49 protein-coding genes are annotated in these 52,418 nt (G+C 46.6%); 20 read left to right on the top strand and 29 right to left on the bottom strand.

The genetic code is table 11. The annotated features are described in order from the left end of the window. Window positions 1-67: 67 nt before the first annotated feature. The 3 genes from ACHAL6_RS11565 to ACHAL6_RS11555 all read left to right on the top strand — a co-directional run bounded on the left by ACHAL6_RS11565 (window position 68) and on the right by ACHAL6_RS11555 (window position 2,994). A complete protein-coding gene (locus tag ACHAL6_RS11565) occupies window positions 68-796 on the top strand; it encodes a phosphatase PAP2 family protein (protein ID WP_395270828.1) in 729 nt (242 codons plus the stop codon). A gap of 99 nt (window positions 797-895) precedes the next feature. Further along, window positions 896-2,377 carry a nicotinate phosphoribosyltransferase gene (locus ACHAL6_RS11560; protein WP_395270827.1) on the top strand — a complete coding sequence of 494 codons (1,482 nt, stop codon included), beginning with the start codon at window positions 896-898 and terminating at the stop codon, window positions 2,375-2,377. 128 nt (window positions 2,378-2,505) lie between these two features. Beyond that, window positions 2,506-2,994 carry a QueT transporter family protein gene (locus ACHAL6_RS11555; protein WP_395270826.1) on the top strand — a complete coding sequence of 163 codons (489 nt, stop codon included), beginning with the start codon at window positions 2,506-2,508 and terminating at the stop codon, window positions 2,992-2,994. Between the two features lie 100 nt (window positions 2,995-3,094). Here the strand turns inward: ACHAL6_RS11555 and ACHAL6_RS11550 are convergent, their stop codons facing one another. The 5 genes from ACHAL6_RS11550 to ACHAL6_RS11530 are packed head-to-tail and all read right to left on the bottom strand — an operon-like array spanning window position 3,095 to window position 6,862. Next, complete coding sequence (locus ACHAL6_RS11550; protein ID WP_395270825.1) at window positions 3,095-3,301, bottom strand: hypothetical protein; 207 nt, start codon at window positions 3,299-3,301, stop codon at window positions 3,095-3,097. Between the two features lie 28 nt (window positions 3,302-3,329). Then, complete coding sequence (locus ACHAL6_RS11545) at window positions 3,330-4,331, bottom strand: ABC transporter permease (protein ID WP_395270824.1); 1,002 nt, start codon at window positions 4,329-4,331, stop codon at window positions 3,330-3,332. 13 nt (window positions 4,332-4,344) lie between these two features. After that, a complete protein-coding gene (locus tag ACHAL6_RS11540; RefSeq protein ID WP_395270823.1) occupies window positions 4,345-5,379 on the bottom strand; it encodes an ABC transporter permease in 1,035 nt (344 codons plus the stop codon). Next, window positions 5,380-6,234 (bottom strand): ABC transporter ATP-binding protein, encoded by an 855-nt coding sequence (locus ACHAL6_RS11535; RefSeq protein ID WP_395270822.1) that lies wholly within the window; start codon window positions 6,232-6,234, stop codon window positions 5,380-5,382. Window positions 6,235-6,247: 13 nt separating this feature from the next. After that, window positions 6,248-6,862, bottom strand: a complete 615-nt coding sequence (locus tag ACHAL6_RS11530; protein WP_395270821.1) for a TetR/AcrR family transcriptional regulator — start codon at window positions 6,860-6,862, stop codon at window positions 6,248-6,250. A gap of 222 nt (window positions 6,863-7,084) precedes the next feature. Between ACHAL6_RS11530 and ACHAL6_RS11525 the strand changes: the two genes are divergently transcribed. Together ACHAL6_RS11525 and ACHAL6_RS11520 are read left to right on the top strand one after the other, a co-directional pair. After that, window positions 7,085-8,332, top strand: a complete 1,248-nt coding sequence (locus tag ACHAL6_RS11525) for an MFS transporter (protein WP_395270820.1) — start codon at window positions 7,085-7,087, stop codon at window positions 8,330-8,332. A 75-nt stretch (window positions 8,333-8,407) separates the two neighbouring features. Continuing rightward, the gene (locus ACHAL6_RS11520) at window positions 8,408-8,827 is read left to right on the top strand and encodes a Fur family transcriptional regulator (protein ID WP_395270819.1); all 420 of its coding nucleotides are present in this window, start codon (window positions 8,408-8,410) and stop codon (window positions 8,825-8,827) included. Between the two features lie 209 nt (window positions 8,828-9,036). On the opposite strand, the gene yihA is transcribed toward ACHAL6_RS11520, so the two are convergent. From yihA to ACHAL6_RS11465, 11 genes are all read right to left on the bottom strand, one after another. Further along, on the bottom strand, window positions 9,037-9,633 hold the full coding sequence (yihA, locus tag ACHAL6_RS11515) for a ribosome biogenesis GTP-binding protein YihA/YsxC (protein WP_395270829.1): 597 nt from the start codon (window positions 9,631-9,633) through the stop codon (window positions 9,037-9,039). A gap of 6 nt (window positions 9,634-9,639) precedes the next feature. Continuing rightward, window positions 9,640-11,961 carry an endopeptidase La gene (gene lon, locus ACHAL6_RS11510; RefSeq protein ID WP_395270818.1) on the bottom strand — a complete coding sequence of 774 codons (2,322 nt, stop codon included), beginning with the start codon at window positions 11,959-11,961 and terminating at the stop codon, window positions 9,640-9,642. A 51-nt stretch (window positions 11,962-12,012) separates the two neighbouring features. Continuing rightward, complete coding sequence (gene clpX / locus ACHAL6_RS11505) at window positions 12,013-13,260, bottom strand: ATP-dependent Clp protease ATP-binding subunit ClpX (protein ID WP_395270817.1); 1,248 nt, start codon at window positions 13,258-13,260, stop codon at window positions 12,013-12,015. Between the two features lie 162 nt (window positions 13,261-13,422). Continuing rightward, a complete protein-coding gene (gene clpP / locus ACHAL6_RS11500) occupies window positions 13,423-14,019 on the bottom strand; it encodes an ATP-dependent Clp endopeptidase proteolytic subunit ClpP (RefSeq protein ID WP_207598744.1) in 597 nt (198 codons plus the stop codon). Window positions 14,020-14,312: 293 nt separating this feature from the next. Then, window positions 14,313-15,689 (bottom strand): trigger factor, encoded by a 1,377-nt coding sequence (gene tig / locus ACHAL6_RS11495; RefSeq protein ID WP_395270816.1) that lies wholly within the window; start codon window positions 15,687-15,689, stop codon window positions 14,313-14,315. Between the two features lie 80 nt (window positions 15,690-15,769). After that, window positions 15,770-16,555: a sugar phosphate isomerase/epimerase family protein gene (locus tag ACHAL6_RS11490; RefSeq protein ID WP_395270815.1), complete on the bottom strand. Its 786-nt coding sequence runs from the start codon at window positions 16,553-16,555 to the stop codon at window positions 15,770-15,772. 53 nt (window positions 16,556-16,608) lie between these two features. Next, window positions 16,609-17,397 carry a hypothetical protein gene (locus ACHAL6_RS11485; RefSeq protein WP_395270814.1) on the bottom strand — a complete coding sequence of 263 codons (789 nt, stop codon included), beginning with the start codon at window positions 17,395-17,397 and terminating at the stop codon, window positions 16,609-16,611. A gap of 9 nt (window positions 17,398-17,406) precedes the next feature. Then, on the bottom strand, window positions 17,407-17,559 hold the full coding sequence (locus ACHAL6_RS11480) for a hypothetical protein (protein ID WP_395270813.1): 153 nt from the start codon (window positions 17,557-17,559) through the stop codon (window positions 17,407-17,409). Beyond that, entirely contained in the window at window positions 17,556-18,701 is a 1,146-nt protein-coding gene (gene thiI, locus ACHAL6_RS11475; protein ID WP_395270812.1) for a tRNA uracil 4-sulfurtransferase ThiI, read from the bottom strand. Before thiI ends, ACHAL6_RS11480 begins: the two co-directional genes overlap by 4 nt. A 1-nt stretch (window position 18,702) precedes the next feature. Next, complete coding sequence (locus ACHAL6_RS11470) at window positions 18,703-19,833, bottom strand: cysteine desulfurase family protein (protein ID WP_395270811.1); 1,131 nt, start codon at window positions 19,831-19,833, stop codon at window positions 18,703-18,705. Between the two features lie 48 nt (window positions 19,834-19,881). Then, entirely contained in the window at window positions 19,882-21,036 is a 1,155-nt protein-coding gene (locus ACHAL6_RS11465; RefSeq protein ID WP_395270810.1) for an alanyl-tRNA editing protein, read from the bottom strand. Between the two features lie 256 nt (window positions 21,037-21,292). On the opposite strand from ACHAL6_RS11465, the gene ACHAL6_RS11460 reads away from it, so the two are divergent. From ACHAL6_RS11460 to ACHAL6_RS11450, 3 genes are all read left to right on the top strand, one after another. Continuing rightward, the gene (locus tag ACHAL6_RS11460) at window positions 21,293-21,667 is read left to right on the top strand and encodes a PspC domain-containing protein (protein ID WP_395270809.1); all 375 of its coding nucleotides are present in this window, start codon (window positions 21,293-21,295) and stop codon (window positions 21,665-21,667) included. Between the two features lie 181 nt (window positions 21,668-21,848). Beyond that, complete coding sequence (locus tag ACHAL6_RS11455) at window positions 21,849-22,154, top strand: phasin family protein (RefSeq protein ID WP_395270808.1); 306 nt, start codon at window positions 21,849-21,851, stop codon at window positions 22,152-22,154. 33 nt (window positions 22,155-22,187) lie between these two features. Further along, entirely contained in the window at window positions 22,188-23,807 is a 1,620-nt protein-coding gene (locus ACHAL6_RS11450; protein WP_395270807.1) for an ABC1 kinase family protein, read from the top strand. A 106-nt stretch (window positions 23,808-23,913) separates the two neighbouring features. Here the strand turns inward: ACHAL6_RS11450 and ACHAL6_RS11445 are convergent, their stop codons facing one another. The 7 genes from ACHAL6_RS11445 to ACHAL6_RS11415 form a co-directional block, all read right to left on the bottom strand. Beyond that, window positions 23,914-25,167 (bottom strand): hypothetical protein, encoded by a 1,254-nt coding sequence (locus tag ACHAL6_RS11445; RefSeq protein ID WP_395270806.1) that lies wholly within the window; start codon window positions 25,165-25,167, stop codon window positions 23,914-23,916. Then, window positions 25,167-26,462 (bottom strand): helix-turn-helix domain-containing protein, encoded by a 1,296-nt coding sequence (locus tag ACHAL6_RS11440; RefSeq protein ID WP_395270805.1) that lies wholly within the window; start codon window positions 26,460-26,462, stop codon window positions 25,167-25,169. The genes ACHAL6_RS11445 and ACHAL6_RS11440 overlap by 1 nt, the downstream gene beginning before the upstream one ends. 301 nt (window positions 26,463-26,763) lie before the next feature. Further along, on the bottom strand, window positions 26,764-27,420 hold the full coding sequence (locus ACHAL6_RS11435) for a viroplasmin family protein (protein ID WP_395270804.1): 657 nt from the start codon (window positions 27,418-27,420) through the stop codon (window positions 26,764-26,766). 116 nt (window positions 27,421-27,536) lie between these two features. Further along, a complete protein-coding gene (locus ACHAL6_RS11430) occupies window positions 27,537-28,631 on the bottom strand; it encodes a YkvA family protein (protein ID WP_395270803.1) in 1,095 nt (364 codons plus the stop codon). A 133-nt stretch (window positions 28,632-28,764) separates the two neighbouring features. Next, the gene (locus ACHAL6_RS11425) at window positions 28,765-29,727 is read right to left on the bottom strand and encodes a rhomboid family intramembrane serine protease (protein ID WP_395270802.1); all 963 of its coding nucleotides are present in this window, start codon (window positions 29,725-29,727) and stop codon (window positions 28,765-28,767) included. 87 nt (window positions 29,728-29,814) lie between these two features. Next, window positions 29,815-31,614: an oligoendopeptidase F gene (gene pepF / locus ACHAL6_RS11420; RefSeq protein WP_395270801.1), complete on the bottom strand. Its 1,800-nt coding sequence runs from the start codon at window positions 31,612-31,614 to the stop codon at window positions 29,815-29,817. A 165-nt stretch (window positions 31,615-31,779) separates the two neighbouring features. Continuing rightward, on the bottom strand, window positions 31,780-32,769 hold the full coding sequence (locus ACHAL6_RS11415; RefSeq protein WP_395270800.1) for a metal ABC transporter substrate-binding protein: 990 nt from the start codon (window positions 32,767-32,769) through the stop codon (window positions 31,780-31,782). 124 nt (window positions 32,770-32,893) lie between these two features. On the opposite strand from ACHAL6_RS11415, the gene ACHAL6_RS11410 reads away from it, so the two are divergent. Next, window positions 32,894-33,583, top strand: a complete 690-nt coding sequence (locus ACHAL6_RS11410) for a metal ABC transporter ATP-binding protein (protein WP_395270799.1) — start codon at window positions 32,894-32,896, stop codon at window positions 33,581-33,583. Continuing rightward, window positions 33,583-34,374: a metal ABC transporter permease gene (locus ACHAL6_RS11405; RefSeq protein ID WP_395270798.1), complete on the top strand. Its 792-nt coding sequence runs from the start codon at window positions 33,583-33,585 to the stop codon at window positions 34,372-34,374. Before ACHAL6_RS11410 ends, ACHAL6_RS11405 begins: the two co-directional genes overlap by 1 nt. Window positions 34,375-34,465: 91 nt before the next feature. Here the strand turns inward: ACHAL6_RS11405 and ACHAL6_RS11400 are convergent, their stop codons facing one another. Further along, the gene (locus ACHAL6_RS11400) at window positions 34,466-35,668 is read right to left on the bottom strand and encodes a 6-phosphofructokinase (protein ID WP_395270797.1); all 1,203 of its coding nucleotides are present in this window, start codon (window positions 35,666-35,668) and stop codon (window positions 34,466-34,468) included. A gap of 186 nt (window positions 35,669-35,854) precedes the next feature. Between ACHAL6_RS11400 and ACHAL6_RS11395 the strand changes: the two genes are divergently transcribed. From ACHAL6_RS11395 to ACHAL6_RS11380, 4 genes are all read left to right on the top strand, one after another. Further along, window positions 35,855-36,280, top strand: a complete 426-nt coding sequence (locus tag ACHAL6_RS11395) for a Fur family transcriptional regulator (protein ID WP_395270796.1) — start codon at window positions 35,855-35,857, stop codon at window positions 36,278-36,280. Between the two features lie 222 nt (window positions 36,281-36,502). Further along, the gene (locus ACHAL6_RS11390; protein ID WP_395270795.1) at window positions 36,503-36,940 is read left to right on the top strand and encodes an Lrp/AsnC family transcriptional regulator; all 438 of its coding nucleotides are present in this window, start codon (window positions 36,503-36,505) and stop codon (window positions 36,938-36,940) included. 169 nt (window positions 36,941-37,109) lie between these two features. Then, entirely contained in the window at window positions 37,110-37,553 is a 444-nt protein-coding gene (locus ACHAL6_RS11385) for a DUF305 domain-containing protein (RefSeq protein WP_395270794.1), read from the top strand. Between the two features lie 488 nt (window positions 37,554-38,041). After that, window positions 38,042-39,157, top strand: coding sequence for an SH3 domain-containing protein (locus tag ACHAL6_RS11380; protein ID WP_395270793.1), 1,116 nt, complete (start codon window positions 38,042-38,044; stop codon window positions 39,155-39,157). A 305-nt stretch (window positions 39,158-39,462) separates the two neighbouring features. Here ACHAL6_RS11380 and ACHAL6_RS11375 read toward each other — a convergent pair whose 3' ends face one another. From ACHAL6_RS11375 to ACHAL6_RS11365, 3 genes are all read right to left on the bottom strand, one after another. Then, window positions 39,463-40,575 carry a DUF3810 domain-containing protein gene (locus ACHAL6_RS11375; RefSeq protein ID WP_395270792.1) on the bottom strand — a complete coding sequence of 371 codons (1,113 nt, stop codon included), beginning with the start codon at window positions 40,573-40,575 and terminating at the stop codon, window positions 39,463-39,465. A 232-nt stretch (window positions 40,576-40,807) separates the two neighbouring features. Next, the gene (locus ACHAL6_RS11370; RefSeq protein WP_395270791.1) at window positions 40,808-41,905 is read right to left on the bottom strand and encodes an ArsR/SmtB family transcription factor; all 1,098 of its coding nucleotides are present in this window, start codon (window positions 41,903-41,905) and stop codon (window positions 40,808-40,810) included. 17 nt (window positions 41,906-41,922) lie between these two features. Further along, a complete protein-coding gene (locus ACHAL6_RS11365; protein ID WP_395270790.1) occupies window positions 41,923-43,191 on the bottom strand; it encodes an MFS transporter in 1,269 nt (422 codons plus the stop codon). Window positions 43,192-43,443: 252 nt separating this feature from the next. Here ACHAL6_RS11365 and ACHAL6_RS11360 point away from each other — a divergent pair, with 252 nt between their 5' ends. From ACHAL6_RS11360 to ACHAL6_RS11345, 4 genes are all read left to right on the top strand, one after another. Beyond that, window positions 43,444-45,375 carry an ABC-F family ATP-binding cassette domain-containing protein gene (locus tag ACHAL6_RS11360; protein WP_395270789.1) on the top strand — a complete coding sequence of 644 codons (1,932 nt, stop codon included), beginning with the start codon at window positions 43,444-43,446 and terminating at the stop codon, window positions 45,373-45,375. A gap of 190 nt (window positions 45,376-45,565) precedes the next feature. Further along, window positions 45,566-45,937 carry a GntR family transcriptional regulator gene (locus ACHAL6_RS11355; RefSeq protein WP_395270788.1) on the top strand — a complete coding sequence of 124 codons (372 nt, stop codon included), beginning with the start codon at window positions 45,566-45,568 and terminating at the stop codon, window positions 45,935-45,937. Then, window positions 45,934-46,635, top strand: a complete 702-nt coding sequence (locus ACHAL6_RS11350) for an ABC transporter ATP-binding protein (RefSeq protein WP_395270787.1) — start codon at window positions 45,934-45,936, stop codon at window positions 46,633-46,635. The genes ACHAL6_RS11355 and ACHAL6_RS11350 overlap by 4 nt, the downstream gene beginning before the upstream one ends. Next, window positions 46,629-47,426, top strand: a complete 798-nt coding sequence (locus tag ACHAL6_RS11345) for a hypothetical protein (protein WP_395270786.1) — start codon at window positions 46,629-46,631, stop codon at window positions 47,424-47,426. The genes ACHAL6_RS11350 and ACHAL6_RS11345 overlap by 7 nt, the downstream gene beginning before the upstream one ends. Window positions 47,427-47,538: 112 nt before the next feature. Here ACHAL6_RS11345 and ACHAL6_RS11340 read toward each other — a convergent pair whose 3' ends face one another. Continuing rightward, window positions 47,539-48,000 carry a hypothetical protein gene (locus ACHAL6_RS11340; protein WP_395270785.1) on the bottom strand — a complete coding sequence of 154 codons (462 nt, stop codon included), beginning with the start codon at window positions 47,998-48,000 and terminating at the stop codon, window positions 47,539-47,541. Window positions 48,001-48,213: 213 nt separating this feature from the next. Between ACHAL6_RS11340 and ACHAL6_RS11335 the strand changes: the two genes are divergently transcribed. Both ACHAL6_RS11335 and ric read left to right on the top strand, forming a co-directional pair. Beyond that, the gene (locus tag ACHAL6_RS11335) at window positions 48,214-49,437 is read left to right on the top strand and encodes an FprA family A-type flavoprotein (RefSeq protein WP_395270784.1); all 1,224 of its coding nucleotides are present in this window, start codon (window positions 48,214-48,216) and stop codon (window positions 49,435-49,437) included. An 11-nt stretch (window positions 49,438-49,448) separates the two neighbouring features. Beyond that, window positions 49,449-50,117: an iron-sulfur cluster repair di-iron protein gene (ric, locus tag ACHAL6_RS11330; RefSeq protein WP_395270783.1), complete on the top strand. Its 669-nt coding sequence runs from the start codon at window positions 49,449-49,451 to the stop codon at window positions 50,115-50,117. Window positions 50,118-50,429: 312 nt separating this feature from the next. On the opposite strand, the gene ACHAL6_RS11325 is transcribed toward ric, so the two are convergent. Further along, on the bottom strand, window positions 50,430-52,253 hold the full coding sequence (locus tag ACHAL6_RS11325) for an IS1634 family transposase (RefSeq protein ID WP_395270782.1): 1,824 nt from the start codon (window positions 52,251-52,253) through the stop codon (window positions 50,430-50,432). Between the last annotated feature and the right edge of the window lie 165 nt (window positions 52,254-52,418).

Raw genomic sequence — 52,418 nt, 5'->3', positions numbered from 1 at the left:
AAAGGAAAGAAAGCTCCACCAGATGCAGACAGTCTGATTGCAGCAGATGAAAGGAAGTGACTCCGATATGAACAAAGACAGGGTGAGAAAAGTCGCCATCACCTTTTTTCTTCTTTTCCTGGGTTTCGGGATCATTTACGCATCCCTTGCACTTTTTTCGGAAATCTCGGAAAGCGTCGTCAATGAGAATATCCGGGTCATAGATGATGCCATCGTGCATTTTCTCATGTATTTTTCTTCTCCATTCCTTCAGGATGCCCTGACCCTCATCACGGAAATGGGTTCTGTATGGTTCACAGCCATCGTAAGCTTCCTGATCATGCTTTATCTCTGGTTCAGGGGAAGAGACCGATGGGGGATTCTTTTCTACCTCATTGCCATGGGCGGAGGCGGACTGCTCATATTGCTTCTGAAGGAATTTTTCAGAATCGAACGACCTTCCATCAATGAAGCCATCGATGCGGTGGGATACAGCTTTCCCAGCGGGCATGCCATGGGTTCGATGATTCTTTACGGGTTCATCACTTATCTTGTGGTGAGAAGCGCTCTGAAAAAGAAAGCCAAGCTCCTTCTTTCCGTGGCACTGATGTTTCTTGCCTCACTGGTTGCAGTTTCCAGAGTCTATCTCAGCGCCCATTATCCCAGCGATGTGGTGGCTGGACAGGCAGGAGGCCTTGCATGGCTTATGATCTGCATCATCCTTCTGGAAGGAATGCAGTGGAAGTCCCGCAGCGGCTTCATGCCCGCGAAAGGATTCAGAAAACTTCTTGATGGTGTCTCTGGACTCTTCAGCTAGTCTCTTCGACGTGAAAACTGAAGTTCTATAGCAATACTCTTGTAATTTGGTATAATAGTACAAAGCAGACAACCAAATAATTTTAGGAACGGTGATAATATGGAACGCGTGATAGACGTAAGGAACGGTAGAAATCTCACAATGCTGTCTGATTTCTATGAACTTACCATGGGCAACGGCTATTTTGAAAATGGTGTGGATGACACCATTGCCTACTTTGATATGTACTTCAGAAAAATACCGGATGAAGGCGGTTTTGCAGTGATGGCTGGTGTGGACCAGCTCATCGAGTATCTGGAAAATCTCACCTTCACCAAAGATGATATTGATTTTCTGAGAAGCAAGAACACTTTCAGTGAACGCTTTCTCAGTTACCTTGAAAATTTCAGGTTCGAATGTGATGTCTGGGCAGTGCCTGAAGGCACCCCGGTCTTTCCCAACGAGCCGCTGGTCACAGTGAGAGGACCCATCATACAGGCGCAGTTTGTGGAGACCATGGTCCTTCTGACGGTGAACCATCAGACCCTGATTGCCACCAAGGCCAACAGAATCGTAAGAGCCGCCGCAGGACGAGACGTTCTGGAATTCGGTTCCAGAAGAGCTCAGGGGTATGACGGTGCCATTTACGGTACCAGAGCTGCCATTGTCGGTGGAGCAACTTCCTCCTCCAACACCCTGGCGGAAATCATGTTCAATGTGCCTGCCGTGGGCACCATGGCACACAGCTGGGTTCAGCTCTTCGATTCTGAGTTTGAAGCCTTCAGAAAATGGGCGAAAATCTATCCGGACAAATGCTCGCTTCTTGTGGATACCTATAACGTGCTGAAGTCCGGTATCCCCAATGCCATCAAAGTCTTCAACGAGTATGTGCTTCCAACCGGAAACAGACCCAAGTCCATCCGGATCGATTCCGGTGACATCACCTACCTCACCAAGCAGTCAAGAAAAATGCTGGACGAAGCAGGTTTTGAAGATGTGAAGATCATCGTTTCCAATTCCCTGGATGAATATATCATCCGGGATGTTCTGGCACAGGGCGCGCCCATCGACGTATTCGGTGTGGGAGAAAGACTCATCACCGCTAGAAGCGAACCGGTTTTCGGTGGCGTGTACAAGCTGGTGGCCGTGGAAAGAGACGGAAAGATCACGCCGAAGATCAAGGTCAGTGAAAATCAGGAAAAGATCACAACGCCTCACTTCAAGAAGATCTACAGAGTCTTTTCCAATAAGTCAGGTCTTGCTGTAGCAGACCTTCTCTGCGAGCATGATGAAGTCATCGATGAAAGCCAGCCTCTGACCATCTTCGACCCCACCTATACCTGGAAGAGAAGAACGTTCAAGGAATACAGTCTTAGAGAACTGCAGAAGCAGATCTTCGACAAAGGCACCCTCGTATATAAGAGCCCTACGGTTCTTGAAATCAGAGCCTATTCACAGAAGGAAATCGAGAACCTGTGGCCGGAAGCACTTCGACTGGAATATCCACACAGATACTACGTGGATCTGTCCCAGAAACTCTGGGATACCAGGCAGAATCTGCTCATCGAACAGTCACAGATGTACGCCGAAGACAAATACTAAAGAGAAATCAAAGGAACCTCCGGAAGAAAAACTTCCGGAGGTTCCTTTGATTTCGGGAAAAGCTGTGATATAATTGGTCAGGTTTTATCATTTATAATAAGAATCATCAAAAACGGAGGAACTTAAAATTGAGTACGAAAAACATAAATCACGTGGAATTTCTGGTCAAGTCGTCCATCGTCGCAGCCATCTACGCCGCACTGACCATGCTGCTTCCCTTCAGCTACCTGGGGGTTCAGTTCAGAATCGCTGAAATACTGGTGCTTCTGGTCTTCATAGACAAGAGATATATCTACGGTCTCACGCTGGGATGCCTCATCGCGAACCTTGGAAGCCCCCTGGGACCTGTGGATGTGATCTTCGGCACCCTGGCAACGCTCATCGCACTGCTTCTGATTTCAAAGACGAAGAATCTTTTCGTCGCCACGCTGTGGCCGGCTGTGGTCAATGGAATCATCATCGGACTGCTTCTCTACTACATGCTGGATCTGCCTTTCCTTCTATCCGCAGCCCAGGTGTTCTTCGGAGAATTCGTCGTGGTGACCCTCATCGGATACTTCCTCTTCAAGAGAATTCTGAGAGACAGAAAACTGGTGGAGATCATCACATTCAATTAACAGAAAATGAATCGGATGGAGCGAGACTCCTCTCCCATGCATCATGCATGGAAGAGGAGTCTCTTTACGTCCATATTTATTGTTTGCCAAGTGGCCTCTTCTACTTCACAAGAAGCCAGATGCCGAAACCCGCCGCTGCAAGCGCGAAGAGATAGAAAAAGATTTCCGTTCCCTTTTCTCCCAGAAGCTTCCGGAACATCTTGATTTTCGCCATGTTCCAGACCTGTTCCGGTTTCTTCACCGTGATGAAGATCACCGCTGCCGCATAGACAATGAGTATGAGTCCAAGTAGTGCCAGTCCGTCCATAAATATTACCTCCTTAAATTGTTGTAGTTTATTTCAGACCTCTGTTTATTTTCTTTCTCATGGCCAGCATCACCACTGCTGAAATGAGGATGATCATCAGCGTGCTAAACAGGATGCTTCCCCAGGTGGCTTCCTTCAGTATGATCTCATCCATGGCCATGAACGCCCAGTAGAAAGGAGACCAGTACAGAAGAAAATGCAGACCTTCTCTCAGGTAGATGGCGCCGAATATGGATCCCAGCACAGGCAGAAACACCATTTTCATGCCGGATATGGCAGCAAGTACGTTGTCGCTGTTGACGCCGATGGTAAATCCGATGATCACTGAAGTGAGTGCAATGGACACGGTGACAAGAGCCGCCATGAAGTAGTTGATGCTGCCGTAGTCGAGAATCAGAAGGATTCCGATGACATGGACCAGCGGAATGAGAAAGCCCAGTGCCGCTTTTCCGAGCACATACTGCGTTCTTTTCACCGGCGCCACATTCATGGCCGCCAGGGTGTTCTCCTGCTTTTCTTCCACTAAATTGATGAGGATGATCATTCCACCGAAAATGGAGATGAATACCGCCAGGAGACTTCCGCCATACTGCTTGATGGGAGAAAGCTTCCATCCCACATCCGACACAGTGAGCGCTACTGGAACCTTGATGTCTTCATTGGACAGTGAATCAAGAAGCAGCACTGCAATTTCATGCATCTCCACTTTCTCGTTTCCCTGGGTCACCACCTGAAATCCGTCCTGGCTCCTGGTGATGCCGTAGACATCGTCCAGTGCTTCCACCCTTTCTAGAAGAGCCTCTTCCGTCTGAAACTCTTCCACCTTGGCATACTGTGATAGATAGGAGATTTCCTCCCCCGTCAACGAATCGTCCACGGCGAACCGCAGAATGGACTGAGACACTGAACTGGTCAGCATATTGAGAATGATAGCGATGAGAAAGGGAACCACAAGGATATAAAGAATCATGTAGTCTCTCATGCCGGACTTCGTATCACGGCCAATGATGGCCAATATTTTCTTAAGCATTCTTCTTCCCCCCTTACACTGTCAGTGTCTTCTTGTATCTGAGTACCGCCGCCATGAAAAATACTGCACCTGCCAGGATGAAGAGTCCCGATGTAGTCAGGATGAATGCCGTATCCGGTCTTTCAAGAAATACCTCTCTGAAGGCGAAGAGCAGAGGATACGACGGCAGGATTCTGATGATGAGCGGCGAAAACGACGGCATGAAGTAGGAGATTCCCCCGAAGGCCATGATCATGATGATGATGTAAAGCGCGCCCATGGACTTGATGATGGAATCGTAGAAACTTGCGATGAAGAGTCCCAGAGCCGTACCGAAGAAGTTGGATGCGGCCAGCACCAGAATCAGATGCAGGTAGTTCACCTTCATCCCCACCACCAGGACCGTTGTGATCAGTCCTGTCAGAAGCCCGGTAAAGAGCATGACCCCCACCTTGGAAAGCAGATAGTCTCTGATGCTTACAGGTGTCACAGTGAGGGCTCTTATGGTGCCTTCCTCCTTGTCCATGAACACATAGGCAGCCACGATGAAAAGCCCCATGAACGCCGAATTCATCATGAGCAGAATCGGCATGTAGTTCGTCCGGTCAGAAAGTCTTTCCGCATCCTCTTCCAGCACTTTTACCGTGGTGGTTTCCGTATACTCCGGATGCTCGGTCTTAAATCCGGCTAGAAGGACGCTTTCCATCATGTTTCTGATTTCTTCACTCTCATAGCCCTGAAGGATGATTTCGTAACCCATGCCTTCCGAGGTTTCACTGATGACAGCCCCCTGGGCGCTGCGGTCCTTCTCCATGGCCAGAACCACTTCTTCTCTGGAACCAAGCAGCGTGATCTCCGTACTCTGGTCCTTTTCCATGGAGTCAAGAATCATCTCGCTGTTTATGCCCGACTCCACATGGAGAAAAAGCTTCGAGGTGGGATCGGCGTTCTCCGGCACCACAAAGACCAGTACCGCAACGATGACCAGCGCCATGATGAACTCGATGTAGATGTAGTAGGTTCTGTAGGAGACCTTCAGGTCTCTTAAAAAGGTATGTAGAAGTTTCATTTATACCAGCCCCCTACCCGTGAGCCTGATGAAGATCTCCTCAAGAGTCGCCTCTTTCGTATGCATCATTTCAATGTGACCGTCGTTCACGATTTCATTGAGCAGAAGTCTCTCTTCCTCATTGGAGAGGTCGATGAGCGCTGTTTCCAGCTTGTTTCCCTTGAGATATTCCACCTGGACCACTTTCTTTCCATACTGCAGCTTGAGGTTTCTTGGAGAATCGATGACTTTCAGCTCCCCGTCCACAATGAACCCTACCCGGTCGCAGAGCTCATCCGCGATGAACATGTTATGGGTCGTAAGAAACACTGTGGTCCCTTCCTTGTTCTTCTCCTTCACAATGTCCTTGATGCTGCCGGCAATGGCAGGGTCAAGTCCTGTGGTGGGCTCATCCAGGAACCATAAAGACGGCATGTTGATCATGCTTCTGGCAAAGGTCAGCCTGTGCTTCATCCCCTTGGAGAATGTGCCTGCCTTCTTGTTCTTCACATGGTCCAGGCCCACAAGCTTCAGAAGCTCTTCAGGGTCCATGGTCTCCACATCAAAGAGTTTTCTGTAGAACTCCAGGTTCTCCAGGGCAGTGAGCTTTCCGTATACATTGGACTGCTCGAAGGATACACCGATTCTGTTGAATACTTTACGGTCAAACTTTCTTAGGTCATAGCCCGCCACCTGTCCTGCGCCTTCCTGAATAGGAAGAAGTCCTGTGAGAATCCCCTGGGTGGTGGACTTTCCTGCCCCGGAAGGGCCCAGAAACCCGAAAACCTCTCCTTCTTCCACCTCAAAGCTCACATTCTTCAGTGCGTAGTTCTTGTCTTTCGTATAGGAATAATTGAGATTGTCCACTTTTATCATTTTACCTTCCCCCTTAGCTGATGCCGTTTCTGATGAGATCAAAGAATTTATCCAGCTCCTCCATGATCTTCATGGAATAGCCCTCGTCCTGATGTTTTTCGAAATAGTACTCCACCACACTGATCTGCATGCTGATCATAATCTTCGCAACCAGCCTGAGATCCAGATCCTGCCTGATGTCCCCGCTCTCCTGACCCTTTTTGAGGAGCGCTATGAACATGTCATCTCCTTTAGGGGTGAAGGTGTCTCGTATTTTTGAAAGAATCCCGCTGGTGTCCTTCATCATGCGGTTTCCGATTTCAGCATAGTCCGGATTCTCCAGCGCGAATTCGATGCCCGCACGATACATCTCCCGTAGCGCATCATAGAAATTCACTTCCGCAAAGTTCATCATGGATGGTGTAAGATACTGGATCTTCTTCTCTCCGATGATGGACATGATATGAAGATAAAGGTCCTCCTTGTCCTTGAAGTACTGGTAGAAACTCCCTTTGGAGATTCCGCTTTTCTCCACAATACGATTGATGCTTGCCACATCGAAGTCATAGTCTTTAAACTCTGCCACGGCTTCATCCAGAATCCGTTTCTTCTTCTCTTCCGGCAGATTGAAAAATGTCTGTTTTGGCATTTGCCTTCACGCCTCCTTTCATGTGACCTGATAGTCATATGACTCCTTGGTCATATTATATTCCTCCATGGATTCCTTTGTCAACCCTTCGCACTGTATTCGTACAGAAAAAGAAAAGAAAAGATTTCATGAAAAAGGCAGGTAAACTATGGACCTTCTCTCCGAAAAAGAGTAAAATACATCAGACAAAGCGAAACTACAAAGGATACAGGAGTAAAGGATATGCACAAGAAGCTGGAGCACATGCTCTTTGGAAACAGTCAGAACATTAAATATTATGCCATCAACGGAATCCTGTTCACCATGGTCACAGTGCTCTCCAAGAGCTATGCCATCAAGTTTCTGGACCGACTTGGCGGGGAGGACATCCACTTCAGCCTCTTCAATGCCCTGCCAGGATTTGTGGCGATCTTCACCACCATTCCAGGGATTCTCATGATCCAGAAAGGGAAATCAAAAAGAAAGACCCTGGGCGCTTTTTTCTATATTTCAAGACTCATGCCGCTGCTGCTCGCAGCAGTTCCTTTTCTCCCGAAGGAGATGCAGCCCATGGTCTTCGTTCTCATCTATGGACTCATGAACTTTCCGGAATCCATATCCGCCACTTCACTTCAGGATTACACCGGTGACATCTTCAGTCCCCATGAGCGAGCTGATGCCCTTTCCATCAGGAATCAGATGTCTCAGATCTCACAGATCACCGTATCCATTCTGGTGGGCTTCATCCTTTCTCTCTCCTCGGTGAACAGGACCGTCATCATCATGTATCAGATCTTCATCGTTCTTTCCTTTCTCATCGGCTTGAAGGAAATCAACTTCATGTACAAGATGGAGCCTCTGGTCACGGAAGAGGAAGAGAAGACGAGAACGGTTCCGAAGCTGAAAGAGAGTCTTCGGGCGGTCTTCTCCCATAAGGAATACGTGAGCTTTCTCGCCTGTTCCCTCCTGTTTCATTTCGGATGGCAGATGGGATGGCCCCTCTTCAATGTCTACCAGATCAAATATCTCGGAGCAGATGAAATGTGGCTGACCCTCATCAATGTGCTATCCAGCATCTTCATGGTCATAAGTTTCACCCAGTGGAAAAAGATCATCAAGAAATTCGACTACAAACTGGCCATCGCCCTTGCAACCTTGGGCATGGGTCTCACACCGATTCTCTATATCCTGTCGGAGAATCTTGTGACCCTGACCTTCATGCAGCCTGTAACAGGATTCTTCACAGCAGGTACCATCGTAGTGGTTCTGGGCAGCCTTCTGGCTGCCAGCCCCGATGAATACCGCACCATGAGTGTAGCGGTCCATGCCACACTCACCAGTGTCACTTTAGCTGTGGCACCACTGGTGGGAACCTACATTCAGGAAGTGCTGAGCATCCAGGGTGCCCTTTTCGTCTCCTCTTCCCTGAGACTTCTGGGCAGCTTCGTATTTCTGATGCGATTTCTTGGAACCAGAAGAAAACCATCCTGATCCAGGATTCCTTTGTATTCCATCAATCATTGTGATATTATTTTTATAGAATAGGACCCATAAAGGAGAGTAAAATTGCACAGCATAACGAAAACCTTCAAAAACAAAGGATTAAAACTGACTCCACAGAGGATTGCTGTCTATGAATACCTTCTGGGAACCAGAGAACACCCCTCCGCAGAACTCATTTATTCCGCACTTATTGAAAAATTTCCGACCATGAGTCTGGCCACGGTGTACAAATCACTGAAGACCCTCTGCAAGGTGGACCTGGTACAGGAACTCAATCTGGGAGAAGGCAACTTCCGCTATGATGCCGTCATGCAAGAGCATGCGCATTTTCAGTGCAATCACTGCAATGTTGTTTTCGATATGATGCATGTTCCCACCCATATGGTCATGGAAGCGGTATCAAAAAATCAGAACTTCGTCATCGAGTCCAGTAAGCTCTATTTCTATGGAACCTGCACGGACTGTCAGGGAAAAAGCTCCTGATCCTCTCAGGAAACAGACCTGATCAAGACCGAAGCGCAGCATCCTCCTACGAGGACACTGCGCTTCTTTTTTTGTGCATGAGAATCATCGATCCGAAAGAATGGAGAACGGAAAAAAGCACCGCTGCGTCTTCTCACGCAATGGTGCTTTTCCCTGTAATGGAATGGAGTTATTTATTACACTCCCATTATGCGGTTTTCCTGCTGCTTCTATTCATCTTCCGGAAGAATATCCCTGAATACCAGGTCGATGACGGCCTGAAGGTTTTCCTTCGAAGTGGAGGAATAGAGAATCAGCTGATCCTTTTCTGTCAGTTCCAGTGTTTCCCGGATGAGCTTTTCACTTTTCCTGATGTCGTTTCTCTTCAGCTTATCCAGCTTCGTTCCGATGACGACCACATCTTTTTCATAATAACGGAAATACTCCATCATGGCGATGTCATCGGCTGTGGGCTTATGTCTTGAATCCACCAGAAGCACGAACCTTTTCAGGTGCGGACTGCTGTTGATGTAATCTTCAATGATCTTCCCCCAGGCGGCCTTTTCGGTTTTCGAGATTTTCGCATAGCCGTAGCCTGGAAGATCCACCAGCATGGCTGCTTCGTTGATGAGAAAGAAGTTCACAAGTCTTGTACGACCCGGTGTATTGGATACTTTCGCAAGCTTTCTTCTGTTGGTGATGGCATTGATGATGGTGGACTTTCCGACGTTGGAACGTCCTACAAAAGCCACCTCCGGATGCCCTGTTTCAGGATACTGGTTTTTCCTCACTGCTGATGTGATGAAATCCGCGGTTTTGATTTTGATCATTGCTTATTCCACCTCCAAAAGTGCTTTCTCCAGTACTTCATTAACTTCCTTCACCGGAATGAAGGTGAGTTTCGATAAAATCGACTGCGGCAGTTTCTCCATATCGAACTTGTTCTTTTCCGGAATGATGATGGTGTCGATACCTGCCCTTGCTGCAGCAAGAGATTTCTCTTTCAGACCACCGATGGGCAGAACTCTTCCCGTTAGGGTGATCTCACCTGTCATGGCCACATTGTGTCTTGCTTTTCTGCCGGTGAGGGCGGAAACCAGCGCTGTGGTCATGGTGACACCGGCAGAAGGTCCATCCTTGGGCACTGCACCTTCCGGTACGTGCACATGGATATCCTGATCCTTGTAGAATTTGCTCTTCACGCCCAGTTCTTCACTGTGCGCTCGAATATAGGAGTAGGCGGCCTTGGCCGATTCCTTCATCACATCACCCAGCTGTCCGGTAAGCTCGAGCTTGCCGGTTCCGTCCATGACGGAAACCTCAATGGGCAGAATATCTCCGCCGAACATGGTCCAGGCAAGCCCAGTGACCACGCCCACACGGTCTTCCTTCTCCGCACGGTCATACATGAATTTCGGATGACCCAGGAATTTCTCCACCATCTGGGTGTTGAGATTCACGGAGTCCTTCTTCTTTTCCAGCATATAGGCTACGGATTTTCTGGTGAGGGAGGCGATGGTTCTTTCCAGATTACGAACGCCGGACTCCACAGTATATCCTTCAATAATCAGTTTGATGGCATTGTCCGAGATTACCAGCTGGTCTTCCTTGAGATTATGCTCCTTCAGAACCTTGGGAATCAGATGCTTCTTTGCGATGTTCAGCTTCTCTTCGTAGGTGTAGCCGTTGATCTCAATGACTTCCATTCTGTCCAGAAGCGGTCTTGGAATGGTGTCCAGGGTATTGGCTGTGGTGATGAACATGACCTTGGAGAGGTCCATTTCCACTTCCAGATAATGGTCTCTGAATGTGGAGTTCTGCTCCGCATCCAGCACTTCCAGAAGGGCATCTGCAGGGTCTCCCCTGAAGTCATTGGCCATCTTGTCGATCTCATCCAGCAGAAACAGCGGATTTCTTGTCTTGGCCTGTCTCATGCCGTAGATGATTCTACCTGGAATACTGCCCACATAGGTTCTTCTGTGTCCTCTGATTTCCGCTTCATCACGCACGCCACCCAGTGACATTCTGACGAAGTTTCTGTTCACGGCTCTGGCCACGGACTTGGCGATGGAGGTCTTACCGACTCCTGGAGGTCCTACCAGACAGATAATGGGCCCCTTCATGGTCTTGGATGTGTTCTTCACAGCCAGATACTCGATGATTCTGTCCTTCACATCCTTCAGGCCGTAATGGTCCGCTTCCAGAATTTCTCTGGCTTTGATGATATCCAGATTGTCTTTGGTTTCCTTGTTCCATGGGAGATCGATGAGCCAGTCCAGGTAGGTTCTTATGATGCCGCCTTCCGCACTGTAGCTTCCGCTGTTTCGGAGACGGTCCAGCTCATAGAGGGCTTTCTCCTTGGCTTCTTTTGGCATCTTGGCCTTCTTGATCTTTTCCTGATAGGAGAAGAACTCCTTGGCGTCTTCATCATACTCACCCAGCTCATCCTGAATGGCTTTCAGCTGCTCTCGGAGATAGTATTCCTTCTGCACCTTGTCGATGTTGCTCTTGACCTTGGTGCCGATCTTCTTCTCGATTTTCGCGATTTCCAGTTCCTTGTTGATGATCACAAGAAGCTTTTCCAGTCTTTCCTTGACATTCAGCGTCACTAACAGGTCCTGCTTGTCCTCCGGCTTCAGCATCAGATACGATGCCACAGTGTCTCCGAAACGACCCGGATCTTCTATGTCATCCAGTGAAAGGAGCGCTTCCTGAGGCATATAGCCTGTGTGACGCACATACGCCTGCAGTGTGTCCTTGACGCTTCTGACCAGCGCTTCGCATTCCACGTTCACTTCTTTCTCCGCTTCTTCATCAATGATGGATATGGTCGCCTTGTAGTGCGGGTCTTCCTTGATGGATGTGACTTTCCCTCTGGAGATCCCTTCCACAAGAACTCTTACTGTGTTTCCCGGAAGCTTCAGAAGCTGTCTGATGACACAGAGCGTTCCGATTTCCAGAAGATCTTCTTTTCCAGGCTCTTCCACTTTGCTTTCTTTCTGCGGCACCAGAAAAATCTCCTGGTCCTTCAGCATTGCTTCATCCAGTGCAGCAATGGATTTCTCTCTACCTACATCGAAGTGCAGGACCATATATGGAAATATGGTGATTCCTCTTAAAGGAATCATGGGAAGAGTTCTTCTCTTTCTCGCCATAAAATTACCTCTCTCTCGAAAATGGACAAACCTTTCGGTCTGTCCATCCAGTTATGCTGTTTCTTCGTCTTTCAGTGCTTTACGATATAGGATTTCCGGAGACTTCGTCTTTATGGTATCTCCATGAATGATGACTTTCTCGATGGTTTCATCCGAAGGCACATCAAACATGACTTCCTTCATGATGTCCTCCAGTATCGAGCGCAGTCCTCTTGCTCCTGTATTTCTCTTGATCGCTTCTTCCGCAATGGAGAGCAGCGAATCTTCCGTGAACTCCAGCTCCACATGATCCATTTCGAAGAGCTTCTTGTACTGCTTCACCAGTGAATTCTTCGGTGTCTTCAGAATCTCGACCAGCGCCTGCTTGTCCAGACTGTTCAGCGTGACCACGATGGGCACTCTTCCCACGAATTCCGGAATGAGACCGAACTTCAGCAGGTCTCCTGGAAGAATATTCTCCAGAAGCTGTCCGATGTTCTTCTCATGCTTGGACTGGATGTCTGCTCCGAATCCGATGGAAGATTTCTGTGTTCTCTTCTCGATGATCTTGTCCACACCATCGAATGCTCCCCCTACGATAAAGAGGATATTGGTGGTATTGATCTGAAGGAGTTCCTGATGAGGATGCTTTCTTCCACCTTGAGGCGGAACGGAAGCCACAGTGCCTTCCAGAATCTTAAGAAGCGCCTGCTGCACACCTTCACCCGATACATCACGGGTGATGGATGGATTTTCAGACTTTCTTGCGATCTTGTCGATCTCATCGATGTATACAATTCCTCTTTCCGCTTTTTCCACGTCGTAGTCGGCGTTCTGGATCAGCTTCAGAAGAATGTTCTCCACATCTTCTCCCACATATCCGGCCTCTGTCAGTGTTGTGGCATCTGCGATGGCAAATGGCACTTCCAGAAATCTTGCCAGAGTCTGAGCAAGAAGGGTCTTACCTGAACCTGTAGGTCCAAGAAGAAGAATGTTGGACTTGGATAGCTCCACGTCGCTTTTCTTCGGATAGTTGATTCTCTTGTAATGATTGTATACCGCCACCGACAGGGATTTCTTTGCGGATTCCTGACCAATGACATACTGGTCCAGATGCGCCTTGATTTCCTGGGGCTTTGGCAGTTTTGTAAAGTCCTGCTCACTCTTTTCTGTGAGTTCCTCTGCAACGATTTCCGAGCAGAGCTCGATGCATTCGTCACAGATATATACGCCCGGTCCTGCGATGAGTCTCTTGACCTGGTCCTGACTCTTTCCGCAGAAGGAACACTTCAGTAGATTCTTATCTTCAAATTTTGCCATTATTATTCACCTCTTTTAGTTGAACACCTGCCGCCTTAAGCGATGCAGTTTCCGGCACTTGCTGCCGGAAGTTCCCATTTCCTCGTCCTCGTCATCTACTAACTCCATGGGCGTCTTGATTCGGGTGTTCTACCCTATTTTACCACTAGAAAGGGTAAACCTCTATGCTTTATTTACTTCATGCTTTTCAAGGATGCTGTCGATTAGACCATAGGAAATAGCCTGCTCTGCACCCATGAAGTTGTCTCTTTCCACATCTCTAGCGATTACTTCGATATCCTGTCCTGTTCTTTCGGACATGATTCTATTCATCTTTTCCTTGATCTGGAGGATTCTTCTTGCATGGATTTCGATATCCGTAGCCTGACCCTGATATCCGCCCAGGGGCTGATGGATCATGATCTCACTGTTTGGAAGGGCAAATCTCTTCCCCTTTGTTCCTGCAGTCAGAAGGAACGCACCCATGGATGCCGCCATACCTACACAGATGGTTGCCACATCAGGCTTGATGTAGTTCATTGTGTCGAAGATGGCCATACCGGAAGTGATGCTTCCACCCGGGCTGTTGATATAGATATAGATATCCTTGTCCGGGTCTTCACTTTCCAGAAAAAGCAGCTGTGCCACTACAAGATTTGCCGTGACGTCATTGATTTCTCCTGAAAGCATGATGATTCTGTCTTTTAAAAGTCTGGAGAAGATATCATAGGATCTTTCTCCTCTATTGGTCTGTTCTACTACCATTGGTACTAAACTCATTTTCTTACCTCCATAACGATTCATTTTCTTCATTCATGTATATCAGTATACCTAGATTAAATTAAATTCTACTTAAAGAATCCATTAATTAATTTTAAACAATTTAATTGCTTGCATGTTACTATCATTTTACACCAAAGTGAAAGAAAATCAAATACCTGAATCCTAAAGATAGAAATATTGCCAGAGAAACCATGTCTCTGGCAATAAAAATTTCTCTTTATGTAAGACATGCCGTGATATTACGATCTTAAAGATAAGATTTCATACCATAATCACATCTCTTCTGGGGTCTATTCGTGGTCGTGACCTTCATGATCCTCTTCTTCATCATGATTATGGTCATCATGGCTGTGATCATGGCTTACAGTGATTTCCTTCTCTGTAATCTCAGCGGATGCAAGAAGAAGGTCGAACACCTTGTTTGTGGTAACTTCCATTTCCAGATCTCTTCTGTTGTTGTTCAGAAGCATTTCCTTCAGCTCATCCTGCTGTTCTCCATACATCTTCACGATTTCTTCGGCCTTAGCCATTACTTCTTCCTCAGAAGCTTCAATGCCTTCCTTGGCAACGATGGCTTCAATAAGAAGGTCGTTCTTCACAACGCTTTTCGCATTGTCTCTGAACATTTCACGGATGGCGCTTTCTTCCTGGCCTGTCATCTGCAGATACATTTCCTTGGAAATACCCTGCTGCTGGATTCTCTGCTCGAAATCTCTTACCAGTCTGTCGATGCTTGTTTCCACCATGACTTCAGGGACGTCGATTTCCGCCTTGTCTGCCAGTGCCTTGATGAGGTTGTTGTTCAGCTCGCTCTTGGCTCTGTTTGATGCATCTTCTTCCAGTCCTTCTCTGATGCTTGCCTTCAGTTCTTCCAGAGTTTCGAATTCTGAAACTTCGGAAGCGAATTCATCATCCACTTCAGGGAATTCCTTGGTCTTGATATCAAGAATCTCCACATCAAATTCTGCATCCTTGCCCTTGAGCTCTTCTGCCTGGTAGTCTTCAGGGAATGTCACCTTGACGGTCTTTTCGTCTCCGACCTTAAGGCCGATCAGCTGGTCTTCGAAGTCACCGATGAACATATTCGCTCCGATGGTCAGTTCGAAGTTCTCACCTTTTCCACCTTCGAATTCAACTCCATCCACTTTGCCGTTGAAGTTGATGACAGCTACATCATCCTTTTCCACAACTGCGCCTTCTGGCTTGGACTCGATTCTTCCGTTTCTTTCCACCAGATGTTCGATCTCATGGTCGATGTCGTGGTCAGTAACCTTAATGACAGGCTTCTCCACTGCAAGTCCCTTGTATTCTGGAAGATCGAATTCAGGATATACTTCCACTTCCGCTGTGTAGATGAAGTCTTTTCCTTCTTCCATCTGTGTGATGTCGATCTTTGGATAGTCAATCGGCTTGATGTCCGCTTCTTCGATGGCCTGTGGATAGCTGTCGCTTAACAGGAAATCACTGGCATCGTCAAACAGAACTTCCACGCCGTAGAACTGCTTCACCAGCGCCAGAGGAGCCTTTCCTTTTCTGAATCCCTGAACATTCAGGTTCTTCACATTTTTCTTGTAGGATTTTCTGATGGCCTCATCCAGCTTTGCAGCTTCCAGAGTCACTTCTAATTTCACCTTTTTGGAATCTAACTTTTCGTGCTTTACGTTCATTAATGATATCCTCCTATGCCCTAGAGGGCTTCTTTTCAAACTTATAATATTATAAATGAAATGGCTTCGCATTTCAATGATTATGGGATTATTCTTTCCAGATACTTTCTGCTTTCAATGAGCTCCGCCAGAGATTCATAGTTTTCCTTATAGACCTCTATGATCCCCGGCCCCTTGTATCCTAGGGACTCCACCTTGTGGAAGAGCTTGCCGAAATCAAAATTTCCCTTTCCCGGAAGAAGACAGGTGCTTACTGCATCATGGTCATTCAGATGAAGATTCATGAGATCCTCTCCGTAGATATCCAGATAGTCATAAGGCGATTTTCCGGCTTTCACCGCCTGCTTCACATCCAGGGTGAATTTCAGCGGTTCTTTCACCGCATCCTTCAGACGCTTCAGATATTCCAGGTCTCCCGACAGACACCAGGAAACATTTTCCTGGGCAAGGGCCATGCCGCGGACACCGGCTTCATAGACCATCCGCTCATATATATAGACCACTTCGGAAAAACTCATATTCCTGTGGGGCTTACGGATGAGTCCATGAAACGTATAAGCCTTGGCACCAAGGATCTCTCCGAAACGGACGAAGTCCTGGAAGATTCTGAAAAAGTCTTCTCTTCTTCTTTCATAGGCATCAAACAGATAGGGTTCAAAGGCGGAGCTTACAGTGTGAACGGAATTGATCCGCACATTCTCCTTCTGTGCCAGTGCTTTCAGTTCATGCCCATAGTCTTCGCTGAACTCGAAAAAACTATTGGCAAAGATCTCCAGTACACGGAACCCTTTATCTGCAAGTTTCTTCACTGCGTCTTCCGTCAGCAGTTCGGGATAGAATATGGCGGTAGAGATTCCAATCTCCAAGTTTCATCACTTCTTTTCTTCATTCATTTCATAGAGTCATTTCCTGAAAGCGCCTATTCACTGATGATCTTGTAGTCCGATGTCAGATAGTAGGTTTCCCCTTCCTTTGTATAGGAAAGACCCAGCTCGGTGATTTCTCCAAGAACCACATCGGTACCGAAGACGCTCTGAAAGTTTCTGTGGGATAACGGCTCAAGGTCCACCACGTACAGGAATCTCCGCTCATCGAACCAGGGCAGCTGTGACATATAGACCACAGTATCCGCATCCAGGAATTTAGGCTGCTCCGCCCAGACAAAGTCTTCCGTTCTTCTGAGAATACTTTCCTTGGACTCCGTATACCCTCTGGAATTCTTGTAGATCTTGTAGGTGATGTCCGTGACATTTCCATCAAGGTCAATGAGGAAAAGGTCCTGGGTCTCCTCATCCAGAATCACAGCCTGATTCCTGGATGGAGAGATGTCTCCCTGCATCCCCATAAGTTCAGTAATGGGCGCAAAAATCTTCTCGCCGTTTTCCTCCACCACTTCCAGCGAAACTTCCTTCTCTATGGGCAGAGCTGCTGTGACATACTGCTTCTCGATGACAGGCTCCTCTTCAAGAGGTTCTTCCGTTTCCTCATTGGTGACGGTTTCCGGAATCTGCTCCAGAATCTCTTCTTTCTGGACTTCTTCCTGAGCGATGTCCTGTTTCACCTTTTCAACCATCTCCAGAATCGGTTTCCGGAACAGCAGTGCCAGTGCGGCGATGACAATGAGAAAAAACGCAAGCTTTCTGAAAAAGCGTTTCCTTTTTTCTCTTTTATGATACTTACTACTGAATATACTGGTATTTCTTCTCATCTGTTCTCCTTATTTTTTAATGGGAATTCCACCCTTGCCGCATCCGCAGCCGGAAGCTTTCCCCTCTGCACTTTTTTCACCGCAGCAGGATTTCTTCTCCACCAAATAGTTGTCCGTGTAGTCCTCGTAATCCGTTCCTTCTTTAAGCAGGTCTTCGATCATAAGATAAATTCCTCCGTTCCTTCAATGGCTCTTGCAACCAGCTCATCACTTTCCAGTGCCTGTTCATGAAGCTTTATGTACTTGAGCTTCGGCTTGGTCACTGGATGCTTTGGCACGAAGATGGTGCAGCAGTCTTCATAAGGCAGTATGGACGTCTCATAGGTGCCGATTTTCTGGGAAATCTCCATGATGTCTCCCTTGTCCATGGCAACCAGAGGTCTGAAGACCGGTCTGTCACCGGCATCATCGGAAACCACCAGAGCTTCCATGGTCTGGGAAGCCACCTGCCCGATACTTTCTCCCGTGGTGACACTCTGTATACCCAGTTTGTCTGCCAGAGCACAAGCGCACTTCATCATGAATCTTCTCATGATGATGGTCAGCTCATTCTCCGGGCATTTATCCATGATCTCCATCTGGATTTCAGTAAACGGAACCACATGCAGATGGATTTTTCCGGTGTACTGGCTCAGAATGGACGCAAGCTCCTTGACTTTGTCCTTGGCTCTTTCTGAAGTGTAGGGATGACTGTGGTAATAGACCCCATGCACTTCGATGCCTCTCTTCGCCATGAGAAAACCAGCCACCGGCGAATCAATTCCACCGGAGAGCATCAGCATGGTGCTGCCGTTGATGCCATAAGGCATCCCGCCGATTCCTCTTTCCTTGCTGACATAAACATAGGCATTGTCGCGGATCTCAATGTCCACCACATAATCCGGCTTTTTGATCTCCACATGATAGCCTTCCGTATTCTTCAGGATATGTGCACCAACAAGGCCGGAGAGCTCCATGGAATTCATGGGGAACTTCTTGTCCGCTCTTTTTGTGGCCACTTTGAATGAGGTGCCCTGAGGCTGCTTCTTCATGACTTCCAGCGCCAGCTCCTTGATCTTCTCGATGTCTCTTTCGGTCTGCACCACGGTGCATACTTCATAGACGCCGAAGACTTTCTTGACCTTCTCCTTGATTTCGGACACGTCCTCCGACTGGATGAACCAGCGGTTCTGGTCTGTATAGAAGGAATAGTCGTCATTTTTCAGGACATTCTTGATGTTCTCTTTCAGTTTCTTCTCAAATCTTCCTCTGTTCAGTCCCTTGAGAAAGATTTCAGATGCATATTTTATCAGTAACAGTTCCAAATTATTTCCTCCTTAGAAATTTCACTGCTTCTTTGATCTTCTGCGCAGCATATTCGATTTCTTCTTCCGTTGTTTCCACCTGGAAACTCAGCCTTATGCTGCCTTGGATCTCCTTTTTCGAAAGCCCCATGGCCTGAAGCACATGGGAATCCTTCGTATCCTTTGAGGTGCAGGCGGAACCTGTGGATACATAGACTCCTTCATCTGAAAGATAGTGAAGAAGCACCTCTCCGCGCATGCCCGGTATGGAAACGCTGAGGATGAAGGGCGATGTGCTTTCAAGAGGGGAATTCACCTTCAGTCCGTCGATTTCCTGCAGAAGCTCTATCATCTTCTTCTTCAGTCCATGGACATGCAGATAGCCCTCTCTTCTATCCTCTTCTCTCTTTCCTGCCGCTTCTCTGAAGCCCAGAATGGAGGGCACATTCACCGTACCCGCTCTGAATCCCCTCTCCTGTTCTCCGCCCAGAAGGAGAGACTGCGGCTTCTGTCCTTTTCTCATGTAGACGAATCCGCATCCTTTGGGACCATGAACCTTATGAGCGGAAACCGTCATATAGTCCACATCCATTTTCTTCACATCCAGCGCATATTTCATGTATCCTTGCACTGCATCCACATGAAACTTGGCTTTCCTGCTGACAGACCTTATGACCGCCGCAATTTCCGGAATGTCGTTCACTGCACCGGTTTCATTGTTCACCATCATGATGGATACAAGTGATGTGTTTTTCGTAAGCTTTTCAGTAAGCTCCGAAAGACGGATCCTGCCCTCATCGTCAACGGACAGAAAATCCACTTGTACACCTTGCGTTGCAGCATATTCCATCACGCGCAGCACACTGGGATGTTCTGTGCATGACGTGATGAAATGCGCACCTTCCTTAATAAAGGACCTTATGATATGATTGTTTCCTTCCGATGCCCCCGAGGTGAACACGATCTCTTCTCCCAGAGCATGGACGGTTTCAGCAATGTCTTTTCTTGCCGCTTCCAGAGCGTCCTCGGCATCTCTTCCGATCTTATGGATGGAATTGGGGTTTCCGTAGATGTCTTTCAGCGCTTTGGTCATGATCTCTATGACTTCCGGCTTCACCGGAGTGGTTGCTGCATTATCCAGATAAGCTTTCATTTCATCACCTTCAAAATATTTCACTGATTTACTTTATCATAAGAAGCGTTAAAGCTCAAGCTTAAGAAGACCTTCGTAGATTCTGCTGATGAAAGGTCCGATTTCTTCAGAAACCTCAATGAATCCCTGCTGCATCGTCTTCCCGCCGCCGCCTCTGAATCTGAACTCCTCACGGGCAGGTCTCACAAGTTCCTTCGCATCTGCACTTTCTCCTGTGAAGATGAAGATTCTGCCGTCTTTTCTGTAGAATACCGCAATCTTCTCCTTCTTCATCAGATGATTTCCCATGGCTTTGATGAGCTCGTCCTCATACTCCACTTCTTGAACCACTGTATCCTCTTCATAGTTTTCCACAAGGGCTCTGGCAAGGTCCAGTGTAAGCGCTCCATAGGCTTTCCTGTATTCGTCTCGCTCTTCTTTGACCTGCCGCACTCTGAACGGCAGTTCATCCAGATTGACTCCCAGCTCCGCCTTCAGCTTCGAGATGGCATCCTCCATATCATAGAGGTATCTGTATGCACGCTCTCCCGCCACATAGAAGATGCGGCTGCCTCCCTTGTATTTTTCCACCGCAGTGATTTTAAAGAGCCTCAGATCCTTCAGGGATTTCACATGGGTGCCTCCGCAGCCGCACCAGTCGATCTCGCCGATCTGCACAATGCGGATGTTCGAGTCCACCTGAACCGCTTTTCTCAGTGGAATGTCGCCCAGATTGTATTTGTCTCTGTAGTAGGTGGATACCGGAAGATTCTTCCCTATAAGATCGTTGACCTCCTGCTCCGCCTGAAGTCGCACTTCTTCGGAGATTTCCAGGTCCGTATCAATGGTTGCGTGAACCTTTCCCATATGAAAACTTAGGGTTTCCACACCGAACTGGTCTTTCAGAACCGCAGTGAGCACATGCTGCGCCGTATGCTGGATGCTGTGGTCTTCCCGAACCTTCTGGTCTATGACGCACTCCACAGGCATATTGATGGTCAGCCCGGAGAAGGAAGCCAGCTTATGGTAGATCTCTTCTCCTTCCGAAAAGACATCAAGAACTTCTTTCCCGTTGACGGTGCCCTGGTCTGCAGGCTGTCCTCCCCCTTCAGGATAAAAATAAGTGCTGTGAAGGGTGATATACACCCCATCTTCTTTCTCTTTTACGGATCTGATCCTTGATGTGAACCTAAGCACATCCTGATCCACCTGATATAGTTTCACGCTATCCACTCCCATACATTTTTTCACCCTTCATTGTACCATTAATTGAAAATGAGATGCATAGGATGAGCATAAAAACTCCCATCACACGGAGTTTTTCGTGGGCTATTTCAGTGAGGAAAGAATGCGTAGACGGATCTCCCGCGAAAACACCTGAGTTTTAATGGAAAATGAGTGAAATCTTAATTCACTTTTAATTTATCTCTCGTATAATGGCTTCAATAAGTAAAGTTCAGATAAAGAGAGGAAGTTAGTGATGGAAAAGAAATTATACAAGAATACGGACAGAAAAATGATCTCAGGTGTCCTGGCAGGTTTTTCCGACTACCTGGGAATTGATGTCACCATACTGCGAATCGGATATGTGCTGTTGAGCCTGATTATGGAAGCGTTCCCAGGAATCATTCTCTACATCATCCTCGCCATTGTAATGCCGGACATGGATGAGCGCGACAGAGAGAGAAAGACCTACAAGAGCCAGAAAAGCGACAATCCCTACGCCAGTGAAGAAAACGCATATGGACAGAAGAACTATCAGGATGTGGATTATAAAGAGACCAAAGATACAGAAGATCCGGACAAGAACTTCAAGAAATCCGGCGGAGCCTATACGCCAGACGACCGGCACTGAAAATGAAATGCGTGCAGGAACCCTCACACCAGAGTCTGGTGGAGGGTTCTTTCTGTTTCCCGGTACATCACAGCGACAATCGCTCTGGATCCTCTTCCCGTCAATTCACATTCTTTTAACAATATTGAATTATAATAGTCAATAAATAGACTATCCCTACTATCTGTCAAGGAGGAAAATCATGGAAGAATTGAAGAAACTGCTCCTTTCCGCCGTCGGCGCTGCAGCCATTAGTGTTGAAAAAATTGACAGCACCGTCACCGAACTCATCGAAAAAGGGAAACTCAGTGTGAAGGAAAGCAAAGAACTTCGGGAAGAACTGGTTCGCAGAAAGAAGGAATCCGAAGAGGATCTGGTGAAGAAAGAAGACCTCAATGAAATCATCGATTCTCTGAATCTCATCAGCAAAAGAGAGCTGGAGCTTCTGGAAGAAAGAGTGGCGAAGCTGGAAGAACAGATGAGAACCGTGAAAGATACAGACATTTGACAGACGCATTTCTTCGTATAAGGTGGTGTTCTGATGGGAGAAAATCAAGGCAGTTACAGCAAGAAGCGCTTTAGAGAAATTGTGAGAGTCCTGGCTTCCTATGGCTTTGGACATATCATTCACGCAAAATTCCGGACAGACAAAATGAAAAATGATCCGGAGAATCTGAGACTGGTCTTCGAAGAACTGGGACCTACCTTTATTAAAATCGGTCAGATTCTCTCCACAAGACCGGATGTGCTTCCCGCCGAATACATCACCGAGCTTTCAAAGCTGCAGGACAAAGCGCCCCACTTCCCCTATGAGACCGTGAAATCCATCATAGAGGAGGAGCTTGGAAGACCCCTTGACGAAATCTTCTCTTCCATTGTGGAAACACCCATGGCCTGCGCTTCCGTTGCCCAGGTCCATCGGGCAGTTCTGTTGGATGGAACCAAAGTCATCGTCAAGGTCCAGAGACCTGACATCGAAGACAGACTCCTGGAGGATATCCACATCCTCATACGAATTGTGAAAAGAGCGCCCAACACGCTCAGAGATATCCTGCTGGATCCGGTGGAAGCACTGGAAGAGATTCTTGAAACCACAAAGATCGAACTGGACTTCAACAACGAGGTCCACTATATGCTGCGATTCAGGAAGGAGAATGAATCCATAAAATGCATCAGTATTCCCAGTGTATACCTGAATCTGTCCACCAAACGGATCGTGGTTCAGGAAGAGATTGAAGGAATCAAGATCACAGACAAGGAAAAGCTTCTGGATGCTGGATATGATACAGATGACATCGGGAAAAAGCTGGTACTCTCCTATCTCTACCAGCTCTTCAATAACGGTTTCTTTCACGGAGACCCGCACCCTGGAAACCTCATCATCCATGACAAGAAGATCTACTACATAGATTTCGGCATCATGGGCAGTCTCACGCAGAAAGCAAGAAGGTCTGTGAACGATCTTCTTCAGGCCATGGTGAAGCGAGACATCGGTCAGCTGGTGAATCTAGTGCTGGACCTTGCTCAGCAGAAAGGCCCCGTGGATAAGAACGTTCTTTATGAGGACATTGAATACATCATCCACTACTACCTGCAGACCAGCCTGAAGAACATCCAGGTCTCCAGGCTTTTCATGGATCTTTTCGAAGCGGCCAGAAAAAACAACCTGAAGCTTCCCAAGGAATTCACCACACTGCTGAAATCCCTCCTGATCCTGGAAGGGGTCATCAGCGAAATCGCCCCGGATCTCAGCATCATGGAAATCGCAAAGGACTATCTGAAGGAAGATCCGAAGCTTGACCTGTGGCCTGAATTCTCCATGGACAGTCTGGCTCTGCACAGCTACAGTCTTGTGAAGGACACCCTTAAAATCCCCATCAGCATTCAGACGATTCTGGACAACTTCATCAGCGGTCGCGGAAAAGTGAAACTGGATATCGTGAACTTTGACAACCGATGGGTGGACTTCAACAAAATGATCAATCGAATGGTTTTCGCCCTGGTCGTATCCGCCATCATCATCGCATCCGCACTGATCATTCGCAGTGGGGATGGACCGAATTTCAACGGCATCAGCCTTGTGGGCATGATGGGCTTCGCACTTGCAGGTTTTCTCGGTCTGTGGCTTCTCCTATCCATTCTGAAATCCGGAAATATCTGATCCATGCGCCACTTCTCTGCCATAATCTGAATGCAGAAAGACGCCCTGGGAACTTATGCTCCCTGGGCGTCTTCAGTTTCTTATCCGTTCATTCTCATTTTTCTTGCTAAATATGACCTTCTGTCTGAATACTCATGGCGAAATATCGGATGGAGTCCTCTTTCTTGCCCATTTTGTAATAGACTTTGGCCAGGTCCTGGTATCTTTTGGCGAGTTCCCTGGTTTTCCCCTTTTTGATGAGCATGTCCAGTGACACACTCAGATAGGTCTCCGCCATGTCATAACTTCCGTTCTCCGCAAGGAGTCTTCCTTTGAAGTAGTAGGCTTTTTCCACCACATCCGGATGCTGATTTTCAATGGCTGCATTGACCACCATATCCACATATTTCGATGCTTCCTTGTAATGCCCTTCTTCCACAAATCTGTTCATGGCATCCAATAGGAGCGTCACATTATCCGCCAGAGATTCCTGAGGGAAGATCTTCGCCGCTTCCGCCATCTCCTTGTAGGCTCCTTCCACATCTCCGCCATTCAGAAGCTTCACTGCGAGAAAATACTTCGCCTTGGCATGCATCTCAGGGTACTCCTTGAGATACTCGCTGATCTTCTCATAGTTTTCCTCTCCGTTTTCGGAAGTGCTGATCAGACAGTACTGAAGATGAATCTGACCTTTGATTCTCTTGTTCTCCGTGATTTCCAGAAGCTCATCCACCAGAGGAAGATACTTCTTCGCTTCTTCATACTCTTCCAGATACACAAGACAGGCTACCGTCATATAGGGTATGAGAAGCCTTTCCTCCTTGGTGATGGAATCCGGCAGTGTATCGAAGTTACTCATGAGATAGTTGAGAAACACCAGTGCATTCTCATATTCCGAAGTCGTATGGAGATACTTCGCCATGGTCATGCAGTAGAGATACTGCGTCTCCGCATTGACGATATTGATATAAGTCCTGTACAGATGGGAAATCTCCACATTCAGCTCTTCGATTTTACCCTTTTCGATGTAATGATTGATCAGCTGAATCCTCGCCTGAAAGGTCTGCATCACAAGACCATTCTGCTCTGTCACCTCTATGAGTCCTTTGATTTCTTTTTCATAGTTCTTCGAAAACATATTCTCTGACAGTTTTTTCAGCTCATCGTTGACTTCCTGGATGATGTCCTTCTTGAGACTTTCCTTTTCGATGCCGAGTCTCTTGGCTACCAGATCCAGCACCCACTCTTCTGCTGTCACTTTGTCGTTTTCGATGGTGCTCATCTTCGAAACGGATATTTCCGAACCGCAGAGCGCTTTCAGTGTCATGCCTTTCTGTACACGTGCTCTTCTTATTTTTTCACCGGTACTTAGTATTTCCATTACTTGTCACCCTCCTCTTGGAGCATAATATTCATGGATTTCTCAAGCAGTTTATAGGAATCCACGTTCTTCCCTTTTTCCAGATAGAATTTAGCCATGAGCAGCATGATTTTGGATTCTTCTTCTTTCAGCTTCTTCTCTCTGGCGATATTCAGAGCGAGGATGAGATTGTTCACTGCACCACGCATATTTTTAAACAGTGATTCCACTTTCGATTTCACGAGATACAGTTTGATGTTTCCGAGGAAATCCTCTTCCAGAACCATTCGGTCCAGGAGATTGAGCGTTTCATAGGCATCTTCTTCTCTGCGCAGATGACCATAGCACTCTGCCAGATGCAGATTCACTTCCTTGAGCATTTCTTGATTCTTGTTGTAGAGCACTTCCGATTTTCTGAAGTGGGTCACCGCATCTTCATAACGGTCGAAATCCTCATAGAGCTTGCCGAGATTCATCTCGATCTCAGCCATTTCAGACTCTTCCTCACAGGTTCTGAAGATCTGAAGAGACATCTTCGCATATTTTGATGCTTCTTCGAAATTGCCTTCCATCTCATTCTTTTCTGCAAGTCTGGTCAGGAACTTTCCATAGGATTTCTTGTCAGACATGATTCCGAACTTTTCATCGGACTTTGCGGTATATTCTTTGCTCTTTTCGAGATTTCCTACTTTCTTGTAGGCAACAGCCAGATAGAAATAGACCTTGGCCAGCATGATTTCATCTGTCAGAATGCCTTCCACAAATAAAGCTTCGGATTTATGGAAATAACTGATGGCCATGGGTAAAGACTCCTGGTCCATACAGGTCTTCGCCACAAGCATGAAGTTATCGATATAAGCACCTTTGTAGTTATGGGTGGAATAGATCACATTGCACTGAAACAGATAATCAAAAGCTTTCGTGAAGTTCTTTCTGCTGATCTCAAGCATCCCTTTAAGATAAAGGTTCTTTGCCTTAGGCAGAATCAGATTATACTGATTGATGTAGTGATCGCCTTTTTCAATGTATTTGGATGCCTTTTCATATTCACCGATTTCGATGCTGATCTCAGCCATCTCGCTGAAGTACTCGCAGATGCGGTCTGCCTGCGTATTCTCGGATTCCATGAAATATTCCACTGAAATATCCAGTGTCTCTGCCAGATAATCCAGAAGATCCATCGAAGGATTGGACTTACTGGATTCCACAAGACTGATCTGTCCAGGGGTTACGCGATTACCCGCTACATCTTTCAGCGTCATGTTTAATTCTTTTCGTCTTTTTTTGACCTTTTCGCCTAATGATAATACTTCCATAAACTTCTCTCCTAAAGCATAATTAACATTTTCATTATAGCATATAATTTAGCTAGATTAACTCTAGAAAAGACTTTTGTGACAGATTTTTTAGTGATTTCTGATGCAAACATGAGTTACAGTCAACAAATTGACTGAAAATCCGTTCTCTGGATTAGTTGAAGTTTTAAAACAGAAGCCCTGGAAACAGCGAAAAGAGAAGTGCACTCAAGCCTTCCGAGCACCTTCTCTTTCAGTATCCGCATATATTTTTCTGTGAAATTTTTAATATAGAGGAACTTTATGAATACAAGCCCCTCAACTAGAGCTTTCTTTCCGAAAAAGCTTCCTTTGCCAGTTCATCCGCCCGGTCATTGAACCGGTCTCCGCTGTGGCCTTTCACCTTTCGGAACTTCACATTCAGATCCTTCTTCATGGACTGATAGAACTCATGGTAGCCTCTGGTCAGATCATTGTTTCTTTTCCATGTTCCTAAGGCCCAGCTTTCAATGCCCTGATAGTCAAAGTACAGCACAAGATTCCTGTAGCCGCTTTCCCTGGCATAGGTCATGGCTTTTATTGCCCCAAGGACTTCTCCGGCCACATTTCTCATGGAGCTGTACTCACCCTTCTGCGCTTCACATTCCGAATAGACCTCTTCTCCCTTATGGACCACCACCAGTCCATAGGCATACCGTTTCGTGGACAGTTCATAGCTTCCATCCACATAGATGATCACCTGGTCCTCTTCTGGCACCAGACTATGTGTCATCACAGCTTCTTCTTTCTTCTCCGGTTTTTTCTCACCAGGAAGATCCTCCCCATGCAGCTGGATGAAGGAAAGGGCTTCTTCCCTTGTGGGAAAGCTCTTGTATTTCACCCCTTTGGCTCCTGTCACTTCCTTTTTGCACTGATCCCAGGTTTCAAGAATCATCGGTCTTTTTGAATGCCCGTCCAGCACCGCATAAAATTTACCCAAACTAAAATCTCCTTACAAAAAGGAGCCCTTACGCTCCTTTTATCTTTCTTATTGCTTTCAAAGGATTTTCTATACTCTATATCGGAAATATCCTTTCTTTTTCTTATGAGTACCCGCTATTTCAGCGCCGGTTCGAAAATCGGATCCAGATCCACCGGCTTCACTTCCTCATCAGGAATCAGGTATGCCTCATCCGTCAGATAGGATTTCTTTCTCTTCTCCAGATTCTCATCAATGAGCCCATAGACCTGATTCAGGGTCTTGGCCGGTGTGAAGTTTACAATCTTCTGAATGTTGTCCTGCACAAGCTTCAGTGTAGCCAGGTCTCCCTGCCAGTGCTGCACAAGAATCGGCACCGGAATCTTGCCTAGTATGTAGCTGGTACCGAAGAACAGAATGGCCAGATCATCCATCTTGCCAAGAAGCGGAACCTTGCTTGGAATGATGTCAGCAGGAACCAGAGGGTAACCGAAGGTAAAGGCTATGAGCGCCTTATCCCTTTTCGCCACACGCTTGTCCTTCATGAGCCTTAATGCCAGAGCATACATATCAGGGAGAATGAAAGCATATTTTGCCATATTCTTCTTGTCATAAGGCACTTTCTCGAAAATCTTCCATCTGAAATCGGTATAGGAATCTTCCGTACGGTCCATAAGACCCAGCTTTCTGTTGAACTCAGCAAGCTTTCTTTCCTCTTCCTCTCTCTTTACTCTTTCTTCTTCTTCCTTGTCTTTATTGGATTCTTCCTGCATGGCGTCGATGTCCGCTTCAATGCCTTTGAGTCTTAAGGACAGAACGCCATTTTCCATGAGAAAATGCTCCACTTCCAGATGCACATGGGGCACCTGCTGCAGGGCTTCATCGATATTCACCGACAGTGCCTTGTTCTCATAGGTGAGGCCCATTTCGGAAGCTTTCTTGGCCGCCGTTTTGGAAGCGATGTTCAGAATGAACTTGGGAATCCCAAGCTTCAGCACCTTGATCCGTTCAATCTTCAGGGTCAGCGTGTTGTTGAACACACTGAGGATTCTCACCTTCGCCAGAAACGGGATACTGATGATCTTTTTAAAGCTGCCTTCGATCTGGATGAAGTTGTCTTCCAGTTTCACATCCTTAAATGTAAGTTCCGGCACTTTGGTTTCCACCAGAGTTTTCAGATCATACATGATATCTTCCGCACTTAATGTTGTGGTAACAGATGTCACTCTCATAAATTTTTCTCCTTTCAATGTTTCTTGAAAGCTTTTACGCATAATATATAACTTTATTATAGCAAGTTCTTTCCTCGTTATGAGGAACTCTTGAAAATATTTCAATTAACTTAACATTTGAACAACCTCAGATTCACCCATTCTCCTTAGGACGCCGACTGAGTAGCAGAATCAGCGCCGTGATGACAATCCCCCCCAGAAGCCCTCCTATATGACCGAAGTTGTCGATGTTGCTGGAGGTGAATCCCGAAAAAAGATTGATGGCCAGCACGATCATGATTCTTGAAAACATGGATTTCATGGATTTCTTCTTGCCGAAGAGGGTGATGACCAGGATAGCGCCAAGAAGCCCGAAGATGGCTCCAGATGCACCTACAGCCACATTGGGCGTATAGAGATAACTGAGCATTCCTCCCGTCACGGCCGAAAAACAGTAGATTCCGAGCATCTTCCATTTCCCCATGAATTCCTCCACAATTCTGCCTAAAGCAAAAAGCGCATACATGTTGAAGAGCACATGCATGAAATCCGCATGAAGAAATGCGGAAGTGAAGAGCCTGTAATACGCCCCTGCCTGAATCAGTTCATTGACCTTGGCACCATAGCGGATCAGGACAAAGATGTCGATATCCAGCCCTCCTGACTTGATGGCCGTGAATGTATAGATCACAATATTCAAGATCATGAGGGTAAAGGTCACCGCCATGGAACGCAGTGTCATTTTCTGTTTCACCGCCACTTTCCTCGATAGAACAGATCTAGAGACATCATCATGGCCGAAGAACTTCCCTTCCTCATCCACATAGACTTCGGAATAGTTCGGCAGTTTCTCCTTCAGCGGTACAGGATGTCCACCAGTGAACACGATATTCAGTATGTAAGCCGGAATTCCGTTCAGTCTCGCATGATTCATGAAAGCCAGAAGATTCTCATCTTCTTTCCCGAGGGTGGAAAAGATCACGGCTAAAAACCCATTCTTGATGGGCGTATAAAGATAGAAATTCAGTTCTTCTTCAATGGAATGAAACTCTTCCAGAAAAAACCCCTTCTCGTCGATGAGAAGATCCATGGTTTCCCGGATCACTTTGTTTATCATAGGTGCCTCCAGCATTTGTGACTTACTCTGATTTTACCCCAAATTTCTGAACTATGAAAGAAAAGACCCTCGAAAGGGCCTTTCCTTTTATCTGTTCCCGATATATTCTTCCAGCATATCCAGAAGTTCATTGAATCTTCTTATGGTCGCTTCCAGAGGCGCTTTGCTGGTCATGTCCACACCAGCAGTCTGAAGGGTCTCTACAGGATAGTCGCTTCCGCCGGTCTTCAGGAATCCGGTGAAGCGCTTCACAGCCTCTTCGCCTTCCTTCAGGATGCTTTCAGCAAAAGCGCTGGCTGCAGCATACCCTGTGGCATACTGATAAACATAGAAGTCACGATAGAAATGAGGGATTCTCGCCCATTCCACTTCGATCTCCTTATCGATGACGATGTCTTCGCCGAAGTATTTCCTGTTGAGATCCAGCCATAAAGCACTGAAGTCTTCTCCTGTCATCGGTGTTCCCTTTTGAATGGTTTCATGGGTGATCTTTTCAAATTCCGCAAACATCAGCTGTCTGAAGACGGTGGTTCGGATCTGTTCCAGCTCCTGATTCACAAGATAAAGCTTCTTCACAGGATCCTTCTCGTTCTCGATCTGGTAATGGATCAGCAGCTTTTCATTGGTGGTGGATGCCACTTCAGCTACAAACAGGGTGTAGTCCCCATAGATGAAGGGCTGATGCTTTCTTGAATAGTAGGAATGAATGGAATGGCCCATTTCATGAACCAGTGTGGATACATCTCTCAGCTTGTCATGATAGTTCAAGAGGATATACGGTTCTGTATCATAAGCACCTGAGGAGTAGGCTCCGCTTCTCTTCCCCTTGTTTTCGTAGATATCGATCCATCCGCTTTCCACACCGCTTCTGAAGATGGAAAGATATTCTTCTCCCATGGGCTTTAAGCCTTCCAGGGCAAGCTTCACGCCTTCCTCAAAGGAAATCTTTTCTTCCGGCACATCGATGATCGGTACATAAAGGTCATACATATGGATCTCATCCAGATTCAGCAGTCTCTTCTTGATGTCCACATAGCGGTGCAGGGCACCTACTCCTTCGCTGATGGTTTCCAGAGAGTTGTCGTAGACTTCCACAGGAATGTTGTTTGGACTGAGGGATGCCTCGATGGGTCCTTCATAGTTTCTCAGTTTTGCTCTCAGATTGAAGGTCTTCATGTTGGAGGAAAGCATGGTGCCGATGGTGTTCTTGTACTTTCCGTAGGTTCCGAAAAGCTCCTTGAACGCATTTTCTCTAAGGGTTCTGTCCTTATTGATGATGTAGTTGGAGTAACTTCCTTCGGTCATGGGATGCCTGTTTCCTTCTGCGTCTTCCACGTCGCTGAAGGTCATGTCCGCATTGGTGAAGATGGAGAAGATGTCATCGGGTGCATTGAGCGAATCCGAAAGCGTAGCCAGAAGCTCTTCTTTCTCCTTGCTGAGCACATGAGGCTTTTCCTTTACAATGGACTCGATATAGAACTTGTAACCTTTGAGTTCTTCATCTTCCAGGTAGCTTTTTATGGTCTCATCACTTAAGGCAAGAAGCTCCGGTACAAAGTAGCTGGCCATGGCACTGTACTCCGCCACATACTGGGCGATCTTAGACATGATGACTTGCTGCTTCGTGTTTCCCGTATCTTCATCGTTTTTCATATGCGCGTACACATACAGCTTTTCCACGATTCTTGTATATTTCTCGTAGTCCTTGAGATACGCAAGAAGGTTTTCCTTCTCATGAAGCTTGTCCTTGTAGTTCAGAAGCACTGGTGCTTCCTTTTTGACCCTTTCCAGCTCTTTTTCAAAGTCTTCATTCGATGCGTAAATGTCGTGAATTCTCCACTGATGCTTTGCATCGATCTCATTTCTCTGTTTTACTTTTTCGCTCATAGATACCTCCATAATATTTTATTTGCTCCTTCCATTATACGGCACAGAATCTCACTTTCAAAGGAAAAGCGCTCTTCTTCTATGCTCTGCATAAAGATTCTGTACTACCTGAGAGCAAAAAGAAGAATCCTTCCACCGCTCATCACGGGAAAGGATTCCAGTTTCTTACTTATTGAAGCTTTTTAAGACCTTTTCATAGGTTTCTTCCATGGTTTCCAGAAGATCACCCGTTGCTGCCAGAGGATTGATGGCTACTGTTTCACTTTCCGTTTCTCTGGCCAGAGTCTCGGAAACCTTAGGGGAAGCATTGTCCTCCAGGAAGATGGTCTTGATCCCTTCTTCTTTCACAAAGCTGATGAGATCCTCCAGGGTCTTTGGTGTAGGTTCCCCCTCCTGGAAAGGCCCTTCCACAGATTTCTGTACAAGTCCAAGCTCTCTTGTCATGTATCCGAAGGCCGCGTGACCTGTGACGAAGGCTTTCCCTTCATGTTCCCTGAATTTCTCCACATACGCTTCTCTGAGCATATTCACTTCCTCTACAAATGCACTGTAGTTCTTCTCGAAGCTCTCGCTCCCTTCAGGAAGCACTGCTGTAAGCTCGGTTTTCACATTCTCCGCCATGATGGTCAGCGCATCCAGAGACAGCCAGATATGCGGGTCGAATTCTCCATGTTCATGACCTTCTTCCGCTTCATGGTCATGGTCCTCATCCACTTCATCCAGATGAATGAGATCTACGCCCTTTGAAAGATTGATGAGTTTCAGGCTGCTGTTGCCGGAATTCTCCACGGCTCTCTCTACCCAGGGTTCCATTTCCAGACCGTTGATGAAGAGAAAATCCACTTCCGTGAGTTTTCCCATATCCTTGATGGTGGGTTCGAAATGATGGGCATCCGCACCTTCCGGAACGATTCTATAGGTTTCCACCAGGTTTCCACCGACAATCTTCACAATCTCATCCACGGGATTGATTGTGGTCGCCACTTGAATGGCCTCCAGAGTCTCTTCCTCCGGACTGTTTTCTTCCAGGGGCTCCTCATTCTGAGTTTCAGGTTCATTATTCACAGGCGATTCTTCAGAAGGCTTCGCGCTGCATCCTCCTATTACGGCAGTAAGCGCCAGTAATCCAATCACTAATTTCAATCTTTTTTTCATAACTTTTCCTCCAGTTGTTGCAAATGATTCGCATTAATGAGTATAATAGTATAAGAAATATTCATTGTCAACTACTTTTTTTTGTACTATAGTAGGGACTGAATTTTAAATTGGAGTGAAACAGATGATTGAAATCAAAAACCTTTCCTTCTCTTATACTGGAGAAGAACCCTATCTCATCAAAGATCTGACTATGACCATTCCCAGAGGACAGCTGATCTCAGTCATTGGTGAAAACGGATCAGCCAAATCGACCCTGGTGAAGCTCCTGGTGGGTCTTCTGAAGCCATTAAAAGGCAGCATCACCATGAATGTGAAGAATGTGGCCTATGTGCCTCAGCGGATGGAATCCTTCAACAAGCAGTTTCCCATCACCGTGGAGGAAGTCTACAAGATCCATCTCAAAGGGCTGGGCATCAAAGACGACACGCTCATAGACAGGTCCCTTGCGGAAGTGTCCATGACACCCTACAAGAAAAGCCTCATTGGTGATCTCTCCGGCGGGCAGACCCAGAGAATCTTCATCGGCAGAGCCCTGCTTGGCAATCCGGATCTCATCATCCTGGATGAGCCTTCCACGGGAATGGATCTCAGGAGCCAGAAGGAAGTCCGTCAGATCCTGAAGGCCCTTCGAGAAAAGAATGTATCGATTCTCACCGTGGAACACAACATCTCCGCCGCCATTCATAATTCCGACTACATCATCAGAATGGGCGACAATCAGGGTGTGCTCTACGACATCAAGACTTTCAGGACCAATATTCAGCACGAAGATGTGGACAATATGCTCGTCTTCAGGAAGGAGGAGTTCTAATGCTGGCTTATCCGTTTATGCAGAACGCGCTCATGGCGGGAGCCATGATTGCCGTACTTTGTCCCATCATCGGAATTTTTCTCGTGCTGCGAAGATACTCCATGATGGGTGATACCCTGGCTCATTCTTCTCTGGCAGGCATCGCCATCGGCATCGTCATCGGCATCAGTCCCACCATCGCTTCGGTGATTTTCACAACCCTTGCAGCGCTGCTCGTTGAATTTCTGAGAGACCGCTTCAAGCGCTACGCGGAAATCCTCATGTCCGTTGTCATGACTCTGTCTGTTGGTATCGCCATTATTCTGGTCTCCAGCGGTCAGGCCAACACCAACATCAATCAGTACCTCTTCGGAAGCATCCTCACCGTCACAAGACAGGATCTTCTTCTGGTGCTTGGGGTCACCATCGTCACGGCCATTGCCATCCTCTACTATTATAATGAACTGATCTATACGACCTTTGACGAAGACGGTGCACACATCATCAACATCAGAGTGAAGAGAATCAATTATATCTTCGCGCTGCTCATGGGTCTTGCCATATCCGTTTCCATCCGAATCACCGGTGTTCTTGTGATCTCTTCCCTCATCGTCCTGCCTGTGGCCTCTGCCATGCAGTTCAGGAAGGGATTCACAAAGACCCTCTTCATCAGCATCTTCATAGGTCTTCTGGATATCATGCTGGGCCTTGTGTTCTCCTATGTGCTGGACAGCGCACCTGGAGGCACCATCGCCATCATGAGCGTCATCACCATGCTGAGCTCCCTGCTTCTGAATCCATCGAGCAAATAGACAGTGAATAAGGAAAATGAAAATCCCACCTGCAGATCTGCAGGTGGGATGCTCTGAAGAAATCTTCGATTTTCAGTTTTACTGGTGCTTTCTATTTATCATGAAAATGATGAATCACGCGATACTCCGGAAGCTTTCCTGTCAGCGGTCTGAAATACTTCAGCGCTTCTTCGGTGATGTTCATGCCGTCTTCCGTCACCATATCAAGGGGCATGTACTTCACGTGATTGGCGATGTCTGATGCATCTGTTGATGTGTACTCCACTTCATAGGGCTCATCGGATTTTCTCACAAGAATGGAAACTTTACCGGTTTCCCCTTCCTTTGCCATGAGCAGCGCTCTTTCACCCAGACGGAACGCTTCGTCAAGGTCCACTTCCGATGCCAGGTGGAATGCGGATCTCTGCAGCGTGGAAAGTTCAAGCACCTTGACTCTGCTGGTGACGCCACCGGAAACGATGATGTTTTTCAGTGCGTTCCCTGCGCCGCCGAGCTGTGCATGACCGAAAGAGTCGTGTGCATGGGCTTTTGCCGCAGCAAGGAAGGACCCGTCTTTCAGGCGTACCCCTTCAGAGGCCACAATGTAGACATGATTCTTCTCCTTGTAGATCTCCTCCACACGCTGAAGGAACTTCTCCTCATCGAAAGGCACTTCAGGCAGGAGAATGATGTCGGCGCATCTTCTTCCATTATAGGTCGCCAGGGCACCGGAAGCAGCAAGCCATCCCGCATCTCTGCCCATGGTTTCCGTGATGAAGACACCGTTATTGGTGTAGACCATGGAATCCAGATAGCTCTCCAGAACACTTGTGGCGATGTAGCGTGCCGCGGAACCGAATCCCGGTGCATGGTCGATGACCTGAAGATCGTTGTCCACAGTCTTGGGAATACCGATGAAGTTCATGTCGATCTCATGTTCCCTGGCATAGGCAGCAAGCTTTCTTACTGTATCCTGGGAATCATTGCCGCCTGCATAGAAGAAAGCCTTTATCTCATGCTTTCTGAAGATCTCAAAAAGCTTTCTGTATTCTTCCTTGCTGTCTTCATAGTTTTTCAGCTTGTATCTGCAGGAGCCAAGGGCGGCAGAAGGAGTATGCCTGATGCTTTCGATTTCCTCTTCACTGAGCTGATTGAGATCATAGAAATCTTCCTTCAGTATTCCTTCTATGCCGTTGATTCCGGCATAGACAGTGTCAAAATATCTGATTTCGTTGTTCTTCTTCAAAAGCCCCATGACTGAAGCATTGATGACGGATGTCGGGCCGCCGGATTGAGCAATCACACAATTTTTCATTTGGATACCTCTTTCATAACATATTTCAAATTAATTCTAGCATAGAAACACTGTGAAATGAACTTGAAACGGAAACCTTATTCAAGAATCCAAAGGAATAGACTGCCGCAAGCGCGCTGATTGATAATTCCTCTCAGCCATACTATAATGAGTGCATGCAGATTGTGCATACAAGGAGAGATTTTAATGAACACCACCCAGACCCTCAAAAAGCATAATATCAAGGTCACCAGACCACGCGTGGCGATCTATGAGATTCTGGATCATGAGCTTCAGGGGATTGAAGCGGATTATATCTACAACAGATGTCTGGAAGAGAATATTTCTCTGAACCTCAGCACGGTCTATCGGACACTGGATCTTTTTGAAGAGAAGAACCTCATCGAAAAATACGATCTGGGAGAAAAGAAATACAACTACAGTCTGATCCGGCATGGGCATCATCATATCGTGGAATGTGACAACTGTCATAAAGTCATCAACCTGGACTGTCCCATGAAGCAGATCGAAGACCTCATCACAAAAGAGACCGGCTTTCATCTTACGGAGCATCATCTGGAGATGAAAGGCATCTGCAGAGAATGCATGGAAAAGCAGAAAGCGAAGAAATAACTGAATGATACGCACCGTTATCCTGGTAACGGTGCTTTTTTCATCTCCGAAACGGAAGAAGAACAGAAAGAACTGACGATGAAGAACTTAACTTTCTTAATCTCATTTCGATATTTCTTGACCTTATTTCCTGTTCTGCCTTAAAATATGAATATTAAGAAGAATAAACGAAAATAATTAAAGGCAGGTGAGATCCGGTGTAACAGTTGTTATGCCCGTACTATGGATAAAATTGATATCAGACTCATTGAACTACTTCAGAAGAACGGCCGATGTTCTCTGAAATATCTGGCGGAAGAGGTCTATCTTTCCACTCCGGCAGTATCTTCACGCATCGCAAGGCTGGAAGAGGAAGGCATCATCACCGGTTACGCCGCGTCTGTCAATCCTCATAAACTAGGCTACAACATCAAGGCCTACATCAATCTGGAAATGACACCGAAGCAGAAACCCGAATTCTACCCTTTCATTGAAGCATGTCCCAATGTTCTGGAATGCGACTGCGTCACAGGGAAATATTCCATGATCATCAAAGTCGCTTTTCATACCACCATGGAGCTGGACGCCTTCATCGGCGCCCTTCAGAAGTTCGGTAATACAGATACACAGATCGTCTTCTCCACACCAGTGGAGCACAGAGGAATCCAGAAACTGGAATAGAAATATAGAAGGCTTCCCTATGGAGGCCTTTTCCTATGCCATTTTTCACGCCCAGTTCAAATTGAGTCAATAACTTCGCAACTTCTTTCTGGTACTATAAGAGCTGTAGACGGAAGGGATTCCTGTATCAGCATCAATTATTCTGCAAAGAAAGGAATGAATAAAGAGAATGAATAAATATCTGAAGTTTTTAGTGATGATTCTCACATCAACCTTCATCATGTACTGGCTCATGTATCTGAATCTGTATGAGGCGTCTCATGTGGAGTTCAGCCAGACACGGCTTTTCATGGCGCTCATCATGGGTTCCGTCATGGCAGTGGTCATGCTCCTCTTCATGTGGAAGATGTATGAGGACAAGAAGAAGAATGCGCTGATTCTGGGAATCAGTGCCATCGTGTTTTCCCTGTCTCTGTTTCTTGTGAGAAGCCAGACCACAGTGGATCAGGTCAGCTGGATGAAAGCCATGATTCCTCATCACTCCATCGCGATTCTCACCAGCGAACGTGCGGATATCGAAGATGAGCGGGTGAAAGAACTGGCTAAGGATATCATCGAGGCGCAGGAAAGAGAAATCAAAGAAATGCAGAAACTCATTGAAGAACTGGAATAGTTTAGAAAAAGCAGAGCGATGAATACACATCGCTCTCTTTTTCAGTTGATTTCTCCAGTGATTCATCCCGTTTTCACCCGGAACGGAAAACTTCACAATTTACTGCTGATTAAAATTTCACGGAGTCTGTCAGCACCTACTGGACCGATCCGAAGGAGAATAAAGAGACCGCCGCTCTCGAAAGCGAACTGTCTCCGCCCTTTCCTGCAGACTATCCGTTAGAGTCTCAATGCATTTCCATATCGTTTCCTTGAAAAACCATATGAGATCTGCCCCTTGCAGGATAAAAATGGTTAAAATGCATACTCACCTCCTTTACGAATTCACCCCCTGTCTCTTCGAACCATATCAGTCCATGTCGAAAGATGCGTTTGTGAAATCTTCTGATATGCAAGGAAAAACAGTACATTAAATTGTGAAGTCCGCTATAATCAGAACTGGTTACAAAAGAGTGACAAAATCAGATCAAGATATTACAGGGGGAATACATGAAGAATTTCAAGCTTAAAAAACTCATAGCCACAGCAATTTTAGCATCCGTTATCACTACAACAAGTGGAACCTTTCAGGGAAGGGATACCGCCTCCGTTTATGCAGCGGAAATCGCAGGCAGCGTCACCGTGACAGCCGGAAGTCTATGGACTTACGCCAGAGCAGACTGGAATGCGAAGACACAGGTCGTCAACAGAGGAGACAGCTTCTCCTTGTCAGAAAAAATCGTAGTGGATGGAAGAGAGATGTATGGACTGACCAACGGTTTATATATCACAGCAAATCCAGCCTACATCCAGGCGGATGAAGTAGAAGTTGCCTCATCCTACAAGACCACCACAGAAAACCTCAATATGAGAACCGGTAACTCCACCAGTTACGGAATCATTCTGACCATTCCAAAAGGCAGCCAGGTTGAAGTCCTTTCCACTCTGAACGGCTGGGACCAGGTCACCTACAACGGCAAGACCGGATGGGCTTCTGCAAAGTACCTGACAGCATCAGCTGTTTCAGCACCTGCTCCTGCACCAGCACCAGCGCCTGTTTCTTCCGTCACATTCAAAAACACTACCCATAATCTGAACATGAGAACAGGAAACTCCACAGACCATTCCGTCCTGCTCACCATTCCTCAGGGTGGACGTGTTGAAGTGCTGGCATCCATGAACGGATGGGATCAGGTCCTCTACAATGGTCAGATCGGCTGGTCCTCTGCAAAATACCTGACCGCAGCAAGCAGCCAGGTCACAGGGGAAGACATCGTAAGCTATGCGAAGCAGTTCCTGGGCGTCAAATACACCTGGGGTGGAAACAGCCCTGAAGAAGGTTTTGACTGCTCCGGAATCATCAAATATGTCTACGGTCACTACGGCATCACAACCCCTAGAGTTTCCAGATACCAGGCGACATTCGGTGAAGAAGTCTCCATGGATGCCCTTCGTCCTGGAGATCTCATCTACTTCGGAAGAGATACCGTTACACACATAGGTATTTATGTAGGTGGAAACGATATGCTCCATGCTCCAGAACCAGGTAAATTTGTGGAAATCAAAGACCTGACCTGGCATGTGAACAACTACAGAATCGTAGGCGCACGCAGATATATTAAGTAACTGAGAAGAGTAAATGAATTCTGTTCATTTACTCTCTTTGCGTTTACCTTAAGTTATTACATTATTAATACAGCCTTGATAGTTCAGCCCTCCGGAAATGGTATAATCTTGTTATAAATTAACAAGCCGAATGAAAACACGGCATAAGGAGGTACATTCATGCGAGGATTAGGCATAATTGGCACAATCATAGTAATCCTGATTGTCCTTTGGCTATTGAACGTCATCTAAGGAAGATTATCTCAATAAGAAAATCAGAAAGGAGCAGGTCTCAAGTAGAGGCCTGCTCCTTTTACTTTTCTTTTCTATGGAAAGACCACTTCACCTTTCTGCATGAACTGCTCCAGAAGAAGATTCACCATCTCCCCATAGCTCTTGACACCTGAAACCTGTCCATTGCTTTTGAGATACGTGTCATTGACTTTGGTGGCCCTTTCATTGACTTCGCCTTCATAGGCATCATAGAACACCGAGTAGGCTCTAAGGTCCCTTTTCACGCCTTCGGAGTACGTCTCATAGAGTGCTCTGTAGCTTTCTCTGTCTTCCTTGTACAGTGCGTTCATGGAATTGATCAGCGCAAGCATCGTACCGGAATACCGAATCGGCTCATAGCCATGGTAGCTGCTCACAAGAAACGCCATGTAGTTGGCTTCATCCTCGTAGGCGATGCCTCTCTGGTGCGCCATCTCATGCAGCACAGTGGCCGGAAAAAGAAGATCCGGTCCTTTGATGTTCACATTGGCTTCCCCTGTAAAAGGCATGAAGATGCCGGTGATGCCGGTGTAGTTCAGCGCTTCCGATGCGATGATTCCTTTGGCGATGCCATACTCTCCCCCAAACTGCGGAAAAGCCTCGCTGAATGCATCATATCCTTCTTCAGCCAGAGCGAAGATCTCATTTCTTCTTTCAGCTAAGGTGAAGACACCCTCATCACTTTCCGAAACCTTTCCTCTCAGTTCATTGGCCCTTTCAATGAGCGCCTCATTCATCAGAATAAGCTCCTCCGTTCCGTAATTGACCCTCTCAAGTGCCAGATCCTCCCGAAGAGAAGCTCTGTTGTAGTTCAGTCCGAAGACCAGCATGAACACGAAGTAGAGCAGCGCCGCATAAGTCACGATTCTGTATAAAAGGGTGAAGAATCCCCCTGTGAAGATCTTCTTGAGCAGAAGAATAAGAAGAACCACCCCGGCCGCCACATTGGCATAGACAAAGAATTCTCCGAGAGAAACAGGCATCACACCTGTGATTCTGGAGAGGATTCGGATCAGCGCCCTGTTCCAGGAAGCCGGATAGATTCTCTCCAGAAACGCACTGTTGTCTCTCGTAAATAATCCAAGCACATAAAGAAGACCTGCCATGAGGATCCATAAATAGCCTTCACTGAGTATTCCTTTCTTTCTTCTACGAAAAACGCTCATTTTTTCATCCCTTCTCATTGCTGCAGACAACACGGACTCTGCAGTGTATTATATCTCATTTAACCATATATTCTTTACATGTACCTTAATTTTTTCCACCTGATTCTTAAGGGTGCAAAGACAGAAGACGACACATTCTCCTACTCATCGCCATGGATATAAGAAAGCATCCTGACGAAACCAGTTCGGCAGAATGCTTTTCCATGGATCAGACTCATCTTAAAGGATGCCCCTATTCTCTGGACAGATCCTCCATGAGATCCCTGACACGTTTTTCAATGAATTCATGATTCACCTTATAGGTATATTTTCCTTCCTGCTGCGACAGATAGATGAGCTTCGCCGTAACCAGATTATTCAGGTGATAGGAAATGGTGGCTGAGGACACATTGAGATTCTTCGCAATGACTTTGGTAGAGGTGATTCCTTTTGCGATGTTCATGAGTACATCGTATCGGGTTCTGTCCCCAAGATTCTTGAAAAGGGTCACCCTCTCCTGAATCTGATTCGCTTCCTTCTCACGGATGGCGATGAAAATCTTTTCGATATCACATCCCCAGGCTAGGAACGGGTGCTCACTGGCAGTATTCAGCATGATGCTGAAGGAATTGACCATGGAGATCAGCACATCCATGGGGTCTCTTGTCAGGACGTTTTCAGTGATGATACCGTTGGAGACTTCACTCAGGCTGTCTCCTTTCATTTTCATCAGTCTGTCCACGAAGTTTCTGCCGTAATCGGTGATTTCAGGCTTATACTTCTTATAGAACTTTTCAAACTCAGGGAGGATTTCCTCCATGAGGCTGATATAGGAGGCCAGGGTTTCCGCCGGATTCTGTGTGAAGGAATACAGCTGCCACTTGGCATCACTTCCGATGGACAGCTCATTTAACCATGGCATGATTTCCTGAGGGTTCTGTACCAGAAATTCCGCTTTCTCCAGGGAAGCCTTCCGGTCCTGGACGCTGGAATCCTGATCGAAATAATCCATTGCATAGAGCGCATCAAAGAGCAGTTCTTCCTCGCTTTTTTCAAGCAGGCTCCTGAGATAGTCCAGAGGATTCTCCTTGCCCATGAAAGAAGAGCGCACCATAAGAAGCTCGATGAAATCATGATTCTCATTGCTTTCAAAATAGAATTTCTTCACCCGGTCCCCATAGGGTAGGATCAGATCATACATCTCCTTCAGGATGAGATGACTGGATTCGGGCATGAATTCTATGAAGTTGTCATCCGCCTCCAGAATGTCTTTTTCCTTATAATAGAGCATTCCAGGAAACTGAAGTGCATCAAATATATAACTTTCCTTTTCGTGAAAAACAAATTTCAAGATGATCTTCCCCTCTCTTACGCCGCTTCATCGGTCTTTACGACCTTCTCGATGAAGGCTTTCTTATAGTATACCACTGCCACAAGCATGACGGTACCAAGAATCAGAAGAGGCACCATGGGGTCCATGGCATCGATCCCCGCTCCTAATGCCACCTGCCCTACAGGGGAAGCGATGGTCATGGCAAGACCCATGACGGAAGAGGTTCTTCCCATGATCTCCTTGGGCACCAGCGTGTCAAAGAGCGTACCCAGGGAAATGTTCGCCAGGGTCACGAAGATGCCGATGATGAAGGAGATGGCCAGAATCAGCACAAACGGAATCAGATGATCCTGAAACTGACTTCGGAATCCCTCTCCTGAAATGAGTCCGATGGCCATGATGAGAAAGGACACGAAGAGAAAACTGTAGATGAGCAGTTTTCCGATGTCCACTTTCCTTGCAAATCCGGAAAGTGCCATGGGGGTGACCAGCATGGACATGGACAGCACCGTGGAAAAGATCCCCACCATAAGATCACTGCCACCTAAAGTCTCCTTGATGATGAACATGAGTCCCACACTGAACAGAGACGCAAGACAGAAATTCAGCACCATGCCAAGACCGATGATGTTCCTTATGATTCTGCTGTCTCTGATGAGCCTGATCCCTTCCATAAAATCCGTTCTGAACTGTGAAAGGCTTATCTTTTCCGGTCTCTTGTGGAACTTCGGAATGTCGATGAACATTTCACTGACAGCGGAAAGCACAAAGCTCACGGAGTTTATGACAAGAATGCCGAAGATCCCGAAAATGGCATAAAGACCAGCCGCAAGAAGCGGTGCGATCATGGTGAAAAGACTGGTGATCATGGACTTGAGACTGTTGGCATCGAAAAGGTCCTCTTTCTCCACAATACTTGGCACCACCGCCGCCATGGCTGCACCAAAGAAGATCTCCGTGATTTCCAGAAGAATCACCAGCAGGTAGATGCTTGCAATACTGAGACTGCCATTCATGGAGTAATACACCGCATAGGAACCGATGAGAAGTCCATTTACAAGGTCCATGGTGACGATGCTTCTCTTTCTGTCGAACCAGTCTCCGAATACGCCAGCGATGGGTGACAGAAACAGTCTGGGCAGTATGGATATGGCCAGCATGGAACCGAAAATGGTGGCTGAGCCTGTAACGGATAGAACATATAAGGATAAAGCGAACTGCTGCATATCGCTTCCGAGAAGAGATACGGCCTTCCCAGCCATAAGCAGTGCAAAATTTCTGTTTTTCAGTAGCCCTAGTTTCATGATGTTCTCTTCCTTTCTCATTGTTTGACTTTATTATAGTCGCCTAATTTATCGATGTCAATAAAATAATTAGATAATCATCTAATTATTTTATGAGAATATCTCTTTCCACCAATGAGGCTTCTCCGATTTCACTTTTTCCCCACCGCTTTCTCTGGAATATCGAACAACAGACCTGGCACAGCAAACATTCCTTTACATCAATTCTTCCTTTCCCGTATAATAGGATTGTTGACAAGAGGTGAATGAAGAATGATAGTACTATCAACCAATAACGTGAAATTAAGCTACGGCATCGATGTGATTCTGAAATCCATCAGTCTGAGTATAAATGAGGGAGACAAGGTGGCACTCATCGGCGCCAATGGAGCCGGCAAGTCCAGCCTTTTCAAGATTCTCACCAAAGAGATCCTGGAATATGAGGGTGAAGTCTTCATCGACAAATCCAAGACCCTGGGTTATCTTTCTCAGAACATCAATCTGGAAATAGACAAGACCATCCACGAAGAAGCCCTTTCCGTGTTCTCTCATCTGATGGATATGGAAGAGAAAATGCTTCTTCTGGAAGAGGAAATGGAAAAACCCTATGACGAGAACCATCATGCGGAGCATGAGGCAGCCATCACAGACTATGTCAGGCTGCAGGAGAAGTATGACCTTCATGGAGGGCATACCTACAGAGGCGAGGTTCACAAGGTGCTGAGAGGTCTCGGCTTCACAGAGGAGGAATTCAGCAAAAGAGTCGAGATTCTTTCCGGTGGTCAGAAGACACGGGTGGCCCTGGCAAAGCTTCTTCTGTCGAGCCCTGAAATCATCCTTCTGGATGAGCCCACAAACCACCTGGACCTTTCGGCCATCGAATGGCTGGAAGAATATCTCAAGGCTTACAAAGGAACCCTTCTCATTATTTCCCATGACAGATACTTCCTGGATTCCATCACAGATCACACCTTCGAGATGATCAATGGTGAAATCTACACCTATAATGCGCCCTACTCCAAATACCTGGAGCTCAAGGAGAAGGATTACGAGATCAAGCTGAAGGCCTACAAGCATCAGCAGGAGGAAATAAAGCGTCAGGAAAAGATCATCGAGAAGTATCGCTCCTTCAACAGAGAGAAAAGCATCAAGGCTGCGGAATCCCGTCAGAAGATGCTGGATAAGATTGAACGGCTGGATGCGCCACCCAAGGCCCACAGTCCTTATAAGATCGCCTTCGATAATGAAGTGGAAAGCGGGACCGATGTGCTCATTGTGGAGAACTTAGAGAAAGCCTTTGATGAGACAAAACTTTTCAGTGATCTTAGCTTCCATATCCGTAAAGGAGACCGTATCGCCCTCATCGGAGAAAACGGACGTGGAAAGACCACTCTTTTCAAGATGATCCTAAACCGCATGAAACCGGATAAAGGCGACATCACCCTAGGCAGAAATGTGACCTTGGGGTACTACGACCAGGAGCAGAGCGATCTTCATATGGAAAAGAACGTCTTTTCCGAAATCCACGATGACTTTCCCTACCTCACGGAAACGGAGACCAGAACCTATCTGGGCAGCTTCCTCTTCCGAGGGGACGATGTGTTCAAATCCGTCGAGAACCTCTCGGGAGGAGAACGCTGCCGCGTGAATCTTCTGAAGCTCATGCTGAAGAAATCCAACTTCCTCATTCTGGATGAACCCACAAACCATCTGGATATTCCTTCCAGAGAAGCTCTGGAGGATGCCCTTCTGGAGTATGACGGAACCATCTTCGTCATCTCCCATGACCGTTACTTCCTCAATAAGGTGGTCAGAAACATCTATGAGCTGAAGGAAGACGGCATCGAGAAGTATCTCGGAAACTACACCTATTATATTGAAAAGAAAAACAATCCAAACCGCTTCCAGGGCCTGGAAGAAGCGCCTGAAAGAAACAAGACCCGTGCTCAGGAGGAGAAGAAAAAGAAGAAAGGACGAGAAAAGGATGAGCGTGCCAGAAAGAAGTACTTCAAGGATCTGGAAGAGCGTATCGGAAAACTGGAAGAAGAGAAAACCGATCTGACGCATTCTCTGACTACAGAAGAAGTCTTCTCCGACATCAGAAAGTCCATGGAAATCTCCGAAGAGATTGCCGCACACGAAAAGACCCTCGAAAAACTCTATGAGGAATGGGAAGAACTTCTTCTTGAAAGTGAAGAGTCCTGATCTCTTCTATTTGAGATGATAGAACTGAATCACAGTGCAGAGATCAGCTTCAAGACGCAGCCGCAAGGATGCGTCTTTTCTTTTCCGCTGTCTTTCCAGAAAATGTTCGTTTTCCCTTGACATCTTCTTCACAGGTATGTATTATTGTATTAATCACTTAATACAATAATACAAAAGAGGAGGACTTTCTGTGCCATGGAATTTTGATAACAGCATCCCCATCTATCTTCAGATCATACAGGAGATGAAAAGAAGAATCATACGAAAAGAACTGTCACCAGGTGAAAGGCTGGCTTCGGTAAGAGATCTGGCCAAGGAAGCAGGCGTAAACCCCAACACCATGCAGAAGGCACTGTCTGAACTGGAGACGGAAGGGCTTCTTGAAACGGAGCGCACCACAGGAAAATTCGTCACCAGTGACCAGAAGCTCATCTCGGCCCTTCGGGAAGCCTACCTGAAAGAACGGCTCAAGCCTTTCCTTACAGAACTTTATGCCCTAGGACTTTCCGAAGAAGAACTCATGACCCTCATCCGATCACAGTACAAGGAGGCAAAAAAATGACCCAGTCCATCATAGAATTTCAGAATCTAAGTAAGACATTCGGTAAAACGAAAGCCGTGGACAATCTGTCCCTGTCCATCGCGCCCGGAAAGATCATCGGACTTCTCGGCCCAAACGGCAGTGGAAAGTCCACACTATTCAAGCTCATCAATGGTCTTCTGGAACCCACCAAGGGACAGGTCCTCATTGAAGGAAAAGCCCCTTCCATAGAGTCAAAGAAAATCATTTCCTATCTGCCGGAAAGAACCTATCTCAACGACTGGATGAAAATACGAGACATCCTGAATTTCTTCAAGGATTTCTACGAGGATTTCGACCTGGTCAAAGCAAAGGATATGCTGAGGGTACTGAATCTTGATGAAAACCATCCGCTGAAGACCTTATCCAAAGGCAACAAAGAGAAGGTCCAGCTGATTCTGGTCATGTCCAGAAAAGCAAAGGTCTATCTTCTGGATGAACCCATCGGCGGAGTGGACCCTGCAGCCAGAGACTTCATTCTGGAGACCATCTTAAGCAACTATCAGGAAGATGCCACCATGATCATCTCCACGCATCTGATCAGTGACATCGAGAAAGTCTTTGATGAAGTGATTCTGCTGCAAAGCGGCAGCGTATATGATTATGACAGCGTGGATTCCATCCGGGAGAAAACCGGAAAGTCTGTTGACGAACTGTTCAGGGAGGTGTTCCGATGCTAGGTAAACTGATGAAATATGAGCTACGCGCCACAGCACGCTATTTTCTTCCCATCTACGGCGCAATCATTGTGTTCTCCATGCTCATCGGCATCAGAGGAATGAGTGAAACCTATATGAATGTGCTCAGTGTCATTCTGCCCATGGCTCTTGGACTGAGTTTCATGGGACTGGGCGTCATGACGCTGATCATGGTGGTGAAAAGATTCGACAGCAATCTGCTCGGAGACGAAGGCTATCTCATGTTCACCCTGCCGGTGAAATCCAAAAGCATCATTATCTCCAAGCTCCTCACTTCCATGATCTGGATCATTTCAAGTTCTCTGGTGTTTTTCCTTTCCATGGGGATCATCACCTGGAGAGAGTTCAACCTGAGAGAAATCCTTGAAGAGCTTTCTCAGCTTCAGCTGGATCCCTACTTCCTGGTGATATTCGTCCTTGTAATCCTCATGAGCATCCTGCAGTTCCTGCTTCAGGTCTATGCCTCCCTAGGCATTGCTCAGGCTTACAGCATCAGCAAGAATCGAATACTAGGTGGAACACTCATCTTCATCCTGTTCTCCATCGTGATCAACATGATAGAAACTATGGCCACCGTAGGATTCACTTTCCTGTTCGGAGACAATCAGTGGTTTGCTGACCTGGTCCGTATGGCGGAGTCCAATGACTTTGTCACAGTATTCTCCACCATACAGCTGTTCTTCACCATTCTGCTGGTTTATCTCATTCTGAAGAATATTCTTTTCTACTTCCTCACGAAATATCATCTACAGAAGAAACTGAACCTGGAATAAGACAAAAAAATCCTGCACTCCGTCATGGAGCTGCAGGATTTCTGCTTTCATAAATATTTCTTTTCCCGATAAAGATGTATTTCCCAGTGCGTACTCTGCATCATCTGTCTTATTATTTTGCAGGCTTTCGCATCAGAGCGTCTTCCGTGAGAATGGTCTCCCTTTCCACTGCATGATCTGATACGGATCTCACCAGCAGGATACCCGTAAGGATGCCCAGAATACTGCGGACGCCTTCCTGGTTTACCAGGGAGAAGACGCCACTGCTTCCTGCAGCGGATAGGCCCAGACGCACAGGCAGGAGGAGGAGAATCAGAATAAGAATGGCGAAGACCAGAAGAATCGGATGAAATACCACGCCTCTCCTGAAAACAGCCATTACCTTTCTGAATTCAATCAGCGCCCCGAAAAGAATCAGCAGAAAGAGCTCTGCAGTCCTCAGCATATAAAATTTCTGAACCTCGCTGTAGAGGATGCTCTCCTTCATCGGTGCGCTGAGAAGCGACAGCAGGTAGAGAATAAGTAGTCCTGTCAGCAGTACCGGCAGTATCATCTGAAACCTGTTCTTCTTCATAGTGTCTCCTTTCCTGCAGAAAGTGATATACATCAATATATTTACAAATAGTATACTTGCACCTATTTTAATATATACCGCATTATCTGTAAAGGAAAAACCCCGAAAAGATCGATCAAATTTGACCTGGGTCAAATCTTTCTCTCCTTCTCAGGTGTATGCTTAGGTCATAGTAAGAAACACTTTTGATCACACATTAGGAGGAAAACATAAATGAGAGAAATCGCAGATAAAGTATACTGGGCCGGTAAAGTGGACGACAGAAAGGTTCCCTTCCATAGACTGATTCTGGAAAAAGGAACCAGCTACAACGCCTACCTGATCAAAGATGAAAAGACAGCCCTCATCGATACCGTGGACATGCTCTACGGAAAAGAGTTCGTGGATGGCCTCGGCAGCGAGATGGATCTTCTGGCTCTGGACTATATCATTGTGAACCATACAGAGCCTGACCACTCCGGCGCACTGGGTGCACTGGCAAGAAAGGCGACGAATGCGAAGATCGTCTGCACCGCCTACGCCGTCTATGAACTCATGGAGATGTACAAGATCGACAAGGAGAGATTCATGGTGGTACAGACCGGAGATGAAATCAGCTTAGGCGAAAAGACCCTGGTGTTCCACGAAACACCATTCCTGCATACGGAAGAAACCATGGTGACCTATCTCAAGGAAGAGAAGATTCTCTTCCCCTGCGACATCTTCTCCACCCACGTGGCGGACAAGGATGCCCTCAGCGTATCCGAGCTGGAAAATGCCGATTCCATCCTGGAGGACTTCAAAGTCTACTACAAGCTCATCATGGATCCCCATAGAAGATATGTGCTGCCTATGATCGATGTGGTGAAGAAGCTGGACATAAAGATGATTGCTCCATCCCACGGATACATCCTGGATCAGAACGTAGACAAGTACATTGGAATCTATGAGGAAAATGCACTGGAGTCCAAGGAAAACGTCAAAGCACTGATTCTCTTCAACACCATGAGCGGAAACACCAAGAAGATGGCCAGAATGCTGGAAAACGAACTTCTGGAACACGGCTTCGAGGTGGAAAGCATCAACACAGAGAAGGCGGAACTGGAAGAGGTTCTGACGAAGATCCAGTATGCCGACGGCGTGCTCTTCGGCACATCCACCAAGTATGCGGATATTCCTGGAAACCTGGAAGCGATTCTCAAGGAACTCAAAGACCTGGAAGTGGAAGGAAAACCAGCAGCTGCCTTCGGCTCCTACGGCTGGTCCGGAGAAGCGGTGGAAGTGGTTCAGGATTATCTCACCGGTGCAGGCATGAAGGCACTGAGATCATCCGATGTCATCAAATCCACAGGAATGGCCAATATCGAATTCCCGCTGAGAATCAGATTCAATCCTGAAAACAGCACTAAGGAAATCAAACTCGCTGCCTCTGTATTTGCAGACGCAATCAGATTTTAGGAGGAACCTCAATGAACCTGCTTGAACATAGCATCAATACCCTGGTGAAAGAAGACATCCGCATGGCAAGTTTCTTTCAGAATGAAAAGATCGATTTCTGCTGCAACGGCCACAGAAATCTCGGTGAAGTACTCAAGGAAAAAGGAGTCGATGAAAAACGCTTTATGAATGATTTGAACGAATACAAGGAAGCCCTGGACGGAAACGGTGAGAAGGTGAACTTCTACAATCAGATGGACAACGAGGAGCTCATCGGATACATCCGTTCCACCCATCACACCTACACAAGAAGTGTGCTGAAGGACCTGGATCAGTATGTGGCTGCCATCGTAAAGGCTCACTACAGACATGACAAGCCGCTCCTTCTGGCCATCAACAGCCTCTATGGAAAGCTTCGCGTGGAGCTCCATGAGCATCTCATCAAAGAAGAAGTGGACCTCTTCCCCCTGATCATGGACGAGCGTTTCGTAGAAGCAAAGAAAGAGATTGAAATCACGGAAGACGAGCATGATGCGGCAGGCAATCTCCTGGCTGAACTGAGAAAAATCACCAATGACTATACCCTTCCTGAATGGGCCTGCACCACATTCAGTGCCACCTATCACAACCTGCAGGCACTGGAGAGTGATCTTTTCAGACACATCTTCCTGGAAAACTCCATTCTCTTTGAAAGATTTTAGACAGTCTCGATTCTGACAGCAATAAATATATGAACACCCCTGTGCTTTGCCTTTTACTCTGTATCTCCGCAGTCGCTTATACCTCTGCGCTGGCCCCCTGGATTTCATTCTGCAGATGGTCCATATTCTCCTACCTGATACAGTCAAACTTCTGACGCTTTCCAGATTCAGCCCCCTTCTCCATTGGTAAGAATAAACACAAATCATCAATATATGATATAACCGGAGTTTCAGCAAAAAATTAAAAGACTAGGAAGCTACAACCATTTATTATCAATGGTTATCGAAGTTTTCTAGTCTTGTTTTTATGGATTATTTTTCTGTGTTTTTAGTACCAATTATTCGGTTCATTTCTTTCTTGAGCTTATTTTTCAACTGAACCAGATCGGATCGGGTGCATCGCGCCCCCGGATGTTCAAATCCAAATGCTCTCAGAATCAGATCGAGATCATCTGTAGGTCTGGTTAATCTGTAGCTTCCATCCTTTTCCTGAGCGCTCTGGAAGGTTCTCAACGCTTCCTGTACTCTTGATGCGCTCAATCCCTCTTCCCAGTCAAATGTATGAGTCGTCTCCAGTCCCTTATGTCTCAGAATCTGTCTCTGGATGATTCTCATCATGAGGAGAGCGGTGAAACAGACCAGAAAATGCGCTTCGATATGTTCTTCCTTCTGGACACGAATCGGTCTTCCCTTGAAGTCGCTTTTTACGGTCCGGAAGCAGTTTTCTATTCTGGTGAGACCTCTGTAGATATCGATGATTTCATCATCGGATTTATCAATCTCCGATGTCACAATCATGTAGTAGCCGAAGTATCGGCTGTACTCCTTAACCTTCTCTTCCTTCACAAACTGCAGTGCCTTGGTGTCGAGGATTTCTCCTGTTTCCTTATCCACGTGACAGGTCTCAACAAACTTCGAGAGCCCTTTGAACCGGCTCACTGGAAAACGTTCAGGTGCCTCTACGAACTCTTCCAGCATTTTGAGAAAACTCTCGTTTTCCTTCATTTCACGGTTGTAGAATTTGCGGCTCCAGTAAACGACCTGTTTCTGCTTCAGTGTAACGTATTGCCCTTGCTCATTCTTGACCTTCTTTGTGACGACCCGGGATTTCACTCTGAAATCATCACCTGGTTCACCACTGAATCCTTCCGGATTCGTTGTCCAGTCTTTTTCCTCTTTGTTCGATTTCTTGATGCTCTTACTCATGACATATCCGTTGTCCTTCAGTGCCAGTATATTCTTGTAGTTGATCATCCCACGATCAGCCACAACGATCACACGGTCGAGCGCAAGCTCGGTTTCAAGCCTGCTGAGAGATGGCTGGAATGTACTGTGATCCAGCGTGTTTCCAGGATATAGATCATAGGTGATCGGAAGTCCTTCCCGGTCTATGAGCAGTCCCATCTGTACCAGTGGCTGTTTCCTGTTCTCCTTGCTCACACCTTTCTTTCGGAATCCTTTTCTGACCAGATTTCCATCTGCATCAAGCTGATCCGGATCATTCTCATCAATCTTAAAATAATAGTTTGTCACATCGTAATAGGTCAGATCTGTTCTTCTGCCAGAGCGGCTGAGAACAGTGTTGAATCTCTGAAGCAGAGCGCTTTTTACTGCTGCAAGTTCAGTAAGAGAATAGTATATATGGTGATGGTTCTCCTCTTCGGTTACCGGAAAAGCATACGTATCTCTTCGCTTGAATGTCTGGAATCTGGATTGAGGATCTAGAATCCGGCCATGAACCATCAGCTTGGACAGGCCAAGCAGATCATAAGGAATCCGATTTCTCGATTTATGTCTCGTCAGGACGGAAGGTCCTTCGAGACTATCAAACAATGCTTCCAGAAGAAGAAACCCAAGATTCTTCGGTTCCAGGTAGTCCGCATCTGATGAGTCAGCATTTTTTCTTTCACCATCGACATAAGCCTGCAGCTCAGGAATAATCGGAGTTCCCTTTGAGAAGGATTCCCTGAGACGCTTCAGAAAATCTGGCTCTCCATCATCATATTTCTTGATGTTGCCCAGACTCAGTATGATCTTCTTCTTTACAGCTGTTTTCCCGTCGCCTCGCGCGACGACGATGCTCTCTGCAAGGCGGATGTAGGTCTGATTATTAACGGAGTAGGATTCGATATGCATAGAACAACCCTCCGCATTGGTACTAAGTATCAATATATTATATCATTAAACAAGCGAAAAGTAAAGCCCTGGCCCCCTGGATTTCATTCTGCAGATGGTCCATATTCTCCTACCTGATACAGTCAAACTTCTGACGCTTTCCAGATTCAGCCCTCTTCTCCATTG

This window comes from Proteiniclasticum sp. C24MP, assembly GCF_043951855.1.
In the GTDB taxonomy this organism is placed as follows: domain Bacteria; phylum Bacillota; class Clostridia; order Clostridiales; family Clostridiaceae; genus Proteiniclasticum.
Note: the sequence above shows the minus strand (reverse complement) of the source record. Positions and strands in the feature narration are given on the sequence as shown.

What these genes read in the sequence shown, in the direction of transcription:
- ACHAL6_RS11565 (WP_395270828.1), top strand. Translation starts at nt 68, where the DNA reads ATGAACAAAGACAGGGTGAGAAAAGTCGCCATCACCTTTTTTCTTCTT.
- ACHAL6_RS11560 (WP_395270827.1), top strand. Translation starts at nt 896, where the DNA reads ATGGAACGCGTGATAGACGTAAGGAACGGTAGAAATCTCACAATGCTG.
- ACHAL6_RS11550 (WP_395270825.1), bottom strand. Translation starts at nt 3,301, where the DNA reads ATGGACGGACTGGCACTACTTGGACTCATACTCATTGTCTATGCGGCA.
- ACHAL6_RS11545 (WP_395270824.1), bottom strand. Translation starts at nt 4,331, where the DNA reads ATGCTTAAGAAAATATTGGCCATCATTGGCCGTGATACGAAGTCCGGC.
- ACHAL6_RS11540 (WP_395270823.1), bottom strand. Translation starts at nt 5,379, where the DNA reads ATGAAACTTCTACATACCTTTTTAAGAGACCTGAAGGTCTCCTACAGA.
- ACHAL6_RS11535 (WP_395270822.1), bottom strand. Translation starts at nt 6,234, where the DNA reads ATGATAAAAGTGGACAATCTCAATTATTCCTATACGAAAGACAAGAAC.
- ACHAL6_RS11530 (WP_395270821.1), bottom strand. Translation starts at nt 6,862, where the DNA reads ATGCCAAAACAGACATTTTTCAATCTGCCGGAAGAGAAGAAGAAACGG.
- ACHAL6_RS11525 (WP_395270820.1), top strand. Translation starts at nt 7,085, where the DNA reads ATGCACAAGAAGCTGGAGCACATGCTCTTTGGAAACAGTCAGAACATT.
- lon (WP_395270818.1), bottom strand. Translation starts at nt 11,961, where the DNA reads ATGGCGAGAAAGAGAAGAACTCTTCCCATGATTCCTTTAAGAGGAATC.
- clpX (WP_395270817.1), bottom strand. Translation starts at nt 13,260, where the DNA reads ATGGCAAAATTTGAAGATAAGAATCTACTGAAGTGTTCCTTCTGCGGA.
- clpP (WP_207598744.1), bottom strand. Translation starts at nt 14,019, where the DNA reads ATGAGTTTAGTACCAATGGTAGTAGAACAGACCAATAGAGGAGAAAGA.
- tig (WP_395270816.1), bottom strand. Translation starts at nt 15,689, where the DNA reads ATGAACGTAAAGCACGAAAAGTTAGATTCCAAAAAGGTGAAATTAGAA.
- ACHAL6_RS11485 (WP_395270814.1), bottom strand. Translation starts at nt 17,397, where the DNA reads ATGAGAAGAAATACCAGTATATTCAGTAGTAAGTATCATAAAAGAGAA.
- ACHAL6_RS11480 (WP_395270813.1), bottom strand. Translation starts at nt 17,559, where the DNA reads ATGATCGAAGACCTGCTTAAAGAAGGAACGGATTACGAGGACTACACG.
- ACHAL6_RS11470 (WP_395270811.1), bottom strand. Translation starts at nt 19,833, where the DNA reads ATGAAAGCTTATCTGGATAATGCAGCAACCACTCCGGTGAAGCCGGAA.
- ACHAL6_RS11460 (WP_395270809.1), top strand. Translation starts at nt 21,293, where the DNA reads ATGGAAAAGAAATTATACAAGAATACGGACAGAAAAATGATCTCAGGT.
- ACHAL6_RS11455 (WP_395270808.1), top strand. Translation starts at nt 21,849, where the DNA reads ATGGAAGAATTGAAGAAACTGCTCCTTTCCGCCGTCGGCGCTGCAGCC.
- ACHAL6_RS11450 (WP_395270807.1), top strand. Translation starts at nt 22,188, where the DNA reads ATGGGAGAAAATCAAGGCAGTTACAGCAAGAAGCGCTTTAGAGAAATT.
- ACHAL6_RS11445 (WP_395270806.1), bottom strand. Translation starts at nt 25,167, where the DNA reads ATGGAAATACTAAGTACCGGTGAAAAAATAAGAAGAGCACGTGTACAG.
- ACHAL6_RS11440 (WP_395270805.1), bottom strand. Translation starts at nt 26,462, where the DNA reads ATGGAAGTATTATCATTAGGCGAAAAGGTCAAAAAAAGACGAAAAGAA.
- ACHAL6_RS11430 (WP_395270803.1), bottom strand. Translation starts at nt 28,631, where the DNA reads ATGAGAGTGACATCTGTTACCACAACATTAAGTGCGGAAGATATCATG.
- ACHAL6_RS11425 (WP_395270802.1), bottom strand. Translation starts at nt 29,727, where the DNA reads ATGATAAACAAAGTGATCCGGGAAACCATGGATCTTCTCATCGACGAG.
- pepF (WP_395270801.1), bottom strand. Translation starts at nt 31,614, where the DNA reads ATGAGCGAAAAAGTAAAACAGAGAAATGAGATCGATGCAAAGCATCAG.
- ACHAL6_RS11415 (WP_395270800.1), bottom strand. Translation starts at nt 32,769, where the DNA reads ATGAAAAAAAGATTGAAATTAGTGATTGGATTACTGGCGCTTACTGCC.
- ACHAL6_RS11410 (WP_395270799.1), top strand. Translation starts at nt 32,894, where the DNA reads ATGATTGAAATCAAAAACCTTTCCTTCTCTTATACTGGAGAAGAACCC.
- ACHAL6_RS11405 (WP_395270798.1), top strand. Translation starts at nt 33,583, where the DNA reads ATGCTGGCTTATCCGTTTATGCAGAACGCGCTCATGGCGGGAGCCATG.
- ACHAL6_RS11400 (WP_395270797.1), bottom strand. Translation starts at nt 35,668, where the DNA reads ATGAAAAATTGTGTGATTGCTCAATCCGGCGGCCCGACATCCGTCATC.
- ACHAL6_RS11395 (WP_395270796.1), top strand. Translation starts at nt 35,855, where the DNA reads ATGAACACCACCCAGACCCTCAAAAAGCATAATATCAAGGTCACCAGA.
- ACHAL6_RS11390 (WP_395270795.1), top strand. Translation starts at nt 36,503, where the DNA reads ATGGATAAAATTGATATCAGACTCATTGAACTACTTCAGAAGAACGGC.
- ACHAL6_RS11385 (WP_395270794.1), top strand. Translation starts at nt 37,110, where the DNA reads ATGAATAAATATCTGAAGTTTTTAGTGATGATTCTCACATCAACCTTC.
- ACHAL6_RS11380 (WP_395270793.1), top strand. Translation starts at nt 38,042, where the DNA reads ATGAAGAATTTCAAGCTTAAAAAACTCATAGCCACAGCAATTTTAGCA.
- ACHAL6_RS11375 (WP_395270792.1), bottom strand. Translation starts at nt 40,575, where the DNA reads ATGAGCGTTTTTCGTAGAAGAAAGAAAGGAATACTCAGTGAAGGCTAT.
- ACHAL6_RS11365 (WP_395270790.1), bottom strand. Translation starts at nt 43,191, where the DNA reads ATGAAACTAGGGCTACTGAAAAACAGAAATTTTGCACTGCTTATGGCT.
- ACHAL6_RS11360 (WP_395270789.1), top strand. Translation starts at nt 43,444, where the DNA reads ATGATAGTACTATCAACCAATAACGTGAAATTAAGCTACGGCATCGAT.
- ACHAL6_RS11350 (WP_395270787.1), top strand. Translation starts at nt 45,934, where the DNA reads ATGACCCAGTCCATCATAGAATTTCAGAATCTAAGTAAGACATTCGGT.
- ACHAL6_RS11345 (WP_395270786.1), top strand. Translation starts at nt 46,629, where the DNA reads ATGCTAGGTAAACTGATGAAATATGAGCTACGCGCCACAGCACGCTAT.
- ACHAL6_RS11340 (WP_395270785.1), bottom strand. Translation starts at nt 48,000, where the DNA reads ATGAAGAAGAACAGGTTTCAGATGATACTGCCGGTACTGCTGACAGGA.
- ACHAL6_RS11335 (WP_395270784.1), top strand. Translation starts at nt 48,214, where the DNA reads ATGAGAGAAATCGCAGATAAAGTATACTGGGCCGGTAAAGTGGACGAC.
- ric (WP_395270783.1), top strand. Translation starts at nt 49,449, where the DNA reads ATGAACCTGCTTGAACATAGCATCAATACCCTGGTGAAAGAAGACATC.
- ACHAL6_RS11325 (WP_395270782.1), bottom strand. Translation starts at nt 52,253, where the DNA reads ATGCATATCGAATCCTACTCCGTTAATAATCAGACCTACATCCGCCTT.